Source organism: Mycobacterium sp. NTMscope_Eco_3 (assembly GCF_976985685.1).
In genome coordinates, this window is sequence record NZ_CDRJYZ010000001.1 from 626,782 (window position 1) to 684,452 (window position 57,671).

51 protein-coding genes, 1 tRNA gene and 1 pseudogene (2 of these 53 only partly in view) are annotated in these 57,671 nt (G+C 67.9%); 27 read left to right on the forward strand and 26 right to left on the reverse strand.

Going from position 1 to position 57,671, the window contains the following annotated elements; translation table 11 throughout:
* The 3 genes from AC0KTM_RS03085 to AC0KTM_RS03095 all read left to right on the forward strand — a co-directional run.
* Positions 1-2: a 2-nt sliver of a GNAT family N-acetyltransferase gene (locus AC0KTM_RS03085; protein WP_225328068.1), read on the forward strand. Its footprint begins 949 nt before the window's first position; only 2 of the gene's 951 nt are visible here; the start codon falls outside the window, past its left edge; the stop codon is cut by the window's left edge — 2 of its three bases fall inside, at positions 1-2.
* A gap of 136 nt (positions 3-138) precedes the next feature.
* The gene (locus AC0KTM_RS03090) at positions 139-828 is read left to right on the forward strand and encodes a DUF5642 family protein (RefSeq protein ID WP_472414938.1); all 690 of its coding nucleotides are present in this window, start codon (positions 139-141) and stop codon (positions 826-828) included.
* A gap of 27 nt (positions 829-855) precedes the next feature.
* Positions 856-1,506: a DUF5642 family protein gene (locus AC0KTM_RS03095; protein ID WP_225328024.1), complete on the forward strand. Its 651-nt coding sequence runs from the start codon at positions 856-858 to the stop codon at positions 1,504-1,506.
* A 14-nt stretch (positions 1,507-1,520) separates the two neighbouring features.
* On the opposite strand, the gene AC0KTM_RS03100 is transcribed toward AC0KTM_RS03095, so the two are convergent.
* Positions 1,521-2,117, reverse strand: a complete 597-nt coding sequence (locus AC0KTM_RS03100) for an alpha-ketoglutarate-dependent dioxygenase AlkB (RefSeq protein ID WP_225328025.1) — start codon at positions 2,115-2,117, stop codon at positions 1,521-1,523.
* Between the two features lie 96 nt (positions 2,118-2,213).
* Here AC0KTM_RS03100 and arcA point away from each other — a divergent pair, with 96 nt between their 5' ends.
* Entirely contained in the window at positions 2,214-3,428 is a 1,215-nt protein-coding gene (gene arcA, locus AC0KTM_RS03105; RefSeq protein WP_225328026.1) for an arginine deiminase, read from the forward strand.
* 73 nt (positions 3,429-3,501) lie between these two features.
* Here the strand turns inward: arcA and AC0KTM_RS03110 are convergent, their stop codons facing one another.
* Positions 3,502-5,034 carry a dolichyl-phosphate-mannose--protein mannosyltransferase gene (locus AC0KTM_RS03110; RefSeq protein WP_472417361.1) on the reverse strand — a complete coding sequence of 511 codons (1,533 nt, stop codon included), beginning with the start codon at positions 5,032-5,034 and terminating at the stop codon, positions 3,502-3,504.
* A gap of 82 nt (positions 5,035-5,116) precedes the next feature.
* Here AC0KTM_RS03110 and rsmI point away from each other — a divergent pair, with 82 nt between their 5' ends.
* Complete coding sequence (gene rsmI / locus AC0KTM_RS03115) at positions 5,117-5,953, forward strand: 16S rRNA (cytidine(1402)-2'-O)-methyltransferase (protein WP_472414939.1); 837 nt, start codon at positions 5,117-5,119, stop codon at positions 5,951-5,953.
* Positions 5,954-5,969: 16 nt separating this feature from the next.
* Here the strand turns inward: rsmI and AC0KTM_RS03120 are convergent, their stop codons facing one another.
* Genes AC0KTM_RS03120 through AC0KTM_RS03130 form a run of 3 tightly spaced genes read right to left on the reverse strand, consistent with a single transcriptional unit; the run spans position 5,970 to position 9,344 of the window.
* Positions 5,970-7,226, reverse strand: coding sequence for an aminodeoxychorismate synthase component I (locus AC0KTM_RS03120; protein ID WP_225328028.1), 1,257 nt, complete (start codon positions 7,224-7,226; stop codon positions 5,970-5,972).
* Positions 7,227-7,242: 16 nt separating this feature from the next.
* Positions 7,243-8,160, reverse strand: coding sequence for an RNA polymerase sigma-70 factor (locus tag AC0KTM_RS03125; RefSeq protein WP_225328029.1), 918 nt, complete (start codon positions 8,158-8,160; stop codon positions 7,243-7,245).
* Positions 8,157-9,344, reverse strand: coding sequence for an NAD(P)/FAD-dependent oxidoreductase (locus AC0KTM_RS03130; protein WP_472414941.1), 1,188 nt, complete (start codon positions 9,342-9,344; stop codon positions 8,157-8,159). Before AC0KTM_RS03130 ends, AC0KTM_RS03125 begins: the two co-directional genes overlap by 4 nt.
* Before the next feature lie 365 nt (positions 9,345-9,709).
* Here AC0KTM_RS03130 and AC0KTM_RS03135 point away from each other — a divergent pair, with 365 nt between their 5' ends.
* Positions 9,710-11,383: a hypothetical protein gene (locus AC0KTM_RS03135; protein WP_472417363.1), complete on the forward strand. Its 1,674-nt coding sequence runs from the start codon at positions 9,710-9,712 to the stop codon at positions 11,381-11,383.
* 123 nt (positions 11,384-11,506) lie between these two features.
* Positions 11,507-13,372 carry a putative bifunctional diguanylate cyclase/phosphodiesterase gene (locus AC0KTM_RS03140; protein WP_225328031.1) on the forward strand — a complete coding sequence of 622 codons (1,866 nt, stop codon included), beginning with the start codon at positions 11,507-11,509 and terminating at the stop codon, positions 13,370-13,372.
* Between the two features lie 22 nt (positions 13,373-13,394).
* Here the strand turns inward: AC0KTM_RS03140 and AC0KTM_RS03145 are convergent, their stop codons facing one another.
* Positions 13,395-14,189 carry an FkbM family methyltransferase gene (locus AC0KTM_RS03145; RefSeq protein WP_238958241.1) on the reverse strand — a complete coding sequence of 265 codons (795 nt, stop codon included), beginning with the start codon at positions 14,187-14,189 and terminating at the stop codon, positions 13,395-13,397.
* 237 nt (positions 14,190-14,426) lie between these two features.
* Between AC0KTM_RS03145 and AC0KTM_RS03150 the strand changes: the two genes are divergently transcribed.
* The 6 genes from AC0KTM_RS03150 (at position 14,427) to AC0KTM_RS03175 (ending at position 22,920) form a co-directional block, all read left to right on the forward strand.
* On the forward strand, positions 14,427-16,103 hold the full coding sequence (locus AC0KTM_RS03150) for a hypothetical protein (RefSeq protein ID WP_472414943.1): 1,677 nt from the start codon (positions 14,427-14,429) through the stop codon (positions 16,101-16,103).
* Positions 16,104-16,282: 179 nt separating this feature from the next.
* On the forward strand, positions 16,283-17,749 hold the full coding sequence (locus AC0KTM_RS03155) for a tyrosine-protein kinase domain-containing protein (RefSeq protein WP_472414945.1): 1,467 nt from the start codon (positions 16,283-16,285) through the stop codon (positions 17,747-17,749).
* Positions 17,750-17,802: 53 nt separating this feature from the next.
* On the forward strand, positions 17,803-19,254 hold the full coding sequence (locus AC0KTM_RS03160) for an O-antigen ligase family protein (RefSeq protein ID WP_472417365.1): 1,452 nt from the start codon (positions 17,803-17,805) through the stop codon (positions 19,252-19,254).
* A 15-nt stretch (positions 19,255-19,269) separates the two neighbouring features.
* On the forward strand, positions 19,270-20,283 hold the full coding sequence (locus AC0KTM_RS03165; RefSeq protein WP_472414947.1) for a glycosyltransferase family 4 protein: 1,014 nt from the start codon (positions 19,270-19,272) through the stop codon (positions 20,281-20,283).
* Between the two features lie 16 nt (positions 20,284-20,299).
* Positions 20,300-21,226, forward strand: coding sequence for an aldo/keto reductase (locus AC0KTM_RS03170; protein WP_238958238.1), 927 nt, complete (start codon positions 20,300-20,302; stop codon positions 21,224-21,226).
* An 8-nt stretch (positions 21,227-21,234) separates the two neighbouring features.
* The gene (locus tag AC0KTM_RS03175) at positions 21,235-22,920 is read left to right on the forward strand and encodes a GMC oxidoreductase (RefSeq protein WP_472417367.1); all 1,686 of its coding nucleotides are present in this window, start codon (positions 21,235-21,237) and stop codon (positions 22,918-22,920) included.
* A 14-nt stretch (positions 22,921-22,934) separates the two neighbouring features.
* On the opposite strand, the gene AC0KTM_RS03180 is transcribed toward AC0KTM_RS03175, so the two are convergent.
* The gene (locus AC0KTM_RS03180) at positions 22,935-23,810 is read right to left on the reverse strand and encodes a hypothetical protein (protein ID WP_472414948.1); all 876 of its coding nucleotides are present in this window, start codon (positions 23,808-23,810) and stop codon (positions 22,935-22,937) included.
* On the reverse strand, positions 23,807-24,928 hold the full coding sequence (locus tag AC0KTM_RS03185; protein ID WP_472414950.1) for a Gfo/Idh/MocA family protein: 1,122 nt from the start codon (positions 24,926-24,928) through the stop codon (positions 23,807-23,809). Before AC0KTM_RS03185 ends, AC0KTM_RS03180 begins: the two co-directional genes overlap by 4 nt.
* A 212-nt stretch (positions 24,929-25,140) precedes the next feature.
* On the opposite strand from AC0KTM_RS03185, the gene AC0KTM_RS03190 reads away from it, so the two are divergent.
* Positions 25,141-25,596 carry a UDP-N-acetylglucosamine--LPS N-acetylglucosamine transferase gene (locus AC0KTM_RS03190; protein ID WP_472414952.1) on the forward strand — a complete coding sequence of 152 codons (456 nt, stop codon included), beginning with the start codon at positions 25,141-25,143 and terminating at the stop codon, positions 25,594-25,596.
* Positions 25,593-26,078 (forward strand): glycosyltransferase, encoded by a 486-nt coding sequence (locus AC0KTM_RS03195; protein WP_225328041.1) that lies wholly within the window; start codon positions 25,593-25,595, stop codon positions 26,076-26,078. The genes AC0KTM_RS03190 and AC0KTM_RS03195 overlap by 4 nt, the downstream gene beginning before the upstream one ends.
* Positions 26,079-26,086: 8 nt before the next feature.
* On the opposite strand, the gene AC0KTM_RS03200 is transcribed toward AC0KTM_RS03195, so the two are convergent.
* From AC0KTM_RS03200 to AC0KTM_RS03225, 6 genes and pseudogenes are all read right to left on the reverse strand, one after another.
* Positions 26,087-27,130: a glycosyltransferase family 4 protein gene (locus AC0KTM_RS03200; protein ID WP_225328072.1), complete on the reverse strand. Its 1,044-nt coding sequence runs from the start codon at positions 27,128-27,130 to the stop codon at positions 26,087-26,089.
* Between the two features lie 11 nt (positions 27,131-27,141).
* A pseudogene (locus AC0KTM_RS03205) lies at positions 27,142-29,084 on the reverse strand (glycosyltransferase).
* Positions 29,081-30,556: a flippase gene (locus tag AC0KTM_RS03210; protein WP_238958233.1), complete on the reverse strand. Its 1,476-nt coding sequence runs from the start codon at positions 30,554-30,556 to the stop codon at positions 29,081-29,083. The pseudogene AC0KTM_RS03205 and the gene AC0KTM_RS03210 overlap by 4 nt, the downstream one beginning before the upstream one ends.
* 11 nt (positions 30,557-30,567) lie before the next feature.
* Positions 30,568-32,154, reverse strand: coding sequence for a sugar transferase (locus tag AC0KTM_RS03215; RefSeq protein WP_225328044.1), 1,587 nt, complete (start codon positions 32,152-32,154; stop codon positions 30,568-30,570).
* Positions 32,139-32,711, reverse strand: coding sequence for a dTDP-4-dehydrorhamnose 3,5-epimerase family protein (locus tag AC0KTM_RS03220; protein ID WP_225328045.1), 573 nt, complete (start codon positions 32,709-32,711; stop codon positions 32,139-32,141). Before AC0KTM_RS03220 ends, AC0KTM_RS03215 begins: the two co-directional genes overlap by 16 nt.
* 55 nt (positions 32,712-32,766) lie before the next feature.
* Entirely contained in the window at positions 32,767-33,969 is a 1,203-nt protein-coding gene (locus AC0KTM_RS03225) for a PPE family protein (RefSeq protein ID WP_308011552.1), read from the reverse strand.
* 629 nt (positions 33,970-34,598) lie between these two features.
* Here AC0KTM_RS03225 and AC0KTM_RS03230 point away from each other — a divergent pair.
* From AC0KTM_RS03230 to AC0KTM_RS03240, 3 genes are all read left to right on the forward strand, one after another.
* Positions 34,599-35,276 (forward strand): TetR/AcrR family transcriptional regulator, encoded by a 678-nt coding sequence (locus AC0KTM_RS03230; protein ID WP_225328046.1) that lies wholly within the window; start codon positions 34,599-34,601, stop codon positions 35,274-35,276.
* 53 nt (positions 35,277-35,329) lie between these two features.
* On the forward strand, positions 35,330-36,040 hold the full coding sequence (locus AC0KTM_RS03235) for a TetR/AcrR family transcriptional regulator (protein ID WP_225328047.1): 711 nt from the start codon (positions 35,330-35,332) through the stop codon (positions 36,038-36,040).
* A gap of 83 nt (positions 36,041-36,123) precedes the next feature.
* Positions 36,124-38,133, forward strand: coding sequence for a hypothetical protein (locus AC0KTM_RS03240; RefSeq protein WP_225328048.1), 2,010 nt, complete (start codon positions 36,124-36,126; stop codon positions 38,131-38,133).
* 30 nt (positions 38,134-38,163) lie between these two features.
* Here the strand turns inward: AC0KTM_RS03240 and AC0KTM_RS03245 are convergent, their stop codons facing one another.
* Together AC0KTM_RS03245 and AC0KTM_RS03250 are read right to left on the reverse strand one after the other, a co-directional pair.
* A complete protein-coding gene (locus tag AC0KTM_RS03245) occupies positions 38,164-38,526 on the reverse strand; it encodes a PAS domain S-box protein (RefSeq protein WP_008254177.1) in 363 nt (120 codons plus the stop codon).
* Positions 38,527-38,690: 164 nt separating this feature from the next.
* A complete protein-coding gene (locus AC0KTM_RS03250) occupies positions 38,691-39,281 on the reverse strand; it encodes a TetR/AcrR family transcriptional regulator (RefSeq protein WP_225328049.1) in 591 nt (196 codons plus the stop codon).
* Positions 39,282-39,374: 93 nt separating this feature from the next.
* Here AC0KTM_RS03250 and AC0KTM_RS03255 point away from each other — a divergent pair, with 93 nt between their 5' ends.
* Both AC0KTM_RS03255 and AC0KTM_RS03260 read left to right on the forward strand, forming a co-directional pair.
* Positions 39,375-39,848, forward strand: coding sequence for a DUF1772 domain-containing protein (locus AC0KTM_RS03255; protein ID WP_225328050.1), 474 nt, complete (start codon positions 39,375-39,377; stop codon positions 39,846-39,848).
* Between the two features lie 22 nt (positions 39,849-39,870).
* Complete coding sequence (locus tag AC0KTM_RS03260) at positions 39,871-40,233, forward strand: nitroreductase/quinone reductase family protein (protein ID WP_225328051.1); 363 nt, start codon at positions 39,871-39,873, stop codon at positions 40,231-40,233.
* Here the strand turns inward: AC0KTM_RS03260 and metG are convergent.
* Positions 40,230-41,774, reverse strand: a complete 1,545-nt coding sequence (metG, locus tag AC0KTM_RS03265; protein WP_225328052.1) for a methionine--tRNA ligase — start codon at positions 41,772-41,774, stop codon at positions 40,230-40,232. The two genes, AC0KTM_RS03260 and metG, sit on opposite strands and share 4 nt — an antisense overlap.
* Positions 41,775-41,792: 18 nt before the next feature.
* Between metG and AC0KTM_RS03270 the strand changes: the two genes are divergently transcribed.
* The 5 genes from AC0KTM_RS03270 to AC0KTM_RS03290 all read left to right on the forward strand — a co-directional run bounded on the left by AC0KTM_RS03270 (position 41,793) and on the right by AC0KTM_RS03290 (position 47,747).
* Positions 41,793-42,635 (forward strand): TatD family hydrolase, encoded by an 843-nt coding sequence (locus AC0KTM_RS03270; RefSeq protein ID WP_238958230.1) that lies wholly within the window; start codon positions 41,793-41,795, stop codon positions 42,633-42,635.
* Positions 42,636-42,791: 156 nt separating this feature from the next.
* Positions 42,792-43,919 carry a resuscitation-promoting factor gene (locus AC0KTM_RS03275; RefSeq protein ID WP_225328054.1) on the forward strand — a complete coding sequence of 376 codons (1,128 nt, stop codon included), beginning with the start codon at positions 42,792-42,794 and terminating at the stop codon, positions 43,917-43,919.
* The gene (gene rsmA / locus AC0KTM_RS03280) at positions 43,883-44,809 is read left to right on the forward strand and encodes a 16S rRNA (adenine(1518)-N(6)/adenine(1519)-N(6))-dimethyltransferase RsmA (RefSeq protein WP_238958229.1); all 927 of its coding nucleotides are present in this window, start codon (positions 43,883-43,885) and stop codon (positions 44,807-44,809) included. Before AC0KTM_RS03275 ends, rsmA begins: the two co-directional genes overlap by 37 nt.
* 9 nt (positions 44,810-44,818) lie before the next feature.
* Positions 44,819-45,775, forward strand: coding sequence for a 4-(cytidine 5'-diphospho)-2-C-methyl-D-erythritol kinase (locus tag AC0KTM_RS03285; RefSeq protein ID WP_225328056.1), 957 nt, complete (start codon positions 44,819-44,821; stop codon positions 45,773-45,775).
* 337 nt (positions 45,776-46,112) lie between these two features.
* Entirely contained in the window at positions 46,113-47,747 is a 1,635-nt protein-coding gene (locus tag AC0KTM_RS03290) for a fatty acyl-AMP ligase (protein WP_238958228.1), read from the forward strand.
* A 12-nt stretch (positions 47,748-47,759) separates the two neighbouring features.
* Here AC0KTM_RS03290 and pth read toward each other — a convergent pair whose 3' ends face one another.
* From pth to AC0KTM_RS03330, 8 genes are all read right to left on the reverse strand, one after another.
* A complete protein-coding gene (gene pth, locus AC0KTM_RS03295) occupies positions 47,760-48,335 on the reverse strand; it encodes an aminoacyl-tRNA hydrolase (protein ID WP_225328058.1) in 576 nt (191 codons plus the stop codon).
* Between the two features lie 12 nt (positions 48,336-48,347).
* Positions 48,348-49,013 (reverse strand): 50S ribosomal protein L25/general stress protein Ctc, encoded by a 666-nt coding sequence (locus tag AC0KTM_RS03300; RefSeq protein ID WP_225328059.1) that lies wholly within the window; start codon positions 49,011-49,013, stop codon positions 48,348-48,350.
* Positions 49,014-49,199: 186 nt separating this feature from the next.
* On the reverse strand, positions 49,200-50,069 hold the full coding sequence (locus AC0KTM_RS03305) for an oxidoreductase (RefSeq protein WP_225328060.1): 870 nt from the start codon (positions 50,067-50,069) through the stop codon (positions 49,200-49,202).
* Between the two features lie 45 nt (positions 50,070-50,114).
* Positions 50,115-50,771 carry an LpqN/LpqT family lipoprotein gene (locus tag AC0KTM_RS03310; protein ID WP_472414955.1) on the reverse strand — a complete coding sequence of 219 codons (657 nt, stop codon included), beginning with the start codon at positions 50,769-50,771 and terminating at the stop codon, positions 50,115-50,117.
* Positions 50,768-51,112 (reverse strand): arsenate reductase (glutaredoxin), encoded by a 345-nt coding sequence (gene arsC, locus AC0KTM_RS03315; protein ID WP_238958224.1) that lies wholly within the window; start codon positions 51,110-51,112, stop codon positions 50,768-50,770. The genes AC0KTM_RS03310 and arsC overlap by 4 nt, the downstream gene beginning before the upstream one ends.
* Positions 51,113-52,093: a ribose-phosphate diphosphokinase gene (locus AC0KTM_RS03320; protein ID WP_225328063.1), complete on the reverse strand. Its 981-nt coding sequence runs from the start codon at positions 52,091-52,093 to the stop codon at positions 51,113-51,115.
* A 91-nt stretch (positions 52,094-52,184) separates the two neighbouring features.
* A complete protein-coding gene (glmU, locus tag AC0KTM_RS03325) occupies positions 52,185-53,654 on the reverse strand; it encodes a bifunctional UDP-N-acetylglucosamine diphosphorylase/glucosamine-1-phosphate N-acetyltransferase GlmU (protein ID WP_472414957.1) in 1,470 nt (489 codons plus the stop codon).
* A gap of 132 nt (positions 53,655-53,786) precedes the next feature.
* A tRNA-Gln gene (locus AC0KTM_RS03330) sits at positions 53,787-53,858 on the reverse strand.
* A gap of 205 nt (positions 53,859-54,063) precedes the next feature.
* Here AC0KTM_RS03330 and AC0KTM_RS03335 point away from each other — a divergent pair.
* Positions 54,064-54,657 carry a TetR/AcrR family transcriptional regulator gene (locus tag AC0KTM_RS03335; protein WP_008254212.1) on the forward strand — a complete coding sequence of 198 codons (594 nt, stop codon included), beginning with the start codon at positions 54,064-54,066 and terminating at the stop codon, positions 54,655-54,657.
* A gap of 105 nt (positions 54,658-54,762) precedes the next feature.
* Here the strand turns inward: AC0KTM_RS03335 and lysA are convergent, their stop codons facing one another.
* On the reverse strand, positions 54,763-56,103 hold the full coding sequence (lysA, locus tag AC0KTM_RS03340; protein ID WP_225329591.1) for a diaminopimelate decarboxylase: 1,341 nt from the start codon (positions 56,101-56,103) through the stop codon (positions 54,763-54,765).
* Between the two features lie 174 nt (positions 56,104-56,277).
* Here lysA and mfd point away from each other — a divergent pair, with 174 nt between their 5' ends.
* Positions 56,278-57,671 carry the 5' end (the start) of a transcription-repair coupling factor gene (gene mfd, locus AC0KTM_RS03345; protein WP_472414958.1) on the forward strand. It continues 2,254 nt past the right edge of the window, so only the first 1,394 of its 3,648 coding nucleotides appear in the window; it begins with the start codon at positions 56,278-56,280; the stop codon falls past the right edge of the window.

Consider the following 57,671-nt stretch of genomic DNA (forward strand, 5'->3'; position numbering starts at 1 on the left):
GAGACCGGCGCACGCGTAGTGCTCTATCCGCGGTCGGTCTCCGGACCATGAGGTGGCTTCCGAATCACGGAAGTTATCGAACGGCCCGGCACTGGGTGGGGGAGACGCCATGGCGGTGTCGTGTGCTATCAACTCCTCATGCGGGCGTTCGGGATTGGCCCGGTGGTGACTACCGCGTTCACGTTGGCGGTCGCCGGGTGCGCTCATCAACCCGCGCCCAAACCGCCGGCCGTTCCGGCGAAATCGCCGCCGAGCAACGCCGCTGCCGTCAACCCCGCCAACATCAAACGGATCGTTCGCGACCTGCCGCCCGGTTACGAGGTGAGCACCGGAATCCCCAGCGGCGCCTCGCCGAGGGTGCTCTGGAGCCTCGGCGACGGCCTACACTCCAAGCCTGCCAAATGTGGGGGGCTGGCCGACCCCGGGAACGGGCGCGACCAATCGGCGCAGGGCGTGTCGGGCTCGGGGAGCGGCGGCATCGTCAACGCGGTGGTGGTGGCTTTGCCGGGGCCGGTGGATTTTCCGGAGGACCTGGTCACCGCGTGTGCCCAATGGTCGGAGACCGCCGGGAACACCGTGGTGCATGTCCACCTCACCGACGCGCCGTACATCGAGGGCGTCCCAACCGTCGGCATGGTCGCCGATGTCAAGTCATCGGTCGAGTCGGGCACCGAAATAGATTCTCGCGTCTTCACATTCACCGCGTATCTGGGCAACTTCTACGCGTTCACCACGCTGACCACCGACCCAGGTTCAGCGCTTCCGGTACTGCCACCGCAATTCGCCGCGGATCTGCTCGCCAAAACCGTGTCCACGTTGCGCAGCTGAACTCCCCGCTTGGGTAGATTGGCCACGATGTCCAAGATGTTGCTCGCGGTCGCGGCCGTCGGCGTCCTGGCCGGCTGCTCATCGGCCACCCACGCGGCGAAGGTCGACATCAGCAAGGTCGTCGACGTGAAGTCCAGCTTCGGGCCCGATTTCAAGGTCAGCGACATCAGCGAACGGGGAATCGATCCCAAGCTGCTGGCCGGCCGGAAGCTGCCCGACGGGTTGACATTCGATCCCGCGAACTGCGCGAAAGTGGCGGCGGGGCCGGACATGCCGGCGGACCTGCAGGGCAACATGTCCGCGGTCACCGCCGAGGGCCACGGCAACCGGTTCGTGGTGATCGCGCTGGAGACCTCAAAAGCCTTGCCCGTCAACGATCCCGGAAAGGACTGCGCCAAGGTGACCTTCGCCGGCCCGCAGATGCGCGGCGGCGTCCAGGTGGTCGAGGCGCCGCAGATCGACAGCACCCGCACGCTGGGCGTGCATCGCGTCATGCAGGCGCTGACACCCGGGGGTCCACGCACCGGCGAGCTGTACGACTATTCGGCCTCATTCGGCGACTACCAGGTGATCGTCATCGCCAACCCGCTGGTGATTCCCGATCAGCCCGTCGCCCCGGTCGACACCCAACGCGCCCGCGACCTGCTCGTCAAAGCTGTCGCGGCGGTGCGCACCTGACGGCGGGGACGTTTTCAGCGCACGCCGCGCGGCCGGAATTGGATGCTCACCCGGGGACCGACGGCTGCCGCCGTCTTGGGCACGGCGTGCTCCCAGGTGCGTTGGCATGACCCGCCCATCACCAGCAGATCCCCGTGCGCCTGCGGCAGCCGCAGCGACGGGCCGCCGCCGCGGCGCCGCATCGCGAACGCGCGGGTGGCGCCGAGGCTGACGATCGCCACCATGGTGTCCTCGGAACTGCTGCGGCCAATCGTGTCGCCATGCCAGGCCACGCTGTCGGAGCCGTCGCGATAACAGCACAATCCCACCGTGGTGAACGGCTCACCGAGTTCGCCGGCGTAGATGTCGTTGAGCCGCCGCCGCAGCCGGGCCAACATCGGGTGCGGCGGGTCATCGACGGTCAGGTCGTGAAAGCTCACCAGTCGCGGCACGTCGACCACCCGGTCGTACATCTGGCGGCGTTCCTCGCGCCACGGCACGGTCGACACCAGGGCGTCGAGCAGGTCGTCCGCGTCCGTCAGCCAGCCGGCGCGGATCTCGATGAACGCGCCGTCGCCGAGCTGCCTGCGCTCGGTGTGCTGGAACAGGGAGCCTTGAACCGCAACCTCCACGCGACCGAGTTTATCGCACATCCGTTCGATGGCGCCGGGGCGCGCGACGGGCGTGTGAGGGGCCCGTCCGGCCCGCGCCGCCGCTACGGTTGAGGCGTGGGTGTGGTGGAGCTGGGTACCAAATCCGAGGTCGGCGCGCTGCGCACCGTCATCGTGCACCGGCCGGGCGCCGAGTTGCTCCGGCTCAATCCGCGCAACGTCGACCAGCTGCTTTTCGACGGCCTCCCGTGGGTGGCCCGCGCGCAGGACGAGCACGACCAGTTCGTCGAGGTGCTGCGTTCCCGGGGGGTCGAAGTGCTGATGCTGTCGGAGCTGCTCACCGAGGCGCTGACGCACAGCGGGGCCGCGCGGATGCAGGGCGTCGCGGCCGCCGTGGACGCGCGTCGGCTCGGAGTGCCACTGGCGCAAGAGCTTTCGGCGTACCTGCGGGGACTGGAGCCGGCCCGGCTGGCTCAGGTCCTGATGGCCGGCATGACGTTCAACGAGTTGCCCGCGGACACCCGCACCGACGTGTCGTTGGTGCTGCGCATGCACCACGGGGGCGATTTCGTCATCGGCCCGCTGCCCAACCTGGTGTTCACCCGCGACTCGTCGATCTGGATCGGCCCGCGGGTGGTGATCCCGACACTGGCGCTGCCGGCCCGGGTCCGTGAGGCGTCGTTGACCGACCTCATCTATGCCCATCACCCGCGGTTCACCGGGGTGCGGCGCGCCTACGAGTCGCGCACCGCACCGGTTGAGGGCGGCGACGTGCTGCTGCTCGCGCCCGGTGTGGTCGCGGTGGGGGTGGGGGAGCGCACCACGCCCGCCGGTGCGGAAGCGTTGGCCCGCAGCCTGTTTGACGACGACCTCGCGCACACGGTGCTCGCGGTGCCGATCGCGCAGCGGCGCGCGCAGATGCATCTGGACACGGTGTGCACGATGGTCGACACCGACACGGTGGTGATGTACGCCAACATCGTCGACACGCTGTCGGCGTTCACCATCCAGCGCACCCCCGACGGCGTCGCCATCAGCGACGAGGTCCCCTTCCTGGAGGGCGCCGCCAAGGCGATGGAGATCGACAAGCTGCGGGTCATCGACACCGGGCTCGATCCCGTCATCGCCGAACGCGAGCAGTGGGACGACGGCAACAACACGCTGGCGCTGGCGCCCGGAGTGGTCGTCGCCTACGAACGCAACGCGCAGACCAACATTCGCCTGCAGGACGCCGGCATCGAAGTGCTGACCATCGCGGGATCCGAATTGGGCACCGGCCGCGGCGGCCCCCGCTGCATGTCGTGCCCCGTCGCCCGCGACGCAATTTCATAACGCCGCGAAACTGTAACTGGCAACGCATTTCCCGAGTGACCCCGTCGCTGGTTGCAGCCTCGGGGCAAAGGCATCAGCGCCAGCTGGGCAGCCAGATCTCCATGTTCCACGTCTGTTGCGAAATCGGCATACCGGTGAGCACCGGGAACAGCCAGGCGAAGTTCGTCACCACCAAGGCCACATAGGCGCAGACGGCGATCAGCCCCAGCGTGCGTCGTTCCGAGTTGACGCCGGGCCCCCGGGCGGGGGCTCCCGGGGTGTAGAGGATATCGCCGCAAATCAGCGCGATGGCCATCACCAGGAACGGAGCCATGGTCGCCGCGTAGAAGAAGTACATCTGCCGATCGATGTCGGCGAACCACGGCAGCCACCCCGCGCAATAGCCAACCAGCACAGCGGCGTAACGCCAATCGCGGCGCACCAGCGTCCGCCACAGCGCGAAGATCAACACCGGTACCGCCAGCCACCACATCGCAGGCGTACCCACCAGCATCTCGGCCTTGACGCAGGACTGGGCGCCGCACCCGGGCACGTTCTGCTCGTCGATCGCGTAGAGCACCGGCCGCAACGACATCGGCCAGCTCCACGGTTTCGACTCCCACGGGTGGTAGTTGCCGGCCGAATTCGTCAAGCTCTGGTGGAATTGAAAAGCCTTGGCGGAGTAATGCCACAGCGATCGGATCGCGTCGGGCAGCGGGATCAGCGAATGCGGGCCGATCGTCTGGCCCACCTCGTGCCGATCGATGGCGGTCTCGGAGGCGAACCACGGCGCGTAGCTGGCCAGGTACACCAACACCGGGATGAGGCCCAGCGCGTAGCCGGTGGGGATGAGGTCGCGCCGCAGGGTCCCCAGCCAGGGCCGGTCCACCTGATATTGCCGCCGCGCGGCCACGTCGAACGCCAGCGACATCGCGCCGAAAAACACCACGAAGTACAGGCCCGACCACTTTGTGCCGCAAGCCAATCCGAGCAGGATCCCGGCGCCGAAGCGCCACCACCGCACACCCAGCCGCGGGCCCCATGCCGTGTCGGCGATGCGGCCCTGCACCAGCGCGACGTGCATTCGTTGCCGCACCTGGTCGCGGTCGACGATCAACGCGCCGAACGCGGCGACCACGAAGAACGTGAGGATGCCGTCGAGCAGCGCGGTCCGCGAGGCGACGAAGCTGACGCCGTCGCAGATGACCAGCACGCCGGCGATCGCGCCGATCAGCGTCGACCGGCTGATCCGTCGGACGATCCGCATCACCAGCGCCACCATGACCACGCCGAGCAACGCGCCGGTGAACCGCCAGCCGATGCCGCTGTAGCCGAAGATCGCCTCACCGATCGCGATGAGCTGCTTGCCCACCGGCGGGTGGACCACCAGACCGAACCCCGGATTGTCCTCCACCCCGTGGTTGTGCAGCGCCTGCCAGGCCTGCGGGGCGTAATGCTTTTCGTCGAAGACCGGCGTGCCGGCATCGGTGGGCGAGCCCAGGTTCAGGAAGCGGGTCACCGCGGCCGCCACGGTGATCACGCCGGTCGCCACCCAGCCGCGGACGTGATCGGTCGGCCCGAAATCGGCCACCGGAACCCGCGGGCCCGGGCTGACGACGGGGACCACGCGCTGCTTCTCGGCGCCCCCGATGGTCAAGGGGGATTCGCGGGGCGGGGCAGTCATCGGTGTCGATCGTAGGCTGTCGACCATGACCACCGGCCGCCTGTTGCTGGGCGCGACCCCCTTGGGCCAGCCCTCGGACGCCTCGCCCCGCCTCCTGGACGCGCTGGCCAGAGCCGACGTGGTGGCCGCCGAGGACACCCGCAGGGTCCGGACGTTGGCCCACGCCCTCGAGGTGACGATCACCGGCCGGGTGATCAGCATGTTCGACCGGATCGAGGCGACGCGGGTGGAGTCGCTGCTCGAAGCGATCACCGCGGGCGCGACCGTGCTGGTGGTCAGCGACGCCGGGATGCCCGTCATCAACGACCCCGGGTTCCGGCTGGTGACGGCGTGCGTCGAGGCCGGCCTGCCGGTGCACTGCTTACCGGGGCCCTCGGCGGTGACGACCGCGCTGGCCCTATCCGGCCTACCGGCGGAGAAGTTCTGCTTCGAGGGGTTCGCGCCGCGGAAGAAGGCGGCGCGGCGAACCTGGCTGGATTCGCTGGCCGACGAGCGCCGCACCTGCGTGTTCTTCGAGTCACCGCGCCGGTTGTCCGGTTGTCTGCAGGACGCGGTCGAACGGCTCGGCGGCGCACGCCGGGCCGCGGTGTGCCGGGAACTGACCAAGGTGCACGAGGAAGTGGTGCGCGGATCGCTCGACGAACTGGCGGCGTGGGCGGCCGACGGTGTGCTCGGCGAGATCACCGTCGTGCTGGCCGGTGCGACGCCGCGCGCCGACCTGCCGTCGCTGGTCGCCGAGGTCGAGGAGATGGTCGCGGGCGGTGCCCGGGTCAAGGACGCCTGCGGTGAGGTGGCGGCCGCGCATCCCGGGGTGCGGTCCCGTCAGCTTTACGACGCGGTCCTGCAGTCTCGCCGCGTTTAGCGGCGGGCCGCCGCCATCAGGACAAGCCCGCCGGGGCGGCGGCCGCGATCGATGGCAGCCCGACGATGGGCGACGCCTTGTGCAGGCATTCGGCCCACTCGGCGTCGGGGTCGGAATCGGCGGTGATCCCGCCGCCGACACCCAGCACCGCCCCGCCCGCGGCATCGAATTCGACGGTGCGGATCGCGACGTTGAGTTCGCAGCCGGCGACCGGTGAAGCCAACCCGATTGTGCCGCAATAGATTCCGCGACGGTGCGGCTCCCACTGTGAGAGCAGTTGGCGGGCACGGTGTTTGGGTGTCCCGGTGACCGACGCCGGCGGAAAGGTGGCGTCCAGCAGCGCCGACGTCGGCAACTCGACCGGAACCTGGGCCGCCACCGTGGACACCAGGTGCCACACGCCCGGTGCGCGGCGCACCACCAACAGCTCGGGTACGGTCACCGAACCGACGATCGCCACGCGGCCGAGATCGTTGCGGACCAGGTCGACGATCATGATGTTTTCGGCCACCTCTTTGGCCGACGCGCGCAGCGCCGACGGCCAGGCGTCCAGCGGCAAGGTGCCCTTGATGGGGCTGGAGGTGACGGCCGTCCCGCGCCGCCGCAGGAAAAGCTCCGGCGACAGCGACGCCACCGCGCCCCAGGGGGCCGCGATGTAGGCCGCCCGGGCCGGGGAGGTGCGGGCGACGCCGTCGATGAAGAAGTCGAGCGAAGAACCGGTGACCGTGCCGGTGAATTGGGTGCACACGCACGCCTGGTAGACCTCGCCGGCGCGGATGGCCTCCAGGCAGGCGAGCACCCCGTCGCGGTGCGCGGACCGGTCGGCGACGCCCCACTCGATCCGGCACTGCCGCGCCGGTGCCGCCGGGGCGGCCAGTGCGGTGGCGAGCCAACCCGGCATCGGCGCGCCGGACAGGCTTTCGTACCACCAGTGCCCGTCGCGGTCGCGCCGCAGCACGCAGTCCGTCCAGCCGCCCGCGGCCTCGGGGATGCGGTTCGGATGCGCGTCGGCACCGGGGTCGGGATACGACAGGTAACCGATCCACCCGCCGCCCACCGCGCGCGGCTCCGGCGTCCGCGAGACCTCGACGGCGAACACGTCGTCGACGCCCACCGGCCCCACCGACACGCTCGGCGCGATCACCGCCAGGGCACCGAACCACTCGCCGGTCAGCGCCGCCGGCGGCGGCAGACCCAACCGGGTCGTGGCGTCACCGACGGCGCGCAGCACCTGGGGTGCGGCGCCGAGATCGCCGAGCCGGTCGATGCGCACCGCCCCAGTCTGCCGCTCACCCGCGGCTGATGTCGCGAGCGGTGGCCAGCGCCGCCAGTTTGCGCGGGTTGCGCATGACGTAGAAGTTGGTGATCTTGCCGTCGGCGATCTCCAGCGTGATCACGCCTTCGAGCTGCTCGCCGAGGTAGAGCAGCACCGCCGGGGCGCTGTTGCAGGTCACCGTGTCCACGCGCAGGGTGGGCATCTCCGTGGCCCGGCGCATCAGGCCGGCGATCGCCCGGGCCACCTTCTCGGCGCCGATCACCGGCCGGCGGGCCGCGCTCACCACGCCACCGCTGTCGGCCGTCCAGGTGGCGTCCGGGGCCAGCATCGTCATCAGCGTCTCGACGTCGCCGCTGGCCGCCGTGGCCAGGAACTGCGCGGTGATCTCGGCGTTGCGTTCCGGGTCCGCCGCCTCGAATCGTCTGCGCCGGGCCCGCACGTGTGCACGGGCCCGGTGCGCCACCTGTCGCACGGTGGGGGCCGGTTTGCCGACCGCCTGGGCGATCTCGCCGTACTCGAAGCCGAACACCTCGCGCAGCACGAACACGGCCCGCTCGTCGGGACTCAGCGTCTCCAGCAGGACCAGCATCGCCATCGAAATCGACTCTGCGAGAACGACATCGGTGGACGGATCCTGCTCGTCGAGCAGCAGCGGCTCGGGCAGCCACGGACCCACATACTCCTCGCGCCGCCGGGCGTCCGCCCGCAGCGCGTTGAGCGCCTGCCGGGTGACCAGCTGGGCCAGGTAGGACTTGGTGTCGCGCACCGTCGCCAAGTCGACGGCCGACCACCGCAGATAGCTGTCCTGCAGCACGTCGTCGGCCTCGGTCGCCGAGCCCAGCATCTCGTAGGCGATGGTGAACAGCAGTGGCCGCAGCAGGGTAAACCGTTCGGCGTGCTCGTCGGGCGACGAGCGGCCCGCTGAGGTCATCGCAGCGCGATCCGCTCGTCGACGGGTGACTGCGCGGGCCGCTTGCCGCCCTTGAGCCAGAAGTACGAACCGGGTTTGGCGGCCTCGCGCCGGATCGTCCACAACGTGGCCTTGCAGATCGTCTCCTTGAGCGACGCCGCCGCCCGGCCACCGAGGTACATGTTCACCGGGGTGTCGTCGGTGCGCGCCAGCTGGAAGGTGGCGTGCGTGCGGCCCAGGCTGATGCATTGCCCGACGAACGCCTGGCTCAGCGCCGCGGGCGCGTCCCCGGCGATGCGGCTGAGCACGGTGTCGGCGGCCTGGGCCCCCATCGGCCCGGCGGCCTGGCAGCTCATCCGCAGCGGCTGACCCGACGGCGCGGCGGCGTCACCGGCGGCGACGATGCGGTCGTCGTCGATGCTGGTCAGCGTTTCGTCGGTGAGCAGCCGGCCCATCGGGTCGGTGCGCAGCCCGCTGCGTGTGGCCAGATCGGGCACGGTGAATCCGGCCGTCCACACGGTGGCAGCGCTGGGCAGCACGGCGCCGTCGCTGAGCACCGCCTCATCCCAGCGCACCTCGGCCACGGCGACGGATTCCAGCACGGTGACACCGAGGCGTCGCAGCCGCTTGGCCACCGAGCGACGGCCCCGCTTGCTCAGCGACGGGCCGAGAACGGGGCCGCAGACCAGGGTGACCGGGCGTCGTTGCTCGGCGAGCTCGGAGGCCATCTCGATGCCCGTCAGCCCGCCGCCGACCACGGTGACGGGCGCGGGCAGCGGCAGATCCGTGAGCGCGTAGTGCAGTCGCTGCGCGCTTTCCAGGTCGGCGACCGAATGAGCGAACTCGGCGAAGCCCGGCACCATCGACGGCGTCGCGCCGGTGCTGCCGACGGCGTAGATCAGGTAGTCGTAGTCGACCTCGAAGCCCGAGCCCAGCAGCAGGCGCCGGCCCGGCGCGTCGATGCCGTCGACCGTGTCGACGATCAGCTCAACCCCGTCGCCGAGCAGCGTCGCGTAATCGGCGGTCGCGGTGCCGGTGTCGGCGACCAGCTGGTGCAACCGGATGCGCTCGACGAAGACCGGCCGGGGGTTCACCAGCGTGACGTCGATGTCCGGGCGCTGGCGCAGACGGTTAGCGGCCAGCGTTCCGGCGTATCCGCCGCCGACGACGACGACATGAGTTCTTTGAGGGGCCACCTCGGTCATGGCTGTCTCCTATTCGTGAGGACCTGTGCCCTTGAGACACCGCAGACCGGCCGAGCGTGACAGCGGCACCGCTATTGTGACCGGTCTCACTGCACACGGGCGGACGGAAGGGGCCGTCTCAGGAGCGCACCCCCGCTGAGCTGCGGCGGAGCGGCGCCGGAACGCGCGTGATACGCTGCGCTACGCCAATTCGCGGCCCGCCCCCGGGTCGGATACACGCACCAGACAACCCACGAAATATCGGGCCACGTGCATGCGCATCGGTGTGTATTGGGGAGAAGCAGCCTTGACGACGACCATCTCTGCGAGCGGCCGCGTGCCTGTGTCGTTGAGCGTTTCGTCGGGTGTGATCTGACGCGGTGACGATGTTGTGCTCATGGAGGACAAGCGCGCTTGCCGCTGTCGTGTGCGCGGCGCTGGCGTTGAGCGGATGCGGCGGCAAAAGCGACCCCGGGCCGCTGTCCGCGATGGTCAGTCCGGCCATCCCGCCCACCGCGCAGGAGATTCCGAACCCGCTGCGCGGACAGTACGAGGAAATGCTGAATCCGCTTTTCCCACAAGGAAATTCGGCGCAGCAGCGATACTCCTCCTGGCCCGCGTCCTACGACGCCAGCCTGCGTGTCTCGTGGCGGCAGCTGCAGCCCGTCGATCCGCGCACACTGCCCCCCGACGCGCCCGACGACCGCAAGTTCGATTTCAGCGCGATCGACGACGCGCTGAACAAGCTCGGGGCCCGGAACATGCGGCTGACCCTCGGCGTGTATGTCTACAAGTCCTGTTGCAACGACAGCTATTCCGACAACACCAACATCGCGATCCCGGACTGGGTGCGCCCGTTCGCCGCCAGCTATCCCGCGCCGGCGAAGGGCTCGGCCCCCGGAGTCACGCAGGTGGTGCCGAATTTCAACGACCCCGACTACCTCAACGGGGTCAGTCAACTGCTGGCCGCCCTCGGCCGTCGCTATGACGGCGACGAGCGCCTCAGCGTGTTCGAGTTCTCCGGATACGGCGACTTCGGCGAGAACCAGGTCGCGTATCTGCGCGATTCGCTGAGCGCGCCGGGACCCGAACCGAACGACAGCGCGGCAAAGCTGGGCTATTACAGCCAATTCCGCGACCAGAGCATCACCAAGGCCTCCATCGCGCAGTTGGTCGCGGCGAACACGAATGCGTTCCCGCACACGCAATTGGTGGTGGCCCCCCAGAATCCGGAGATCGTCCGCGAATTGTTCGCCGACGACGTCACCAAGAAACTGGCGGCGCCCGTCGGCATCCGCGCGGATTGCCTCGGTGCGCAGGCGCCGTTGCCGGAATGGGCCGACGCCAGCGACTCGCATTACGTGCGCTCCAACGACGCCGTCGTCAACGCGATCAAGCAGCGGCTCACCTCGGCGCTGGTGATCAGCCAGTGGTGCCGGTTGCCGATCGGTGCGGACCCCCGGTCGTACTACGAGAAGGGGCTGCACGACGTCATCAGGTATCACGTGTCGATGACCTCGAGCGCCGACTTCCCCGACCGCGATGCGGCCTCGGCGATGGATCCCAAGCTGTTTCTGCTGTGGGGTAAGGCCAATACCTCAGCGGGCTACCGGTACTCGGTCGAGGCGCAGCCGGGATCGCAGTCGATCCAGGGCAAGGTGGCGACGATCTCGGTGGCGTGGACCAATTACGGCTCGGCGGCGGCCACCGAGCACTGGGAGCCCGGTTACAAACTGGTGGACTTCTCCGGGGCGGTGGTTCGCAGCGTGCCGGCGACGGTGAATCTGACGAAGCTGGTCCACGACGAGACCAGCCAGTCGCGTGAGGAACCGGTTCCCGAATCGTCGAGCGAGTCGGTGCACGTCGACGTCACGGGCCTGGCGCCCGGCCACTACACGCTGCGGGCCTCCGTCGAATGGCGACAACACAAACCGGGCGCCTCGCACGTCGTCAACTACGCACCCATGGCCCTGGCCCGGGACGGCCGAGACGGTTCGGGGCTGTACCCGATTGCCACGCTTGACATCCCGAGTGACTCGGCCACGGCAAACGGTCAGTAGCGACCTTTCGCTCGCTGCGTGCTTTTCGTAACCCCGGATGGGCGCGGTCCTGCGTGATACCGTTCTCGGACATATTTCGACGTCGGGACCCAGACGGGATAGTGCCCCGTATCGGAGGAGTCCGTGCCGCGCAGCCTGAACCTGGTGGTCACCTCCGTCGCCACCGCGCTGATGGAGGCCACGGCACCCACCGCGACCTCGGTCAGCGAAAAGGTACTCGCGCAGCTCGTCGAGCAGTTCGACGTGGACGCCAGCTTCCTGCGCCACCACGACAACGAAGCCGCGACGTCGGCGGTGGTCGCCGAATGGCCGCGCCGAACCGACGGCCCGGATCCGGATCTGATGGCCGCCCTGCAATGGGACGGCCTCGAGTCGGTGCTCGCCCAGTGTGAGCGCGACCGCCAGCCGGTGGTGACGCCCCCGGAACGGCCCGACGGGTGGGTGCGCCGCGCGCTGAGCCGGGCCACGGCGCCCGCGTCGCCGTCGGTAGCCGCCGCCCCGCTGGTGTCCGGCGACGCCTGCACCGGTGTGCTCGGCTTCGTCAAGCTCGGCGCCCGCAAGTGGAAGCAGGAGGAGATCAACACCCTCGAGGCGGTAGCCGCGCTGTTTGCGCAGCTCCAAGCCCGCATCGCGGCCGAAGAGCGGCTCCGCTATCTCGCCGAGCACGACGATCTGACCGGGGTGTACAACCGCCGGGCGCTGGTCGCGCACCTGTCCGGACGCCTCGCGGCGGGAAGCCCCGGGCCCGTCGCGGTCTTCTACCTCGACCTCGACCGGCTCAAGCCGATCAACGACTACCTCGGCCACGCCGCGGGTGACTGGTACATCAGGGTCTTCGCGCAGCGCATCGAGGAGTGTGCGGGAACGCCGAGCATGATCGCCCGGCTCGGTGGTGACGAGTTCGTGGTCATCCCCGATGAGCCGATGTCGTCGGAAGCCGCCGAGGCGTTCGCGCGTCGCCTGTCGACGATGCTGTGCGACCGGCTGACCATCGGCGGCCACGTGATCAGCCGGACCGTCAGCATCGGGCTCGCGGTGGGCACGCCGGGGTCGGACAACTGGACCGATCTGCTCCGTCGAGCGGACGAGGCCGTGCTGACGGCCAAGCGTGCCGGCGGCAACCAGACGGCGGTGTCCACCGACGACATGTCGCTCAAGCGCGCCTTCCGCAACGACATCGAGCTGCACCTGCAGGGCGACATCGGAAGCGAAGGTCTGCTGCTGCATTACCTGCCCGAGGTCGACCTGTGGACCGGAGCCATCGTGGGTGCGGAGGCGTTGGTGCGCTGGCGGCACCCGATCTGGGGGCTGCTGCTGCCCGATTCGTTCATCGGTGTGGCCGAATCGACCAACCTCGCCGCGGAGTTGGGCGGGTGGGTGATGCGCAACGCCTGCGCCGAGTTGAGCCGGTGGCGCGCCAACGGCGTCGGGCACGGCGCCACGCTGCGCATCAATGTGTCGCCCATCCAGCTGATCAGTCGTGGCTTCGTGGAAAGCGTCGCGGACACGATCGGCGAGTTCGGCATCGATGCCGGTTCGGTGTGCCTGGAGATCACCGAGCGCGCCGTGGTGCACGACATCGAAACCACGCGAAAGACCTTGGCGGAGCTCAAGGACGTGGGCGTGCAGATCGCCATCGACGACTTCGGCACCGGCTATGCCGTCCTGTCCCACCTGAAGTCCCTGCCGGTCGACATGCTCAAGATCGACGCCGGGTTCGTGCGTGACGTCGGCACCGACGCCGGCGATCTGGCGATCGTCCGCGCCATCATCGGGCTCGCCGAGGCGTTCGGCCTGGAAGTGGTCGCCGAGGGCGTCGAGACCCCCGCTGCCGCATTGACTTTGATGCAACACGGGTGCCATCGCGCGCAAGGCTTCCTGTTGTCGCGTCCCCTGCCCGGCGACGCGATGGAAGCGCTGCTGTCCGCGCGCTGGATGCCGATGCCGTTTCTCGCCGATCGCGAGTCGTCGTCGCTGGGCTCGACGTAGCGGCGCGGATCGCGGTGGCCGCTCAGCCTTGGGTGGGCAGGAAGGCGAAGTTGTTGACGTAGGTGCCGTGGCCGGCCCAGCCGTCCTCCCGGCTGCCGACGTTGGCCGGGTCCTGGTGCCGGGCCGGGTCGAACTCGGCGATGGGCCGCCGATCGCCACCGAGTTCGAAGTAACCCGCGTAACCGAGTCCGGTCAGCAACGCCGTGATGTCGGCGACGGCGTTGGGATGATGGCGCTCCTCGGCTTCCACCACAATCGCGGGTCGATTGCGGGCGAGCGTCTGTGTGGCGCCCTGCAATACTGCGAGTTCGTGGCCTTCGACGTCGATCTTGACCAGGCCGACGTCGTCGAGATGCAAGTCGTCGAGGCGCTTGACCGGCACGTCGATGCTGCGAATTTCGTCGCCGTCGACGTCGGCGAGTTGATTGCTGGTGTCGATTGTGCTTCGGCCCGGCTCGGATTCGACCACCCGCATGGCGATCCTGCCGGGTTTGTCCGACAGCGCCACCGCCTCCACCTGGACCGGGGCCCCGACGGCGTCGAACATCGCGGCCAGATCGCGGGCCTGCGCCGGCCGCGGCTCGAACGCGATCACCGATCGCGACGACGCCACCATCGCAATCGTGAATTCGCCGAGGTCCGCTCCGATGTCCAGGGAGATCAGGTTCGGATCGCACAACGACGCCACCAGCGCGACGTCCGAGCGGGATTGCCCCAGGCGGTGCAGAATTCGAAATTTCCGCCGCCAGAACAGGCGCGGTGCAAGTGTTTTTGCCGCCGGCGCGAGCCAACTTTTGGCCGAGCGTGCGACAGCCATCTGCTGTTCTCCTGTCCGATGCGGAGCCCCAGCTTAGTCGACGCGGGCCTCCGCAATCCTTAAAGCGCCCTCGAAGTCGACGAGCTTTTGGGTGCGTGCCCCCAATTCAGCTATACGGCGTGGGCCCGGACTGTAGCCTGTTGTCACCCTTGATATCCCGCGCAACGTAGCGAATCGCGAACCGCCAGAGAGGTAGCAATAGATGCATTTGTCGGGCACGGTTTAGCACAACCAATTATGGTCCGGACAATTAGGAAAATTCTCCTTGTCGCCGCCGTGTGCGTGACGTTGGTGCTCGACGGATGTGATGGCCGCAGCGACCTCGATCCGCTCGCCCTGATCGGCAGTCCGGCCATTCCGCTGTCCGTGCAAGACGTGCCGAACCCACTGCGCGGCCAGTACGAAGATCTCCTGCAACCGCTGTTCCCGCAGGGCAATCCGGCACAGCGGCGCTACCCGGCGTGGCCCGCGTCGTACGACGCCAGCCTGCGAGTCCCCTGGCGCCAGTTGCAGCCCACCGATCCGAGCACACTGCCGCCCGACGCTCCTGACGATCGCAAATTCGATTTCAGCGTGATCGACGACGCGCTGACGAAATTGGCCAGTCGAAACATGCGCCTGACCCTTCGCGTGGTCGCCTACAACTCCTGTTGCGACACCGTCTATCCGAACAACACCAACATCGCGATGCCCGACTGGATGCGCCGCGCGGCCACCAACTACTCCGGTCCACAACGCTATTGGTGGATGCCCGGCGTGACCCAGGTCGTCCCGAACTGGAACGATCCCGCCTACCTGAACGCCTTCGGCCAGCTGTTGGCCGCGTTGGGCCGTCGTTACGACGGCGACGAGCGGCTGAGCGTCTTTGAGTTCTCTGGCTACGGCGATTTCAGCGAGAACCACATCTCCTATCTGCGTGACACACTCGGCGCGCCGGGTCCGGCACCCGATGAGAGCGTCGCGAAGCTGGGGTATTACAGCCAGTTTCGTGACCAGAACATCACCGCCGGGTCCGTTCGGCAGTTGGTTGCGTCGACGGTAAACGCCTTTCCCCACACGCAATTGGTGACGACGGCGTTGAACCCGGAGATTGTGCGCCAGCTGATCGCCGACGATGTCACCAAGAAGCTCTCCGCGCCGGTGGGCATCCGCGCGGATTGCCTGGGCGTCCAGGACCCGTTGCCCGCGTGGGCCGAAAGGGACGGTTCCCACTATGTGCAGTCGAAAGATCCGCTGGTCGGCGCACTGAGGAACCGGCTGGCGTCGGCGCCGATGATCACCGAGTGGTGCCAGCTGCCCGGGGGGACCGATCCGCGGACCTACTACGAAAAGGGCCTGCAGGACGTCGTCAAGTACCACGTTTCGATGACATCGAGCTTCAACTTCCCGGCCGTGGATTCGGCCACGCCGATGGATCCGGCGCTGTACTTGCTGTGGGCGCAAGCGAACGTCGTCGCCGGATACCGGTATTCGGTCGAGGCGCGGCAGGAATCGCAATCGGTGAAGGACGGGAAGGCGACACTGGCTGTCACGTGGACCAATTACGGCGCGGCCGCCGCGACGGAAAACTGGGTCCCCGGCTACCGGCTGGTCGATTTCTCGGGCGCCGTGATCCGCACGTTCCCCGCGACCGTGGCGCTGAAAACCCTGGTCCAAAGCCCATCCGGTGACGGCTCCCGCAAGGAGCCGATCCCGGCGTCGTCCACGGAGTCCGTCCACGTCGACCTGGCGGGTTTGGCACCCGCGCACTACACCTTGTGCGCCTCGGTCGATTGGCAACAGCACAAGCCCGGCGCGTCCCATGTGGTGAACTACCCGCCCATGCGGCTCGCGCGCGACGGGCGCGACGGCAACGGGTGCTATCCCATCGCGACGCTGAACCTGTCCCGCGAAGTGTTGACTCGCGCCCCTTGACGATGACGGCCCGCGCGCCGCGTCACCAATTACGCGGTAATCAACCGGGGCAGCGGGACTGCGATTCCGCCAAAGCCTGCCTGATGATGCTGCATAATCTGCAGGGAGTATGGGCGGCTGGTGGTCCAAAACCGAAGAGTTTTCTTCCCGCCGAAGGCTTTTAGAAAGGTTAATAGCCGATGGATTTCCGTACCTTCGTCCGGATTCTCGGCGCGCACTGGAAACTCGCCTTGACCGCACTGCTGGCGTGCACCGTCGGCGCCGCGTTCGTGACCGCACTGCAGACCAAGCACTACCAGTCGTCGGCCACGGTCCTCATCTCGTTTTCCGGTGCGACCGACCTCAACGAGGTGTACAGCGGGACCCAGGCCGCACAAGAACGGCTGTCGTCGTATGCCCAAATTGCCGGCGGCCACATCGTCGCCGAGCGCGCCATCCATCAGCTCCAACTTCCCATGCGCGCCGATGATCTGCTGAGCGAAACCCAAGTGAAATACACGCCGAAATCGGTGCTCTTCACGATCAGTGTCAAAGACACCGACCCGGCGCGCGCCGCCGCGCTGGCAGGCGCCATGGCCGGTCAGTTCAGCGCGATGCTTCCGACGCTCGCCCCGAACACCGCTGCGAACGGTGTGGGCGCGCCGATCACCGGGGGGCCGCGACCCGAGGTGGTCGAAACGACGACGACGCCATCGGGTCAACCGTCCGACGTGCCGGCATCGGCAGGACCCACGGGGAAGCCGTGGCCCTCGGCGCGGGCGACCATGGTCGAGCCGCCCCGCGTACCGAAAGTTCCGATTTCGCCCGTGCCGCTGCGAAACATGGCGATCGGGTTCATCGCCGGTGTGCTGTTGGCCATCGCGGTGGCGCTGACCCGCGAGGCCGGCGATCGCACCGTGCGCACCCGCGCAAAGCTGGAGGAACTCTCGGGCTTGCCCACGCTGGCGGAGCTGCCGGGAAAGCGCGGCGGCGCTCCGCGGTTCGGCACCGACACCGCATTCGACGACGCGGTGCGGGGCATGCGCACCCGGCTGCTCAGGGCGATGGGACCCAATGCCCGCCAGGTGCTGGTGGCGGGGCCGTTCGGTGGCGAAGGAACGACGACGACGGCGATGAATCTGGCGCTCGCGCTGGCCGAGATGGGCGAAGACGCACTGCTCGTCGAGGGCGACAGTCGCCGACACGTGATCGCCGGTCTGCTGAGGGTCGAATCGGGGGAGGGACTTGCCAACGCGCTCGCCAACCCCGACGCCGCCGCCCAGGCGGTGAAGCCGACGCCGATTTCGAAGCTGTTCATTCTCGCGTCGCGGTCCGCCCGGCGCGAGAGCCTGCCGCCCAGCGCGTACCTGCCGGAAGTGATCGACCGAGTGGTGCAGGAATTGTCGTCACGTTTTGATCGGATCGTGGTCGATGGGCCGCCGGTGCTTGCCACCGCCGACACCGGTCTGCTGGCCGGCGCCGTCCCGGCCACGGTGTTGGTGGTTCGGGCGAAGCGCACCACCGCGGACGAACTCAAGGACGCGTTGACCGCCCTGCGTGCGGCCGGCGCGCAGGTCGTCGGCATTGTGCTGACCGACGCCCGCCAGTCGCTGCACATCAGGGCCGCGGACCGTGCCTACCGGTCAAAGGTCAGCAGGCCGGCGTGATCCCGTACCTGCGGGCCCGTCACCGCCTGGCAGTGGATGGAGCTCTGCTGGCGATGTTCGTGTTCGGCTGCTTCGCGTTCGGCGTGTTCTCGGTGCGCCGAACCACCGAGGGCGTGCTGCTGACCGCAGCGTTGTTCTGCGTGGTCGTCTACTGGGTGAAACCCGAAGGGATGGTGGGGGTCACGCTGTTCGGTGTGTTCGCGGCACTGCCGGAAGGCCTGCACGTCGGGAAAGTCTTTGGGCCGCTGACGATTTACGCCTACCACCTGGCTGCCATCCTCGCGATCTGCTACCTGATTCCCACCGCGAAACCGCGGTCGTCGGATTTCGTACTGCCGGGGATCCTGGTGGCGGCGGTGCTGTGGTCCACGGCCACCGGATTCGCCACGGGCAACCCGGAACTGACGGTGACCCGTGAATCGACCACCATGATCGAAATGGCCATTGGCTTCGTGCTGGCGATGTTTGTCGTCTACAGCGGTCATGTCAGATTTTCGATTCGGGTGATGATCGTGATCCTGTGGTTTTCGGCGGGCATGGCGATCATCAGCTCGCTGTACGCCATCCGGCTGGCCGGTCGGGCGGAAAGCCTGGAGGGGACGACGGGTGCCGGCCAGGCCGTGCGCATCATCCTGTCCACCCAGACGCCGGCCACCGCGGTGCTGAGCGCGCTGGTCGCCGCCCCGATCGTGGGCCGCGTCCGACCCATGGCCTATCTCGCGTTGGGCGTTCCCGCGCTGAGCATTTCGCTGCTGTCCTTCTCCCGCAACACGCTGATCTCCATGGGGGTGGCGGCCGGGGTCGCATTGCTCGGCAGCTTGAGTTGGGCGGCCGTGCGGCGGGCGGTTGTGGCCGCTACCGTCGGCCTGGTTCTCGTCGCGGTGACGGTGCCCGGGTCGCTGTTTTTACTACAGCGTTCGAAGACCGGGGCGTGGCTGGCCGATCAATACGTCGCCTTCAATCAGCGGGTACTCGGCGGGGTTACGTCGAGTGCGCTCGCGGTAGACGATTCGGCGCTGGAACGACTGCGGGAAATCAATCTCCTCAAGGAGACCATCGCCCAGGCGCCGGTCTTCGGCCATGGACTGGGCTTCGTGTATCAGCCGCCCACCGGCGACGACGAATTCCATCGGTACCTTTATCCCGCCTATTCCCACAACTTCTACCTGTGGTGGTTGGCCAAGGCCGGGGCGGTGGGCATGGCTGCGTTCGTCCTGTTCGCGCTCACGCCGGTGATCCTGGCGCTGCGTTGCGCCCCGACGCCCGCGAAAATCAGTGCGGCGGTCGCGGCGGGCCTCTTGGCGATATCCGCCGTGTGGCCGTTGCCGGAGATGCCGATGGACGCCTTGGGGTTGGGCATGGCGCTGGGGGCAGCGATGGGATACGCCGGCCTGCGGCGCCGGGGCGCGGAGGGCGGCCAACCCGAGGACAACTCCGCGCCGGCGCCGACCGCGACGCCCGGCCCGACCCTCAACACCAGGGTCGGCGTGGTCGCTTCCCCCTAGACGAGCGTGGCCAACATGATCGCAGTGACACACGTCGGACCCGACATGTACAGCATCGGCGGGACGCAGTCCGTCATCCGCGTGTTGCGCGACAACAACATTGGTGCCGACGACATCCGAGTCCTGTCGACGTGGAACGGCAACGGCCATCTGAAGAACCTGTTTCTCACGGCACGCGCGGGGATTTCACTGGGCCGGACCCCTCTCCCCACCGTCGTGCACTTCCACATCTCCAATGGCGGGGCCTGGCTGCGCGAAGGACCGTTGATCCGATTGGCCAGGGCCAAGGGCTTCCGGGTGATCGTCACCCTCCATGGCCCCGACTTTCCCGAGTTCGCCAGGGCGCACCCCCGCTTCGTCGGTGCGACGTTGAAGCGTGCGGACCATGTGATCCTGTTATCGGAGGAAGCGCGCGCCGCCGTCGCCGAGGTGGCGCCCACGGTGCGGACCGCCGTCGTGCCGAACCCGATCGTGGTGGACCGGGATGCGCCCGGGGCCGGCTCTACGCCACCCGTGGCGCTCTTTGCGGGCACCGTCGGTCACCGCAAAGGTGTCGACAGGCTTGTCGCGGCCTGGCGGCTTCTTCTTGCCGAGGGTATCGAAGGCCGTTGTCGGATAATCGGTCCCATCGACGACTACGTTCCGCCCGAGACGGAACGGCTGAGCGTCGAAGGTCCGATACACCCCGACATGGTCCGTGGGCTGCTGCGCTCGGTTCGGGTGGTTGTGCTCCCGTCGTTTGCGGAGGGAATGCCGATGATCCTGACCGAGGCCCTGGCCGGCGCGCGCCCGTTCGTGGCGACACCCGTCGGCGGTACGGCAGAGATCGCGCCGGACCCGGGCATGCTCGTCCCGGTCGACGATGTGCCCGCGTTGGCGAAGGCGATCGGTCGGTACCTGCGCGACCCGCAGCTGGCCGAGCGTGACGGGTTGCGCGGCCAAGCGCACGTCGCGGCGACACGAAGCCCCGACGTCATCGACGCCGAGCTTCGCCGGATCTACCTGGGCTGCGACATTGCGGCGGGTTGAACTGCAGGGACCGCAATTGGCGGTCAGCGCAATCGGTTTCGGATGCGGCGCACTGATGCAGTCGCCGTCCCGCAAGGAACGGATGGCGGTGCTCGCCGGCGCCGTGGACAGCGGCATCACCCACTTCGACACCGCGCGGATGTACGGGCTGGGGATGGCCGAGGCGGAGCTGGGGGCCTTCCTGCGCACCGTCGACCGCGACAGCGTGACCATTGCCACCAAGTTCGGCATCGAGGTCGGCGGCGCGGCGCGGCGGCTCGGCCGATTCCAGGCCCCGGCCCGAGCGCTGCTGAAAAAGGCGCCCGCGCTGCGCCGTATCGTCAAGCGGCGGCAGGCGCCGCCGGCGACCGGCCGGGTGTACGACGCGGCCGTCGCGGCGCGCAGCCTTGACGAGAGCCTGGCGGCCCTCGGCGTCAACTACGTCGACATCCTTTTCGTGCACGCCCCACGGCCTCAGGACACCGTCGCAAGCGGCGAACTCCGCGAATTCTTTGAGCGGGCAAGCCAACAGGGGAAGATTCGCGCCTGGGGTGTCTCGCAGGACGAGGGGCTCGACGTCGACTTCGTCCGCGCATTCGCGCCGCGGGCAGTCAGCCAACTCCGCAGCGACTTGCTCAATCCTTCGCCGCGACCGGCCGATCTCGCGTTCGGTGTCCTCGATGGTCCGTACCGGAAGCTCTCGGGCGCCCTGCTGGCGGACCCTGGATTGGCGAGGCGCTGGCGCGAAGCCCTGCAGGCCGATCCCCTGGCCCCCGGCGTGCTGCCCAGGCTGATTCTCGCCTCATCCTTCGCCGCAATGGGTTGCCGCGCAATCCTTTACAGCACCACCAGGCCCCAGCGGGTCTCCGAAGCCGCGAACGCCGTCTCGTCGCCACCCGATGCCGAGACCCTCACACGGTTCCTCGCTCTCGTCAAGGAGTTTCGAGAGGGTGCAGCGGCGTGATTCGCGACATGAAGGACTTCGCCGGCGGCATGAGGATCGAGGCGGACGTGGTGGTCATCGGGGCCGGCCCGATCGGCATCGCGACCGCGCTGGAACTCGTTGGTTCGGGCGTGCAGGTGGTCCTCCTCGAGAGTGGCCTCGAACGCAACGATGCGGCGGCGCAAGCGCTTGCGATGTTCGATTCGCGGCACGACGACTACTTCCATTCGCGTAGCGAGTTAACGGTCCGCCGGCAGGTCGGCGGAACGTCGGCGCTCTGGGGCGGACGCTGCGTCAAGTTCGACCCCATCGATTTCGAGGATCGATCCATCACCGCGCAGGCGCCGTGGCCCATCGGACACGACGATGTCGAGCCGTATCTCCAGCGGGCCTGTGATTGGGCGGTGTGCGGTCGGGCGGCATTCAATGCGCGCGACCTTCCCGAGATCGCGCATCGCGACTTGATCGGGGGGCTCCCCGACGGTGACGTGCGCACGACGGATCTCGAGCGCTGGGCGCTACCAACCCGGTTCGGGCGTCGGTACCGCACGACGTTGCGGAAAGCTCCCCTTCTCACGCTGTGGACCGGCCTCACGTGTACCGAAATCGTGACGAAACCGGCCGGCGACGCCGTCGACCACCTGGTGGTCAAGGCGCTCAACGGTGGCAAGGGGACAGTGGTGGCGACGGATTACGTCATCGCGACCGGCGGTTTGGAGGCCACCCGCCTGCTGCTGGCGTCGGATCGCCATCACCCCGGGGGGCTGGGGAACGCGGGCGGGCACCTGGGGCGCTGGTACATGGCGCACGTCGAAGCCCGGGTCGCGCGCGTGCAATTCACCACCGACGAGGTCATCCACGGCTACGAGCGGGACAACGACGGGGTGTATGTTCGCCGGCGCTTCACCTTCCACCCGCAGCTGCTGCGCCAGAACGGAATGCCCAACGCCGCAATCTTCTTGGTGAATCCGCCGATCAGCGACCCGAGCCACGGAAGCGGGATCTTGTCCGGGGTGTACCTGACGCTGATCTCCCCGATCGGCCGTTTCCTGCTCGCCGGGGCGATCCGCGAGGCGCACACCAAGACGGACGGGTCGCCACGGATCCTCGCGCATCTGGGCAATGTTGTGCGAGACCTGTTCGGTTCCCTCGGGTTCGCCATCGTGTTCTGCTACGCGCGCTTCGTCCGCAGGGGCCGCAAGGCGCCCGGGTTCTTCGTGAAGAGCGCCGACAATCGCTACCTGCTCCAGTACCACGGTGAGCACCTTCCGCACCCGGAGAGCCGGGTCGAACTGACCGATGAGCGAGATGCCCTCGGCATGAGGAGGATTCGCACCCGGATGCACTTCTCCGAAGCCGATTACGCGAGTGTGCGCAGGGCCATCGTCGCGGTCGATGAACACCTTCGTCGCCACGGTGTGGGATACGTGGAGTGGCTGACCGACGACGTCGAAGCCTCGGTACGTGCCTACATGGAGAAGCGGGCCGGTTTCCACCAGGCGGGAACCACCCGGATGTCGACATCGCCGGAAGGCGGCGTCGTCGACCCGCACCTGCAAGTCCACGGCGTTCGCGGGCTCTACGTTGCCAGCACCTCGGTGTTGCCGACATCGAGCCAGGCCAACCCGACGCTGCTCGGGATCGCGCTGGGCGTGCGGCTCGCGGAGCGTCTGGCTAAGGCGCGAACAGCCTGCACGTCAACGGATTCAAGCTAACCCGCGTCAAGGACCTACGTCGGAATCGGCCAGAGCTCGTCGATCAGGGACTTCGTCTGCCGGATGTTCGCACGGCTGGATGCGCCGAATACGATCGAATGGATCTGCGGCTGGCCGCACACGTAGTCGATGGCCTCGCGGGGCGGGATCGCGCCCGAGGCGAGCACCGACATCGCGATCAGCCGGCAGCGGCGCTCACGAATCGTCCTCTCGTAGAGCTCGATGCCGCCACACATCCGGAAGCCGATCTTATTGAAATTGGCGCACACGATCGGGTTCTCGATTCCCTGTCCGTCGAGGGCATCGAGCAGGCGTGGGAGATTCATCGTGATGAAGCCCGGCTCGGCACCGTACTTGAGCCGCACGTGGTCGGAGAAAAACCGGAAGCCCTCGTTCATGCCCAGGCCGAGAAGCAGGTCGGTGACGACGTTTTGAATGAAGATGACGGGCGTGGACAGTCCGGCGAACATCTTCATCTCGGCGTCGACCAGAAGCTGCATGATCGGCTCGATGTCCTTGCTCGCGATGGCGACACCGCCCTTGAACATCGACTTGACGGCCCCGTCGTCGGGCAGGAACTTTCGGAGCGCCTCCACCATGCCGAACTCGGTCACGGCGTTGGCGTACTTGTGGGCATACGGCATGCACGGGTAGAAGACGTAGTCGGGGTATCGGGTTCGGTTGGCGCGGAAATGATCGCAGATTTCGCCGACACGATCGTGCGTCGTGCAGACGAACGTGCGGATGCCTTCCTGGTACGCGGCGTCCAGCGTCGCCAGCACGGCCGGCAGGTGCTGAAACCGTATCGCCTGCGCGCGCGCTTTGTCCTCGGACATGTGGTTGACGCCGAAGAATTGGTTGTCGCCGAAGAGCACCCGGTCCATGGTCACGACGCCCTCGGGGAGGTGAGTTTCCTGATGCGCGCGACGAGCTCGCGCCGCAGCGAGCCGCGCGGGGAGCCGTTCGCGGCCGCCTGCGGCGGCGGGGGACCTCCGCTGACGGCGGCACCGGTGATCATGTCGACCACACGATCGACGTCGAGCGCCGAGCGAAATGTGTTCTGGCCATTCACCCGGTTGTGCTTGATGCTCTGGGCGAAATAGTCGATCTGCGCCGAATACTCCTCGCCCCGAAGGTAATACCAGACCTCGTCGGTGAGATCGGTCGTGTAGCGGATCGTCCATCCCGGCCCCAAATCGGGAAAGCCGGGGTGCGTCTCGCGAAGGTAGATCTGGCATTCCTGACGATCAGCGACGACCCGGCCGTTGGTTCCCCACGCCGAGACCTTCGTCGACATCTTGCGAAAGCTCTCGTCGCTCCAGTTCACGCACAACTGGCCGCTTGCGCCGTTGTCGTAGCGCATCGTGCAGTAGACCTCGTCGTCGACGTCGCGCGAGAAAATGCTGTGCCGGACGACTCCGTCGACCGAATGGGGCACGCCGGCGATGAAGTTCATCAAATCGATGGCGTGGCAGGCGTAGTCGTAGAGGGCGCCCCCGCCTTCGGCCTTCACGCCGCGCCACGTGCTTCCCTTCGGGCGGAGGACGACCGGGCCGTATGCCTCGGCGCGCACGTGGTGCACCTGCCCGAGAGCGCCCGACGCGACGATACGTGCCGCCTCTTGGAAGGCGCCGATGAAGCGGCAGTGATAGCCGACCTGCGTGACGAGTCGATTGCTCTCCGCGAGCGTCACAAGTCGCTCCCCGTCCCGGACATCGAGGACGAACGGTTTCTCGCAGAAGACGTGTGTCCCTCGGGCAAGGGCTTTTTCGACCATCGGCGCATGGAGCCGTGACGGAACGGCGACGACAACCGCTTCGGCCTTCGTCTGTGTCAGCAACCGATCGAAATCGTCGTAGCACTCCAGACCGGTGTACTTGCCCAGGATGTCGCGCACATAGCCGGCGGAGTCACAGACGCCGACCACGTCGAGGTCCGGGTGCGTGCGAAGGATCGCAAGGTGCGAAAGACCCATCTTGCCCAGACCGACTATGGCCGTTCGAATCATCGTCCGCGCCTTTACTCACTCCGAGTGCCGCATCGGCAACGTGTACGGCCCGCCAACGTGGACGTTAGCATCCGGCCGGATCCTCATCGCGAAATCTCGTCGATCTCTTTGCTGTCGGCATCCCGGCGCAGGCCGCGACGGGAGTTAGTCTCTAACACGGGATCGTCGCGACGTTGCCGGAAGATCGGCGCGCGCCTCAACCGAGGGGAGACATGGGCCGGCTGCTCCTCATCGCGTCCTCCGGCGGGCACATTTACGAGATGTTCTGCCTGCGGGAGTTCTGGCAGGACAAAAATCGGTTTTGGGTGAGCTTCGGGACCGCCGACGCCCGTTACCTGCTGCGCGACGAGCAGGAGGTCTACTGGGCCGCGCACCCGACGGTCCGCAACGTGCCCAACCTGCTGCGCAATCTATTGCTGGCGCTACGGCTTTTGATCCGCCACCGCCCCGCCATGATCCTGACGACCGGATCGGGCGTGGCGGCCCCCTTCCTCTGGCTGGCCTGGCTGCTGCGGATTCCCACCGTGTTCATCGAATCGATCACCCGCATCACCGAGCTCTCGCTCACCGCCCGCATGGTGAAGCCGTTCGCCTCCCGCTTTCTCGTGCAGTGGCCCGAGTTGGCCGACCGGATTCCCCGCACCGAGTACCACGGGAGGATCGTGTGATCTTCGTGATCATGGGGATGGAGGTCCATCCCTTCGACCGGCTGGCGCGCGCGGTGGACGAGCTGGCGCGCACGGACGCGGTGGGGGAGGACTTTTTCGTCCAGCTCGGAACCTGCAAGTTCGAGCCGCGCCACGCCGCGTTCGAGCGCTTCCTGTCCTTCGGGGACGTGTGCACGCAGATCCGGCGGGCCTCCGTCACCGTCACCCACGCCGGCGCCGGATCGACGCTGCTGTGCGTCGAGCAAGGAAAACATCCCGTGCTGGTGCCGCGTCGCTCGTCGCGCGGCGAGCACGTCGACGAGCACCAGCTGCCGTTCGCCGAGAAGATGGCGGATGCGGGACTGGCGACCGTGGCCCGAGAAACCGAGGAGCTTCCGGCGGCCATCGCGGCGACGCGGTCCCGAGCGGCCGCACCCGATGCGCTGGGCCGGGCCCGCGAACTGACCGGATGGCTGGAGACGTTCTGGCGGGGCCTCGCCTGAGCGCCCCGTCACCGTCGCCCATCCAGCACCTGGGTGATGACGTCCAAAAAGCGCACGGCGACAAGGTCAACGGCGCATCGGCGCGCGTAGTGGCGCGCCGCGTCGGCCCCGAGCTGAGCCGCGGTCACCGGATCGGCCAGGAGGTCGAATGCGGCGGCGAGCCCGGCGACGTCGTCGACGCCGACGGGGGCCAAACCCGGCGGCTGGTATTCGGGCAACGCGCCGGCGGTGGACACGATCGGCATCACGCCCAGCTGCATCGAGAGCGATTGCACGCCGCTCTGTGAGGCGCGCCGATAGTGGGCGATCGACCCTTTGGCGGCGGCCAGTGTGGGGATGACGTCGGCGTAGCGGAAGCTGCCGTTGCGCCAGCGCGTGTGTTTGGGCAGGGCGTCGGCGTCCAGTGGCCCGTCGCCGATGAGCACGAGGTTGTCGCCGCGCCAGCCCCCGCCGACCACATGTCGCTGCCAGGCCGCCAGCACGACATCGACGTTCTTGTAGGGATTGAGACGGCCGAACATGACGAAATCGCGGCGCCCTTCGGGCCTGACGAACGGTGGAACGCGGTCGAGATCGAGGTCGCTGGCCAACGGCACGACATGCACCGGCGTGCCGGCGACGTCGCGGCGCGCGGAGATGGCGGCCGCGACATAGTCGCTGTAGGTGATGGTGGCGGCCGAATGCGCGGCCCAGCGGTCGAATACGGCGCGTTCGTAGGCCGGCGTCAGTTCGTGGGGGTCGTGCGGTCGATCGTCGTGCACCACCTGAATACGCGGAGTGCGGCCGGCCAACGCGATCCAGCGTGGATCCCGCACCAACTCGGCGATAACAATGTCAGGGCGGAACCGTCGGACGCGGCGCCAGGCTTTCAGGGTCGGCAGCCAGGTCGCGGCCGTGCGGAATCGCGGGTCGAGCACCAACTCGTAACCGCGCGCGGCGTCCGACTCCGGGTGCTGATCGGAGGTGACCAACAGAACGTCGGCGCCCTGGCGCTGTAGCGCTTCCGCCTGCACCCGCACCGCCGGTCGCGTCCATGGCGAAAGCCACAGCACCCGAGGCGAATTCACAGCACCGCTCCGATGGCGCTCAGGTAGGCGTCGGCCATCGCCTCCACCGTGTAGTGCTTGCGCATGCGCTCGTAACCGCGTTGCCCCACCGACGGCAGCGCATCGGGATCCGCCATGATCCGGGTCAGGTGTTCTCGCCATCCCGACACGGATACGGGCTCGACGAGAAATCCCGCCTCACCGAAATCCAGCATCTCCGGGACAGCGCAAATCGCCGACGCCGCAACCGGCACCGCACGGGCCATCGCCTCGAGGATCACCACCGGGAACGCTTCGGAGCGGCTGGGAACGCACAGCAGATCCGCGTCGGCCAGCGCCGGTCCGGGCCCGGCCGACCATCCGCGCCATTGCACCCGATCGCGCAGTCCCGCGGGCGTTTGTTCCTGCAGCCTCTCCCGATCGGGCCCGTCGCCGAAGATCGACAGCTTCCACGGCACCTCGACGAGGCCGCCGAGCGCCTCGATCAGCAGATGCGGGTTCTTGTGCTCGACGATGCGCGAGAGCATGACCAGGTGCAGCGGTTCGCCGGCGCTTCGATGCCGACGGCTCGGCTCCCCGCTGTCGGTGACACCGTTGGGTGCGACGAAGCGCCGTCCCCAGAGCCGGTGCTGTTTGGCCAGCATGTCCCAATGTCGTTGTGCCAGAACGATGAAACCGTCCGCGCGTCGCATCGCGGCGGTCAGCGGGCGCGAGTAGATCGGCCGGTGTTCCTCGGGTGGGACATGCGGTGCGACCAACCATCGACGGCGCCTGCCGGCCGCGCGCCACAGCGTGCCAAACCCCACCTCGGTATTGGTGTCGCCGGTGATCAGCACCGCCGGGCCCTCGGCGATATCGACCATCGGCGCCCACCAAGGCTGGCGAACCACCCGCACCGTGTTCGGGATTTCGGCGATCAGTGGGCCGAACCGCTGCACGCAGACGATGGTGACCGGGTAACCGCGGCGGTCCAATTCCGTTGCCAAGAGCGCCTTTTGTCGCTCCGCACCCCCGTAGACCAGGCGGTTGGTGGCGATGACTATCGAGGGCAGGTCGGTTCGCCGGCGCGCGCGCTGCGGCCGCCGCAGCCGCCGCAATGCGGCGGTGCCGGCCAGGTATACGTCCGCGTGGTGAACGCCGCGTTGATGCTCGAGCAACAGCGCGGTATTGGTTCGCACCAAGTCCCGATCGCGGCGCCGTCGGGGGCCGTCGTCGGTTGTCGGGTCGCGGCGCTCGACGCCGAGCTCGTCGGCGAGCAGGATGCGCCAGCCGGCCGCGCGGGCCCGGGCCTGCCAGTCGGCCGCCTCGCCGTAGCCGAAGTACTCCTCGTCGAAGCCGCCGATGGTATTCCAGGCCGCCCGGCTGATCGCCAGGCAGATAGGTGCCAAATCGCCGTCGATGCTTCGTGATTCGGGGGCTGGCGAGAATACCGCCGTGCGGGCGGCGTACGGCGGAGCGGGGCGGAGCGGCCGGCGGCTGCGCTCAGCTCCCGGGTGACGGTGTGGTGGCGGGCAGCGACGTCCCATGGCGCCCGGCCCGGCGCGGCGGCGTCGCGGGCGAGCGGCGAGACCGCCGCCACGCGGGGCTGGCGAAGCAACTCGCGGGTGCGGTTCAGCGGCCCGAGCACGCGGGCATGGGGGTCCAGCAACAGCAGGTCGACATCGGCGGGCATCTGCTCCACCACGGCGTTGCAGGCCGCGGCGAAACCGGCGTTCGGCTGACCCGGAAACCACTGGACCGCGGGGTGTTTCGCGGCGAGTTCCGCATGCTCCGTGCCGCCGTGGTCGTAGACGTGAATCGGTAGTTCGGGTAGATGCTCGGCGACGCTGTCGAGGCAGACCTCGAGCGGCTCGTGGGCGCGTTGGCTCACGATCAGCACGGCCAGCGTGCGCGTCGACGGCAGGCCGGCCGTGTCGCCGACGGGGCGCTTCAGATAGGCACGGTCCGTTTCACGGGTCATGCCGTCGGCTGCTTCTCGCGCAGCGTGGCCCGCAGCGAGGCGAGGGTGGACCAGCTGATCGGGCCGAAGGTCGCGCTGGTGGCCAGGTAGGCGGTGGCCGCCGCGGTCAGCACCAGGATCACGTGGTGGCCCGAGAGCAGCAGTGTCACAACGACACTCGCCCCCGTCGGGATCAGCAAGCGCAGCACGAACAGCACGGGCGTGCGGTAACCGCAGCGGCGGCGCAGCCACCAGCTGGAGATCGCCATGTTGAACAGTTCCGTGCACACCAGCGCCACGCCGGGACCGACGGCGCCGAACCGCCCGGCCAGGGCGAGGTTGAGCGCGACGTTGAGCACGAGGGTCGCCACCGTCAACCAGAGCAGCACCTGTTGATGATGGGAAGCCACCAGACCCTGGCCCAGGGTGCCGCCGACAAACCGCAGGGCCGCCGCGACGAACAGCAACGCCAGGGTGGGCGTCCCGCGTTCGATGAACGCGCTCTTGCCGAACAACCCGATCAACGGTCCGGCCAGCAGCACGCCCACCACGGCGATCGGGACCGCCACGAAGTACATCAATTCGACGCTGCGGCGCAGAAATCGGGCGAACGCCGCGACGTCACGCGAGAACAGTTCGGTGGCCGTCGACAGCGTCGACTTGTGGAAGATCAGCGAGACCACGATCGTGTTGAACGAGATCGTGAGGGCCAGGCCGTACACGCCCACCTCGGAGTGGGTGCTCAGCAGGGACAAGATCACGCCGTCGGCGCGGCAGTACAAAAGCCCCACAATCATAAAACCGATCAGCGGCAAGCTTTCCCGTAACAGGTCGGCGGCTTCCCGCGGGGCGAACAGCGGCCGCACCGAGATGTGCCGCATCGCGGCGGCGCCCTGGATCAGCAGCTGCACGGCGGGCGGGATCAGTTGTGCGACCGCGAACCAGATGACGTCCGAGTGCGCCGCGACCAGCCAGGCAACCATGGCCAGCGTGCTCACCCGGGCGGCGACGTCGGAGATGGCCACCGCGGAGAACCGGACGGTGGCAAGGAATACCGGTTCGAATCGTGTCGTCATGGTCTGCAGCAGCAGCCCGCCCGACAACACGACCAGCATCACCCGCACCTGCGTGTCGTGATAGATGAGCAACCCCGACCCGGCTGCCAGCACCGCGAGGGGACCGCAGTAGAGCAGGGCCAGGCCGCTGTTGATGCGCACCAGGCGTTCGAGTTCGCCGCGGCCGGAGGTCACCCGTCGCACGATCACGGTGGCGATGCCCAGATCGGCGAAGCTGGTCCACATCGCGACGAATGCCACCGCGATGGTGAGCTGGCCGTAGCGGCCGGGCCCCAGATAGCGCGCGGTCATCGCCACCGAAACCACGGATGCGAGCATCCCCAGCGCGCGGCAGATCAGCTGGATCGAGAACGCGTGAGCCATTCGCGCGAGCGGCACCGAGGGCACCACCGCGGCGGGTGCCGTTGGCTCAGTCATGGCTCGCGAGCCTAGTAGGCTCCGTGGCTTGTCAGGACCGCTTTCACCGTCTTCGCGACGATCATCAGGTCACCCGACATCGACCAGTTGTCGACGTACGACAGATCCAGCCGCACTGACTCTTCCCAGGAGAGGTCCGACCGGCCGCTCACTTGCCACAACCCGCTGACGCCCGGCTTCACCAGCAAGCGCCGCTTCACCTCGCCGTCGTAGTTGTCGACCTCGCGGCGCAACGGGGGTCGCGGCCCGACGACGCTCATGTCCCCCTTGAGAACGTTGATGAATTGCGGGAGCTCGTCGATGCTGTACCGGCGAAGAATTCTGCCGACGGGGGTGACCCGGGGGTCCTGACGCATCTTGAAGAGCATGCCGCCGGCGCTTTCATTGACCGCCAGCAGGTGCTCGAGCTGGGTGTCTGCACCGTCGACCATCGTGCGGAACTTCAGCATAGTGAAGGGCTTTCCGTCGGTGCCGATACGTTCCGCCGGGTAGAAGACGGGTCCCTTGCTGGTCAGCTTGATGGCGATGGCAGCGGCGACGAGCACCGGTGCTGTGGCGACCAGCGCCGCCAGCGAGAACACGAAGTCGAAGGCCTGCTTCTGAAAGCGGTGCGCCCCTTCGTATTGCGGCTTGTCGACGTGCAGCAGTGGCAGCCCGCCGGTCAGGCGCAGGGTCAACCGCGCCTCGGTCACGTCCATGACGCCGGGCGACACCACCAGGTCGACGTCGCGGGTCTCCAGCTGCCACAGCAGCTCCCTGATCCCGTGCATCCCAAAGTGATCCGTCTGCGTCACCGCCACGGTGTCCGCGCCGCAGCTGTCGATCGCCGTCGCCACCTGGGTCTGGTCGCCCAGGATCGGTACCTGACGGCCGCCGATCGTCAGGGTGTTGCCGCGGGCCGGCCCGTAGCCGGGGATGCAGACGCCGACCACGACGCACCCGGCCACCGCGTTGCGGTCCAGTTCATGCGCGAGGTGCGTGACCGATTGCCGGTCGCCGATCGCCAAAACGCGGGTCTGGCATTCGCCCTGGACTCGCTTGCGGCAGATGTGCTTTCGCCACACGCTACGGCTGGCCAGCAACCCCACGGTGCCGACGGGAAGCGCGATCGCCAGATAGCCGCGGGCCAGGTCGACCTTGGCCAGCAAGGTCACCATGGCGATGATCCCGAACGTCCAGAAGGACGCGGTGCCGATCCGGCGGTACTCCTCGATCCCCGCCCCGATGATTCGCGTTGAGCGCGTTTGGAATACCGCGAGGGCCGACAGCCACAGCGCCGCGAACAGGAAGGAGAACAGCGTCATGGTCTGGTCCGAGTAACCCGACGTGTTCGCGATTTCGCCGAATCGGACGTACTGGGCGAGCATCACCGACGCGAAGACCATCACCGAGTCACTGATGCGCAGGCCCTGCGAATAGCGATCCTGCCAGCGCTGTACGGGATTCCCACCGGCCGAAGGCGTGACGGGCGCGGTCATGGGCGAACCCGCCGTCTCGCTGCGATGCAACGCGGTCGTGCCCGCAGGCCAGGCCTTGAGCTGCCGCCAGCTGGGCTGCACGACATCCACCGTGCTGGGAACGATCACCGACTGACGCATGATGCCACCTGTTCCACTGGTGCCAATCTGGATTTGCGCGAGGGCCAGCTCGCGTCTTGTTCGGAGATGACCGTGACCGGTATCGGCCACGAGATCCCGAATTCGGGGTCGTCCCAGCGGATCCCCTCCTCGTCGGCCATCGCGTACCGACCGCTGACGTGAAAGGTGACCTCGGTGTCATCGACCTGCGTCTGGAAGCCGTGAGCGACGTACGGGGGCAAGAAGAGCGTGCGGTGGTCGTCGGCGCTCAACTGCACCATCACGTGGTCGCCGTAGGTCAGCGAGTCGGGGCGAACGTCGACCGCGACAGCGGCGATAACACCGCGGGTGCAACGGACCAGTTTCGCCTCGGCGTGTGGTGGCACCCGACGGTACAGGCCACGCACGGTGCCGCGGGTGTAGTTGAAGAAGATATTCGTCTGCGCGACTTCAAAATTCAGCCCGTGGTTGGCGAAGTCGCGGGCGGAGAACGAACGTGAGGAATACCCGCGATGGTCGTGGTGGAGTTCGAAGTCGATGATTGTCACCCCGGCGACCTTGGTGGGCGTGTACTTCACTTACCGCTCCTTCTCGTGCACCGGGCCTTCAAAACCTGTCCGCTCATGAGATGGCCTACGCGTATCCGGCCGACAGTGGGCGTGTCATCACGGTCGGGATCACGCCGTATCGCGGCCCGAGGTTCTTGCCCGAGGCGGCCGCGAGGCGGGGCAGCGAGCCCATGACGCTGGGCGGCACATTGGCGCCGGCGAGGTTGATGGCGGGCAGCGCCGAGACGGCGCTGTGGGCGGCGGGAATCACGCTGGTCCAGCTCGCCGGCACCGCCAACGGACCCAGCATGGCCGCCTTCCCGAGGCTGCCGAAGATGCCGGATCCGAGCGATCCGAGCGCTCCGGCGCCCGAACTGGCCGCACTCGCCGCTCCCGAGGCGGCGGCCATGGCGCCGTCGCCGGCGGCTTTTGCCAAGCCTTGCGCGGTCTGGGCTATGCCGAGGATGGAGGACATGCCGTACAGGGGGGTCGCCGCCGCCGAGAATGCGCTGGGGATGGCGCCGGGGATACCCGACGCGAGACCCGTCATGATCGAGGAATTGGCGGCGTCGCCTGCACCGGACCCAGCGTTCCCAATCGTCCCGCCGAGATCAGGGCCCGTATCGGCCGTGACTTTCATCGGCGAGGAAAGCTGGTGCAGCGAGTTGGGCACCTTGGACACCACATTCGCCAGGTTCGCCTGCTCCGTTTCCGAAGTGGCCTTGCCGACGGCGGCGGCCTGCTGGGCCGCGCCGCTCTCGTTGGTCACGTTCGGCGCCGGGGTGAAGGGTGTCACCTCGCACGCGGCCGCCGAGCCCGCCGCGTAGGCATACATCGCCGCCGCGTCCTGCGCCCACATCTCCACGTATTCGGCCTCGGTGGCGGCGATCGCCGCCGAGTTCTGCCCGAGGAAGTTGGTCGCGACCAGCGTCGCGAGCTGGGCCCGATTGGCGGCGACGGCCGGCGGCGGGACGGTCATCGCGAAGGCGGCCTCGAAAACCTCCACGGCAAGCCTGGCTTGACCGGCCGTCTCCGCGGCTCGCGCTCCGGCACCAGCCATCCACGCCATGTAGGGCGCGTACGCCGAGGCCATGGTCAGCGAGGACGGGCCCAGCCAGCGTCCGGTGGTCAACCCGGCGATCACCGAGCGGTAGCAGCTCGCCGCGGCGTGCAGTTCGGCGGCCAAAGCGTCCCAGGCCACCGCCGCGGCCATGAGGGAGAAGGGGCCGGGACCGGCGTACATCCGGGTGGAGTTGATCTCCGGGGGAAGCGCTCCGAAATCGATCACTTGACGGCCCGCCCGTCAGCGGATCGCGTCGTGGATCCGGCGGAAGCGCCCTCTCGGCATGCTCCGAGGTCAACAAAACGACCAAGTTCATACCGAGAGTATGGGAATAGCGGGATTTGAGGGCTGAAGGTCATTCGTCCCGGCCTGAAGCCCTTTAGTCCGCGCCGACCGGGGCTGGCGGTCCCCAGGGCCGGCAAGGAGATGAGCGCGGCGCCCACGTCCCCTCCCGCCACGCGGCCCGAATAAGGCGTGGTGAGAGGGGACATGGGCTTTCTCCTTCGTGCGATTCGAACGGTCGAGACGATCTAGGCGTCCGATCAGACTGACGTACGCACAATAGCGTATAAAACATACTATAGGTTTGACAACACGCTGTGACGTAAACCTCAAGTATTTACACGGGCGTCAACCGGGACAGCCGTATGACTGCTAACCTCAGAAGTGGGCTAGAAATCTCGAGCGACGCGGGTGCGTGTTCGCTCCCAATGTCTGAAGAACCGAGGTGTGTGTGCCCTGCTTGAGCAAGGCGTCGTGCGACGCAGGGGTGGCCGACGCCGCCCGCGGCCTCAGCCTCGGTGCCACGGCGTGCCCCACAATTCGCGCCGCGGAGAGCTGAGTTCTCGATCGCGATGACCACACACTCGACTGACGGACGAGCAGACGCGACCCGGCAACAGATTCTGCGGGCCGCGTCGCATCAGTTCGCCCGTCGGCCCTACCACGACGTCGGCCTCGACGACATCCTCGCCGAGGCCGAACTGACCAAGGGCGCAATGTACTTCCACTTCAAGTCGAAGCATGCCTTGGCGGTCGCCATCATCGAAAGCCAGGTCGAGGCCGGGGCGGTCGGCGTGCGTGACCTGCTGACGCGCGGGCTCTCGGGCCTCGAGACGCTCATCGACTTCTCGTATCTGATCGCCATTCGGGACATCAAGATGGACCTCGTCAGGTCGGGACTGAATCTGATGGAGTCCGTCGGCCTGCCCGACGGGCTCCAGGAAAAGTTGTTCGACCGCTGGATCAGAAACCTGGGCCGAGTCGCCGAGCAAGCCCAGGCCGAGGGCGACATCAACGCACAGTGCGACCCGCAGGACGTCGGCCGCATGATGGTCTCCCTGCACATGGGACTGCGAAAGACCAGCAACCTGGACGACCCGGAACGCTTCCTGCTCGACCTGGAAAAGTGCTGGTCCTTACTGCTTACCGGGATACTGCAACCGGACCGTTCCGAGTACTTCCGCCAATTCCTCAGGCGGCGTACGGCGCTCGCCGTCAACACCGGTTCAAACGATGCCGACTCGCAGTAGTAACGACGGCGAACGACCCGCGCGTCCGACGAGACTCTGGAGGTGCAGCGGCGATGCCGCGCCAGGTTCGGTCTGAGGCCACTCGGCAAAAAATCCTCGACGCCGCGATCGAAGTGTTCGGCGAGGTCGGGTACGCGGCCGCCGGATGGAGCACGATCATCGAGCGGACGGGCATGACCAAAGGCGCCCTCTATCACCACTTTGATTCGAAAGAATCGTTAGCCTCGAACATCATCGAGGAAGGGTCTGACGCGATCCTCAGCGCTTATCGAAATGTCTGTAAGTCGTCATCGCCGGGGCTGGAAAACATTGTGCACGGCTCATTCACGATCGTCGACGTGTTGGGCTCCGACAAAATGGCCCGGGCGGCCGCGCAATTGGCCACCGCCTTAAGCGGATTCAACGGGGCGGCCTCGCGCTTCTACGCCAACTTGGTGCTGGAGACGGCCCAGGAGGCGCGCCGCGCGGTCAAGGAAGGCGACCTTCGGAGCGGCATCGACCCCGACGTGCTCAGCGCGTCGATCGTGGGCACGATATCCGGGACACGGCTGATCGCGACCGCGATATCCAGCCACGGCAGGATCGGGGACGTCATCGGTGATCCCTTCGCTCGGTTGCATCAGCTCTGGGAACTCCTGCTGCCCGGCGTCGTCTCGGAAGCGTCGCTGCCCTACTTCCAGCAATTTCTGCGGCGCGAAGTGATGCGCCATACCGCGGCCAGCGCCCCGCTCGACGAGGACGGCGGGGAACCGGAAACCGATTAGCGTTCGGTGAGAGCCGTTGCGGGACACCTTTTCGCGGTCGCCGCAACGGCCTTTCCGTTATTGGGGTTGAAGCGCTTTCAACAATGCATACTGTTCCGGTGATGTTCCGGAAAGCTCTCGGCCGAGCAATTGCACTCGCCGGTGTCGTCGGTTTCTTGGTGATGAATGCTCCCGCGGCATCATGGGGTGCGCCCACCGATCCGCTCACAACGACGGATTCGACGACGACGCTGACGTTGGCCGATCTTGGGTCTTCCTCCACCTTGGAGTTCTGGGGCCTGACCAACAACGTGCCGCTGACTCTGCCGGTACTGCATGGGCTGACCCCGACGGCGCTGAACGCGACCGTCGAACTGCCAATCAATCTGCGGTCGGGGCTCATCACCGTGACACAGGGCGATCGCACCATCGCGCGGGTCAACCTGCCGACGACCGATCAGGCCCCGATCGTCATCCCGCTGACCGGAGCGGAGGTCGTCGACAACTTTCTGAGCGTGACGGTGCGTACGTACCTGGTGCCGCTGGACGGATATTGCTTGTACCCGGAAAGCCCGCTTCGGCTCGCCAACGGAACGGTCACCTACACCGGGACCGAACTGCCGCCCACCACAGTGGCTCATTTCTTGCCGCCGGTGCTGCGAAAGCTGACCATCTATTTGCCGCAATCGCCGTCAACTGCCGAGTCCGACACGGCAATCCGACTGGCCGCCTCCACCGCGTCGCATTACGGCAAACAGGCTCCCGAGATCGTCGTGGTCCCGTTGCAGGAAGGACAGGCGGCCCCGCCGACGCCGCCGGCGCCGCTGGAACGCCAGGTCGTCGTCAAAGAGGGCCCGGACAACGGCCTTTCCCTGCAGGGCGCGACCGGTGTGCCGTGGCTCCTGGTCTCCGGGCCGCTGGGCCAAACGGACGAATCGAACATCGCGGTGCTCTTCAGCGACCTGTCGGAGCTCGCCTTTTCCTCCAGGGCCTCGGCGGAATCGGTGAAGCCCACAGTGCAACTGGCGGGGGACACCGCCACGCTCCGCGACCTCGGGCGCCCGTTCATCAACGCGACTTCCCTGCAACCGCGGGTGTCGATCGGACTGGACCAGACCCGGTTTGGCAGGTCCATCCACGGGGTCCGCGTGCATCTGCAGGGTTCCTACACGCCGACGCCGCCCAATATCGCCGGCCGGATCGCCGTCACGATCGGTCCCGAGACCATCGATCACTGGCCGACCGATGGCCAGGGCGGCATCGACCGGTGGATCGACGTGCCGGATCGGCTCCTGCAGCGCTACACCAACATCGAAATGGTGCTCGACGTCGCGAGCAACGTCGGGCATTGCGGAGACTTCTACACCGCAGGGCCCGGAAATCAGCTGCTGACGTTGAACATCAACGGCGACAGCACTATTCAGAGCAGTAGCGCGGCGCCGCCGACGCCGGACGGCCTTCAGTCGGTACCGCAGACCTTGATGCCCCGCGTGCAGGTGGGCATCGCGGAGCACTCGTTGGTCGACACGGTGCGCGCGCTCGACATCATGGTGGGTCTGCAGCGGATGAGTTCGATGCCCATCGACACCACCGTCACCAGCGTGAAGCAAGCGGTCGATTCCTCGAATCCCGCGCTGCTGATTTCCGCCGACGGCTGGAATCAGTCCGACGTGACGCTCCCCGTGGCCGCGGGGCCCAGCGGCCCGATCACCGTCAACGCCGTCGGGTCCGGCGACAAGCCCACCAAGCTCACGTTGGACCCGGTGCTGCGATTCGCCTCTCTCCAAACGGTTTTCAACCGCGGCCGCACACTGCTGATCGCGACGTCCAATGGGGCGCCCGGACAGCTTGACGAGCTGATCAGGTGGCTCAAGGGCGACGACAACAAGCACTGGCAGCGGCTCAAGGGCGTTGCGGTGGTGTCGGTACCGGGACAAGACCCGGTGACCGTCGATCATCCGCCGTTGCCCGCCGGTGCGGCCGCCGCGGGATCCGGAAGCCATTCCGACCTCGACTGGCTGTGGTGGTTCGGCGCGGGGTGGGTCGTTGTCGCCATCGTCGGGGCAGGGGTGATCGTGTGGCGTGTCAGGCGCGAATCATGGCGGCGCCGATAGCGTTTGACTGGGCGCGCCCCTGAGGACCTGCTAGCGCGCTTCTTCCCAGAGCTGCTCGGTCAGATCCTGGAATGCGGCGAGGGCGAACTGATCATCCACCCGCCGCACCGCGGACTTGCTCATCATCGCGCGCACGACCGAGCCGTCCTTGTGCGCCAGTTCGACGACCATGTTCGCGAGAGCATGCACGGTCGCCAGCAGCGATTCCGACGCCGGGGCCTGATGGAAGATCTGTTCGAACCGCAGCGACAGGGTTTCCTCCGGCTCGTAGCCCATCATGTCGGCAAACGCGGTGTTGGCGAACAAGATACTGCCGTCGTCGCCGATGGCCAGCACCGGAACCGGGATCCGCTCCAGCACCACCAGTGCCGGCAGCTCCTTCAAGGTCGTCATCGGCGATTGGCTCTGTTGCCGGTTCTGGCGTCGTTCCACAGCCCGATTATGGGCTATGGCAGCGGATATGTTGGGGGCTTTCCCCGAAAGGGATTTGCTGGCGTCGTTGAAGTCGCTTGATCCGCAACCGAATTGTTCGGCCATTCACGCGCCGGTCACCGGCCTCAGGTCGCCGGTGTGGGGGCGCCGCACAACCCGCTGATCAGGATGTCGACGCGGGCGGCGTGGTGGTCGCGTCGCAACCGGGCGCCGCGATCGAGGGTGACCAGGCCGTGCAGGGCCGCCCACAGCACCTCGGTCAGGGTGTCGGGGTCCCGCGGGCCCGCGATCGTCTCCACCACCGCGCGCAGTTCGGCGAACGCCGCCGTCAGCTCGGCCGGGGTTTCCGCGGCGGCGAACGGCAGCGTGGTCGCGCGGGTGAACATCGCATCGAACAGGGCGGGGTTGTCACGAGCGAACCCGATGAAGGCCTCGGCGACCCGCGCCAGGGCGTCCCGGCCGTCGGTGGCGCCGCCGCGCGCGGTGCGGAGCGCGTCCGCGAGTTCGCCGAATCCCTCGACCGCGACCGACGCGGAGATGTCTTCCATGCCCGAGAAGTGTTTGTAGAGCACCGGTTGGCTGTACTCGATTTCGGCGGAGAGCCGGCGGGTGGTGACGGCGTCCCAACCCTCTTGCTCGGCCAGCTTGCGCGCGGTAGCGGTGATCAGCCGACGGCGGGCGGCCCGTTCGCGTGCCCGGCGGTCCTCGATGGACATGGACCCATCGTAGCGCCGATATAAAATCTAGCGGTGCTATTGACACGGCCGGTTATGGGGGTTAGCGTCGCTAACACCTGCTGCCGACGAGGAGTGCGCATCATGATCGCCACGCTGTTCGCGGTCATCGCGGTGCTGGGCACCGCGGTGGTTTACGGCACCGACGTGTTCTGCGCGATGGTGCAGCGGCCCGCGCTGGCCCGCGTCGACGACCGGGCGCTGCTCGCGGTGATGGGCAACATTCATCGCTACGGAGACCGCCGGATGCCGGTGCCGGGAATGCTCGGCCTCGGCGCCGCCGCCCTCAGCGCGGTATTCGCCGCGGCGGCCGGCCACTGGGCGCAAGCCGGCGCGGCCGGCGCCTCCGTGGGCCTGCTGCTGGTGTGGCTGCTGCTCTATCTGCGGGTGAGCGCACCGATCAACCACCAACTCATCGCCGGAGTCGATCGGCCCGGGCCGCCAACGAATGTTCGAGCGCTGCAACGTAACTGGGACAAGGTGATCACCACGAGGGCCACCCTGCAGGGCCTGGCGGTCGCCGGGTTATGCCTGGCGCTGCTGATCTGAACTCGGAAGGGATATCGGGACAATGACCATGGGCAACAAAGTCGGGCGCCTGCTCATGCGCGCGGCGCCGCTCTTGAACGCGCCGGTCGCGGCGATAGCGGCCTCGCGCTTCGGCGCAGGCATCAGGCGCAGCATCACGCTCGTCACCTACACGGGACGGCGTTCGGGACGGACGTTTTCGATACCGGTGGCCTATCGCCGGCGCGGCAACGATATCGAGATCGTCGCGAATATGCCCGACGCCAAGACATGGTGGCGCAACTTCGTCGGCGAGGGCGCTCCGATGTCGCTGACGCTCGATGGCGCCGAACGGGCCGGGCATGCGATCGCTCATCGAGACGCCAACGGCCGCGTCACCGTTCGCGTTCGCCTCGCAGGCAATTAGTCGACTTGGTAGCGCGGGAAGACGCCGCTCGGCGCCGGCAGTGCCGTGCCGGGCGCCAGCCGCGTGCCGATGGCGTCGAACCCGCGCTGCTCGGGCTTCTGGCCGAGCAGCTCCAGTAGCTTGCTCGCCGCATCGGGCATCACCGGCTGAATCAACAGCGCCGCAATGCGAACCACTTCGCACGTCGTGTAAAGCACTGTCGCGAAACGCTTCTGATCAGCCTCCGACTCGCTCTTGCGCAAGACCCAGGGCTGTTGCGCCGAGAAGTATCTGTTGGCCTCGCCGAGCATCAGCCAGATCGCTTCCAGCGCCAGGTGCATCGCCTGCGCTTCGAAACTGGCGCGCAGGCGCTCCAACAGACCGTCGGCCGTCGCCAGCAGGGCGGTGTCGGCTTCGGTGAACTCCCCGGGTTCGGGCAGCACGCCGCCCAGGTTCTTGGCGATCATCGACAACGACCGCTGGGCCAGGTTGCCCAGTTCATTGGCCAGATCGGTGTTGATCCGGGTGATGATGGCCTCTTCGCTGAAGCTGCCGTCCTGGCCGAACGGGACTTCCCGCAACAGGAAATAACGCACCTGGTCCACGCCGAACTCCTCGATCAGGGTGATCGGGTCGACGACGTTGCCCACCGACTTGCTCATCTTCTCGCCGCGGTTGAGCAGGAATCCGTGCGCGAAAACCCTTCGCGGCAGCTCGATTCCGGCCGACATCAGAAACGCCGGCCAGTACACGGTGTGAAACCGGATGATGTCCTTGCCGATCATGTGCAGGTCGGCCGGCCAGTAGCGGCGGAACATCTCCGAGTCGGTGTCCGGGTAGCCGACCCCGGTCAGGTAGTTGGTCAGCGCGTCGACCCAGACGTACATCACATGGTCGGGATGCTCGGGCACGTGCACGCCCCAGTCGAACGAGGTGCGCGAGATGGACAGATCGCGCAGGCCGCCCGCCACGAAACTGACGACCTCGTTGCGGCGCACCTCGGGCGCGATGAAGTCCGGGTTCGCCTCGTAGTGGGCCAGCAGCTTGTCGGCATACGCCGAGAGGCGGAAGAAGTAGGTCTGCTCCTCCGTCCACGTCAGCGGGGCGCCGGTTTCCACAGCCGCCCGGGTCCCGTCCTCGAGGAGTCTGGTTTCCGATTCGACGAAGAAGCGTTCGTCGCGCACCGAGTACCAGCCCGAGTAGGTGTCCAGGTAGATGTCGCCGGCGTCGGCCATCCGGCGCCAGATCGCCTTGGATGCCTCGTGATGGTCGGGGTCGGTGGTGCGGATGAAGCGGTCGAAGGAGATGTTCAACCGCTCCTGCAGGCGCTGGAACACATCGGAGTTGCGCCGGGCCAGCTCGGCCGTGCCGATGCCCTCGGCGGCCGCGGTCTCGACCATCTTGAGGCCGTGCTCGTCGGTGCCGGTCAGAAACCGAACGTCGAACCCGTCGAGCCGCTTGAACCGGGCGATCGCGTCGGTGGCGATGTATTCGTACGCGTGCCCGATGTGCGGATCGCCATTCGGGTAGGTGATTGCGGTGGTGACGTAATACGGCCTCATCGCAGTTCACCCTATTGTGTGCGCGTGAGTTCCAAACGCCAGCCGCCCCCGGCTCCCGAGCCCCTGAGCCCCCTCGTCGATGCGCACACCCACCTCGACGCGTGCGGCGCCACCGACGCCGGGGGAGTGCGGGCCATTGTCGACCGCGCCGCGGCGGTCGGGGTGGGCGCCGTCGTCACCATCGCCGACGACCTGGAATCGGCGCGCTGGGTCAGCCGCGCCGCCGAATGGGACCCGCGGGTCTACGCCGCGACGGCGTTGCACCCCACCCGCGCCGACGCGCTCACCGAGGCCGCCCGCGCCGAGATCGAGCGGCTGGTGGCGCACCCCCGCGTGGTGGCGGTCGGCGAGACCGGCATGGACATGTATTGGCCCGGGCGCCTGGACGGCTGCGCCGAGCCCGCCGTCCAGCGGGAGGCCTTCGCCTGGCATATCGATCTGGCGAAGCGGTGCGGCAAACCGCTGATGATCCACAACCGGGAGGCCGACGCCGAGGTGCTCGACGTGCTGGCCGCCGAGGGCGCCCCGGAGGTCGTGATCTTCCACTGCTTTTCCTCCGACGCCGCCATGGCGCGGCGCTGCGTGGACGCCGGATGGCTGCTGAGCCTGTCCGGCACCGTCAGCTTCCGCAACGCGCGCGCCCTGCGCGAAGCCGTTCCGTTGATACCGCCCGAGCAGCTGCTGGTGGAGACCGATGCCCCGTTTTTGACGCCGCATCCGCACCGGGGGACGGCGAATGAGCCCTATTGCCTTCCTTATACTGTTCGGGCGATCGCCGAACTGGTGGATCGCCGCCCGGAAGAGCTGGCTAAGGTCACGACGAGCAATGCTCGACGGGTGTACGGATTGGCCGCTCACTGAGGCGACTGACCGGGCGATTCATTTCACATCGCCGCGTCGGAGTTGCCCAACATTGGCCAGTTCGTTACCGTCTTGTGATCGAACGGTTGGGCCTACGGGCCCTTAATTTATGACCTGCTGCTAAATGAGTGGTTGCTGAGGGTTGGGTAGCGCGCGTTGAGTGTATTGACAAAACTTCATCAGAATCCTTCGCCGATGTTGCGTCTCGTGGTCGGAGGGCTGCTGGTAGTCCTGGCATTCGCGGGCGGATATGCGATCTCGGTGTGCAAGACGGTGACGTTGACTGTCGACGGCGTCGCCATGCAGGTGACGACCATGAAGTCCCGGGTCATCGACGTCGTCGAGGAGAACGGCTTCGTCATCGACGACCGTGACGACCTGTACCCCGCCGCCGATGTCGCGGTGCACGACGCCGGCAAGATCGTGCTCCGGCGCAGCCGCCCGTTGCAGATCTCGCTGGACGGCCATGACACCAAGCAGGTGTGGACCACGGCGTCCACCGTCGACGAGGCGCTGGCCCAGCTGGCGATGACCGATACCGCGCCCGCCGCGGCCAACCGCGGCAGCCGCGTCCCTCTGGCCGGGATGGCGCTGCCCGTCGTCAGCGCCAAGACCGTCCGCATCAACGACGGCGGCGCCGTCCGCACCGTGCATCTGGCCGCCCCCAACGTCGCCGGCTTGCTGAGCGCCGCCGGCGCGCCGCTGCTCGAGAGCGACCAGGTGGTGCCCGCCGCGACGATGCCGATCGTCGACGGAATGGAAGTCCAGGTGACCCGCAACCGGATCCAGCAGGTCACCGAGCGAATCCCGTTGCCGCCCAACGCGCGTCGGATCGAAGATCCGGAGATGAACATGAGCCGCCAGGTGGTCGAGGACCCGGGCAGCCCCGGCACGCAGGACGTGACCTTCTCGGTGGCCACCGTCAACGGGGTCGAGACCGGTCGGCTGCCGATCGCCAACACGGTGATCACGCCCGCCCGCGAATCGGTGGTCCGGATCGGCACCAAGCCGGGCACCGAGGTGCCTCCGATCAGTGACGGCTCCATCTGGGATGCGATCGCGGGCTGTGAGGCCGGCGGAAACTGGGCGATCAACACCGGAAACGGGTATTACGGCGGTGTGCAGTTCGACCAGGGCACGTGGGAGCGCAACGGCGGGTTGCGGTTCGCCTCCCGCGCCGACCTCGCCACCCGCGAGGAGCAGATCACCGTCGCCGAGGTGACCCGAGAGCGCCAGGGTTGGGGTGCGTGGCCAGTGTGCAGCGGAAGAGCTGGTGCGCGCTGACCATCCGGCTACTCGGGCGCACCGAGATCAGGCGGCTGGCCAAAGAACTTGAATTTCGGCCACGAAAATCGCTCGGCCAGAATTTCGTCCACGACGCCAACACGGTGCGACGGGTGGTGTCGACTTCCGGGATCAGCCGGTCTGACCACGTGTTGGAAGTCGGTCCCGGCCTCGGATCGCTGACGCTCGCATTGCTGGACCGGGGCGCCCCCGTCACCGCGGTCGAAATCGATCCGGTGCTGGCCGAACGGTTGCCGCGCACCGTCGCCGAGCACTCGCACAGCGAGATTCAGCGCCTGAGCGTGCTCAACCGCGACGTCTTGACCCTCCGCCGTGACGAACTGGCCGTCGCGCCGACGGCCCTGGTCGCGAACCTGCCCTACAACGTCGCGGTCCCGGCGCTGTTGCACCTGCTCGCCGAGTTCCCGTCCATTCGGGTCGTGACGGTCATGGTGCAGGCCGAGGTCGCCGAACGCCTTGCCGCCGAACCCGGCGGCAAGGAGTACGGCGTGCCCAGCGTCAAGGTTCGCTTCTTCGGCACGGTTCGCCGTTGCGGCACGGTCTCGCCGACCGTCTTCTGGCCGATTCCCCGCGTCTACTCCGGCCTGGTCCGCATCGACCGGTACGCGACCTCGCCGTGGCCCACCGACGAGGCGTTCCGGCGGCGGGTGTTCGAGCTGGTGGACATCGCCTTCGGTCAGCGCCGCAAGACCTGTCGCAACGCGTTCCTGGACTGGGCCGGCTCGGGTAACGAGTCGGCGGACCGGTTGCTGGCCGCCAGCATCGATCCCGCCCGTCGCGGTGAGACGCTGTCCATCGACGACTTCGTGCGGCTGTTGCAGCGCTCCGCCGAGGCGCCGCTACGTGTGGTTGGCCGGCAGCAGCGATAGTCTGCTGCGGTGTCCGCGTCTGACGGCAATACCGCTGCGGCTTGGGTGCCCACCGGGTCGGTCACCGTTCGGGTGCCCGGAAAAGTCAACCTCTACCTGGCGGTCGGTGACCGCCGCGAGGACGGCTATCACGAGCTGACGACGATATTCCAGGCCGTCTCGTTGCTCGACGAGGTGACCGTGCGCAATGCCGATGTGCTGTCGCTCGACATCGTCGGCGAGGGCGCCGACAAGCTGCCCACCGACGAACGCAACCTCGCCTGGCAGGCCGCCGAACTGATGGCAGAACACGTCGGCCGGGCTCCGGATGTGTCGATCATGATCGACAAGTCGATACCCGTGGCCGGCGGCATGGGCGGCGGCAGCGCCGACGCGGCGGCGGTGCTGGTCGCCATGAACTCGTTGTGGGAACTCAACGTGCCCCGCCGCGACCTGCGCATGCTCGCCGCGCGGCTGGGCAGCGACGTGCCGTTCGCGCTGCATGGCGGCACCGCGTTGGGCACCGGGCGCGGTGAGGAGTTGGCGACGGTGTTGTCGCGCAACACCTTCCACTGGGTGTTGGCGTTCGCGGACAGCGAGCTGCTCACGCCGGCGGTCTTCACCGAACTGGACCGGCTCCGGGAGGCGGGGGATCCGCCGCGGCTGCCCGCGCCCGGGCCGGTGCTGGCCGCGTTGGCCGCCGGTGATGCCGAACAGCTGGCCCCGCTGCTGGGCAACGAGATGCAGGCGGCCGCGGTGAGCCTGAACCCCGGTCTGCGGCGCACGCTGCGCGCCGGCGTGGACGCCGGTGCCCTGGCGGGCATCGTGTCCGGCTCGGGCCCGACGTGTGCGTTTTTGTGCGCGTCGGCAGCGTCGGCGGTCGACGTGGGCACCGAGGTGTCCGGGGCGGGGGTGTGCCGCACGGTTCGAGTGGCCAGCGGGCCGGTGGCCGGTGCGCGGGTGGTGCCCGCGCCGACCGAGGTGTGAATATTTTCCCATTTTGCGCATTAGTTTGGCGCGTCCCTAAGAGGAGCTTAAGATAATGCGCGGTGACGGGAAGCGCTGAGCAAGATCACTTAATTCCATCGTCCGCCGGGCGTTCCGGCGGACGATTAATGCATCCGGCCCGACAGAGTTTGTCGGGCCCGTTTTGCGCTTGTCGGGCGAACGCACGCCGCCGTTTCGTGGCGGGCGCGGGCGCATCACCGATCCGAGACCTAACCGCCGCCCAACCGTGTTTGCGTGCCTGCGGCGTAGAGCTACCCGGCGGGCGGAATATGAGATCCCGGGCGTTGGGACGAGGGCTGGAACCGAGGAGGCTGTTGTGAGCAGGTTTACCGAGAAGATGTACCGCAATGCCCGGTCCGTGACGACGGGCATGGTCACCGGTGAACCGCACGACCCGGTACGCCACACCTGGGGCGAGGTCCACGAGCGCGCGCGCCGCATCGCGGGCGGCCTGGCCGCCGCGGGCATCGGGCCCGGCGACGCGGTCGGCGTGCTCGCCGGTTTCCCGGTGGAGATCGCGCCGACGGCGCAGGGCCTGTGGATGCGCGGGGCCAGCCTGACCATGCTGCACCAGCCCACGCCCCGCACCGACCTGGCCGTGTGGGCCGAAGACACCATGAACGTCATCGGCATGATCGAGGCGAAGGCCGTCGTCGTCTCGGAGCCGTTCCTGGTGGCCATCCCGGTGCTCGAGGAGAAGGGCATCAAGGTCGTCACCGTCGCCGATCTGCTCGCGGCGGAGCCGATCGACCCCGTCGAGGTCGGCGAGGACGCGCTGGCGCTGATGCAGCTGACGTCCGGTTCGACCGGGTCCCCCAAGGCGGTGCAGATCACCCACCGCAACATCTACTCCAACGCCGAGGCGATGTTCATCGGCGCCCAGTACGACGTCGACACGGACGTCATGGTGAGCTGGCTGCCCTGCTTCCACGACATGGGCATGGTCGGCTTCCTCACCATTCCGATGTACTTCGGCGCCGAGCTGGTCAAGGTCACCCCGATGGACTTCCTGCGCGACACACTGCTGTGGGCCAAGCTCATCGACAAGTACAAGGGCACCATGACCGCGGCGCCCAACTTCGCCTACGCTCTGCTGGCCAAGCGGCTGCGCCGGCAGGCCAAGCCCGGCGACTTCGACCTGTCGACGCTGCGCTTCGCGCTGTCCGGCGCCGAGCCCGTCGAACCCGCCGACGTCGAGGACCTGCTGGACGCCGGCAAGCCGTTCGGCCTGAAGACCTCGGCGATCCTGCCCGCCTACGGCATGGCCGAAACCACACTGGCCGTTTCGTTTTCGGAGTGCAACGCCGGCCTGGTCGTCGACGAGGTCGACGCCGACCTGCTGGCCGCCCTGCGCCGCGCCGTACCCGCCACCAAGGGCAACACCCGCAGGCTGGCCACGCTCGGTCCGCTGCTGCAGGACCTCGAGGCGCGCATCATCGACGAGAACGGCGAGGTGATGCCGCCCCGCGGTGTCGGCGTGATCGAGCTGCGCGGCGAGTCGCTGACGCCCGGCTACCTGACCATGGGCGGTTTCATCTCGGCCCAGGACGAGAACGGCTGGTACGACACCGGTGACCTCGGCTACCTGACCGAGGAGGGCCACGTCGTCGTGTGCGGCCGCGTCAAGGACGTCATCATCATGGCCGGCCGCAACATCTATCCGACCGACATCGAGCGCGCCGCCTGCCGCGTGGAGGGGGTGCGGCCCGGCTGCGCCGTGGCGGTGCGGCTGGACGCCGGCCACTCCCGCGAGACGTTCGCCGTGGCCGTGGAGTCCAACGCCTTCCAGGACCAGACCGAGGTGCGTCGCATCGAGCACCAGGTCGCCCGCGAGGTGGTGGCCGAGGTCGACGTGCGGCCGCGCAACGTGGTGGTGCTCGGACCGGGGACCATCCCGAAGACGCCGTCGGGCAAGTTGCGGCGATCCAACTCGGTCACCCTGGTCACCTAGGGTCCGTCGCCTTTACCAGGCGTGGACGCGGTTCTGCGCGGGCTCTAACCCCAGCTCGATCAGCAACTCCGTGGCGTCCGCGGCCTGTTCGCAGATGGTGGGGACGTCGGCGCGCTCGGCGGCATTGAAGTTTTCCAGCACGAACGCCGCCGGGTCTTTGCGTCCCGGCGGACGGCCGATGCCGATGCGGACCCGCTGAAAGTCCTTGCTGCCCAAGGCGTTAGCCAACGAACGCAGCCCGTTGTGACCGCCTTCGCCGCCGCCGATCTTGAGCCGGATGCGGCCGAAGTCCAAGTCGAGATCGTCGTGGATGACGATGATGTCGCCCGGCGTCACCGAGTAGAACTTCGCCAACGGGCCGACCTGGCGGCCGGATTCGTTCATGTAGCAGCGCGGCTTGGCGACGACGACCGAGTGCCCGACGAGGCGGCCGCTGACGATCTCGGCGCCGGAACGCTTGTGCGCCTTGAACTTCGAACCCATTCGGGCCGCGAGCAGGTCGGCGACCATGAACCCGAGATTGTGTCGGGTGCGGGCGTAGTTGTCTCCGGGATTGCCTAGGCCGACGACCAGCAACGGCTCGGCCATGTTGCGATCCGCCTACTCGGACTCGGTTTCGGCGGCCTCTTCTTCGCCGGCCTCTTCGGCTTCGCCCTCGGCCGGCGCGGCCTCCTCGGTGACCTCGCCCGCGCCCTCTTCGGCGAGCTCCTCGGCCGTCGGCGCGTTAACCACGTTGACCACAAGCATTTCCGGGTCGGAGATCAGGTTGACGCCCTTGGGCAGGGTGATCTGTCCGGCGGTGAACTGGGTGCCGGGCTCGGTGCCCTCGACCGACACCGTCAGCTGTTCGGGGATCGACATGGCGTCGGCCTCGACCTCGATGGTGCTGGTTTCCTGGGTCACCAGCGTGCCGGGCGCGGCGTCACCCTCGATGACGACGCGGACCTCGACGACGACCTTTTCACCGCGCCGCACGACCAGCAGGTCGGCGTGCTGAATGGTGCGGCGGATGGGGTGGATGTCGAGCGACTTGGTCAGCGCCAGCTGCTCCTTGCCCTCGATGTCGAGGGTCAGCACCGCGTTGGTGCCCGCGTGCCGCAGCACGGCCGCGAAGTCATGGCCCGGCAGTTCGAGGTGCTGAGGATCGGCGCCGTGGCCGTAGAGGACGGCCGGGATCTTGCCGTCACGGCGGGCTCGCCGGGACGCACCCTTGCCGGTCTCGGCTCGCACCGTGACCTTGAGCTGGTTGAGTGTTTTGGCAGCCATCGTGTCGCTCCTGTGTGTGCTCGGTGGTTCGGGGCACGGCCAGGGTCGCGACGATTCGTCGGTCTCCGTCGATAACGGTGCTGGCCAGCCAGCCACCCTCGCCGTGACGCCCGGTCAGGGTAGCGCATGTGCACCTCAGAGGGGAAATTCGGCGTCGGGGGTGGTCTCGGCCGTGGCCCAGGTGACTCAGAGGGGGAATTGCGTCTTCGTGAGCTTTTCGGACAGCGCCCACAGCGCCGCCGCGGTGGCCGCGTCTTTGGCCCGCGGGCTGCGGCCGACCGGTTGCGTGCGGCCCATCTGGCCAAACCTGGGACCGACGAAGGTGTCGCCCGGCAGGTCCTGGGACGCCGCGTACAGGGTTTGCCGGGCGCCGAAATCGGCGTCGGTCGCGAACACCCGGGTGGCGGCCGACATCAGCGCGTCGCCCAGCTTGCGGCCCGACGCGCCCTGCAGGTTGGTGTGCGAGTAGCCGGGGTGGGCGGCGATCGCGCGCAGCGGGGACCCGGCCGCGGCCAGGCGTCGCTGCAGCTCGCTGGTGAACAGCAGGTTGGCGAGCTTGGACTGGCTGTAGGCCAGCCACGGCGAGTACCGCCGCGTCTGCCAGTTCAGGTCGTCGAGGTTGATGCGTCCCGGCCAGTGCGCCATTGACGAGACCGTCACCACCCGGTCGGTGAGCTTGGGCAACAACAGATTAGTGAGCGCGAAATGCCCCAGGTGGTTGGTGCCGATCTGGCTCTCGAAGCCATCGACGGTCAGGGAGAACGGGGCCGCCATGATGCCGGCGTTGTTGATCAGCACGTCGGCCGTGCTCACCCCGTCGGCGAACCGGCGCACCGACGACAGGTCCTGCAGGTCGAGCTCACGCACCTCGACCTGGCCGGCCATCGTCCGGGCGGCGGTCTCGCCCTTGCGGATGTCGCGCACGGCCATGACGATCGTGGCACCGCGTCGCGCCAGCTCGCGGGCGGTCACGGCGCCCAACCCGCTATTGGCGCCGGTGATGATCACGGTGCGTTCGGCGAACGACGGCAGATCTGCGGCGGTCCAGTTCGTCATGGCTGAACAGTACCGACATCGAACTCCAGCGGCAGCTCGCGCTACTTACTTGGCCGCGACGACGAATCCGCGGATGATCGCGTCGATGTCCGTCGACTCGGCGGCGGCCTGGTTGGCCAGGCTGGTGATGGTCAACTGCACCAGGTAACGCTTGCGGTCCGGCGGCGACCCGGTGGGGATCACGATGCGGTTCCAGCTGTGCAGCCGCATGCCGTCGAGGTCGTAGCTGCCCTGGATCATCGACGACGGGAAGCCGTTGTACGGCGCGCCCGAGGCGTCCAGCTGCTTGAAATTCTCGAACAATTGCGCATCGTCGTTGCCGTGCTTGATGACTTCGGCCGGGTCGAAATCCCCGTTCAGCTGGAAGACCACCAGCCGCGCCGTCGGAAATTTGCCGCCCTTGGAGATGATCAGCGTTTGCGGCGTGATGTTGGGACTGGTGAAGGGCGCCCAGCCCTGCGGCGTCGGGATCGAGATCGTCAGGCCTGGCACGGATCCCGGTGCCACGGGTTGGCCGGTAACCCCGATGCTCTGCAGATACTGCGACAGGGGGACCGGCTTTGCCGTGGGTGTGGTCGTCGAGGTCGTCGGCGTCTTCGACAAGATCGATTGGTAGTCAGGAGCTTTCGGGGCGCAGCCGACAGCCGACACCGCTAGTGCAACTATCGCGGCGGTGGCCGCGCAGCTGCCGAAGCGATTCACAGAATCTCGCGGACCGCGTCGATCGGACGGGCCAGCCGAGTGCCCTTCGGCGTGACGACGAAGGGTCGTTCGATGAGGATGGGGTGTTCGGCCATGGCGTCGAGCAACTGATCGTCGGTCGCGTCGGCGAGATTGAGTTCCTCATACAGGGATTCACGCTTGCGCACCGCGGTACGCACGTCGATGCCGGCGTCGCGGATCATCTTCACCAGTTCGGCACGCGATGGCGGGGTCTTCAGGTATTCGACGACTTCAGGCTCAAAGCCGCTGTCGCGCAACAAGTCCAGTGTCTTGCGGGAGGTGCTGCAGCGAGGGTTGTGGTAGATGACGGTGTCGGCCATTTAGGCGTCCCCGTCGAATAGCCCTGTGACTGAGCCGTTTTCGAATACGGCGCGGATGGTGCTGGCCAGCAGCGGCGCGATGGACAGGACGGTCAGCTGCGGGAAGCGCTTCTCCTCGCCGATCGGCAACGTGTTCGTCACGATCACTTCCCGGGCGCCGCAGGCGGCCAGCCGCTCGGCGGCCGGATCGGAGAGCACGCCATGGGTGGCGGCGATCACCACGTCGGCCGCGCCGTCGTCGTGCAGCAGCTTCACCGCGCCGGCGATGGTGCCACCGGTGTCGATCATGTCGTCGATCAAGACGCAGGTCCGCCCCGCCACCTCACCGACGACGCGGTTGGACACCACCTGGTTGGGCACCCGCGGGTCGCGGGTCTTGTGGATGAAGGCCAGCGGGACACCGCCCAGGGCGTCGGCCCACTTCTCGGCGATGCGCACCCGGCCGGAGTCGGGGGAGACGACGACCATGTTGCCGTCGGGGTAGTTGTCCCGGATGTACCCGGTGAGCAGGTTCTGCCCGCGCATGTGATCGACGGGCCCGTCGAAGAAGCCCTGGATCTGATCGGTGTGCAGGTCGACGGTGACGATCCGGTCGGCGCCGGCGGTCTTGAGCAGGTCGGCGACCAGACGCGCCGAGATCGGTTCGCGGCCGCGGTGCTTCTTGTCCTGCCGGGCGTAGGGGTAGAACGGCATGACGGCCGTGATCCGCTTGGCGCTGCCCCGCTTGAGCGCGTCGATCATGATGAGCTGTTCCATCAGCCAGTTGTTCACCGGCGCCGGGGCGGACTGCAGGACGAAGGCGTCACACCCTCGCACGGATTCGTGGAACCGCACGAAGATCTCGCCGTTGGCGAACTCGCGCGCGGTCTGCGCGGTGACGTGGACGTCGAGCTCCTTGGCCACCTGCTCGGCCAGCTCCGGGTGCGCCCGACCGGAGAAGAGCATCAAGTTTTTGCGGTTATCGGTCCAGTCGTGGCTCACCGTGCTGCCCTTGCCGTTCGGATCCAAATGGAAGTGCCCATCGTACGAAGCGAATCGTACGGAAATGTGGCCGGGTTGCCAGCTACTGACGTCACGGTGTCTGTTCGGCTTCCGCGGCGGGCGCCTTCTCGGCGGCCTCCGCCGCCTGCGCGGCCGCACTGCCGGGGCGCTTGCGGCGCACCCAGCCCTCGATGTTGCGTTGCGGACCTGCGGAGACCGCCAGCGTTCCCGGCGGGACGTCGTTGCGCACCACCGTGCCGGCGCCGGTGTAGGCGCCGTCGCCGACGGTCACCGGGGCCACGAACATGGTGTCCGACCCCGTGCGGACGTGGGAGCCGATGGTGGTCCGCCGCTTGGATTCGCCGTCGTAGTTGACGAACACGCTGGACGCGCCGATGTTGCTGTGCTCGCCGATATCGGCGTCCCCGACGTAGGTCAGGTGCGGCACTTTGGAGCCGGTGCCGATTGTGGAGTTCTTGGTCTCGACGAACGCGCCCAGCTTGCCGTCGTCGCCCAGCACGGTGCCGGGCCGCAGGTAGGTGAACGGGCCGACGGTGGCCCCGGCGCCGATCGACGACGAGGTGCCGTGGGTCCGCACCACCGACGCGCCGTCGCCGACGCTGACGTCGGTGAGGGTGGTGTCCGGGCCGACGACGCAGTGCCCGCCGACCTGGGTGCGGCCCAGCAGCTGAGTCCCGGGGTGGATGACGGTGTCGCGGCCGATCGTGACGTCGACGTCGATCCAGGTGGTGGCCGGGTCGACGATGGTGACGCCGGCCATCTGGTGGGCGGCGACGATGCGGCGGTTGAGTTCGGCGCCCAGCTGCGCGAGCTGGACCCGGTTGTTGACGCCGGCCACCAGCGCGCTGTCGTCGACGTGGCGGGCGTGAATGGCCAGGCCGTCGCCGCGCAGGATCGCGATGACGTCGGTCAGATACAGCTCCTGTTGGGCGTTGTTGGAGCTCAACCGGTTCAGCGCCGAGCGCAACGCCGCGGTGTCGAAGGCGTAGACGCCGGCGTTGACCTCGCGGATATCGCGCTGGGATTCGGTGGCGTCGGCGTGCTCCACGATCGCCGTGACCTCATTGTCCTGGGTGCGCAGGATGCGGCCGTAGCCGCTGGGGTCGCTCAACGTCGTGGTCAGCACCGTGGCCGCGGCCGGCGCCGCGCTATGGGCTGCGATGAGGTCGGCCAGGGTGTCGGCGTCGAGCAGCGGGGTGTCGCCGGAGGTGACGACGACCACCCCGGCGTAGTCGTCGGGCAGCGCGGACAGGCCGCACAGGACGGCGTCGCCGGTGCCCCGCGGCCGGTCCTGCAGGGCCACGTCGATGGGACGTCCGAGGGCGTCGGCCCAGTCGGCGACCAGCGGCGCGATGCGCTCGTGATCGTGGCCCAACACCACGGCCAGGTGCTGCGGCGCCACCTTGGCGATCGCGTGCAGGAGGTGGGACAGCATGCTGCGCCCACCGAGGGTGTGCAGCACCTTCGGGGTGTCCGACCGCATCCGGGTGCCGGGCCCGGCCGCTAGCACCACGACCGCGGTATCACCAGGAGACGACATCAACCCTCCTTTTCGGGTCTGTCCCGCGCGGGCTGCGCGCGGAAGCGCCGACACGCCGTCAAGCGTGTCATCTCATCTGCGGTGAAGGCAAAAAATCGAGCCGCGGGAGACCCGCGCTCGATTCGGAGGAAGCTCCGTCGCCAGGACTCGAACCTGAACTATCTGAACCAAAATCAGAGGTGCTGCCGATTACACCACGACGGATCGCCAAGAAGACTTTAGTCGGATGACGATGCGGGGCGCTTGCGGCCCGAGGAGGAATCCGACCATCCGGCCTAGTCGGATGACGATGCGGGGCGCTGGTCGGCCGCTGAACCGCCCGCCGCCCGATACGCTGATTGACGTGGCCGTGCTGGACTCCCAAACGCAAAAGGAACCCGACAAAGAGGTGCGGGCGCCGCGCGCGCGGATGACCGGCACCGAACGTCGGCAACAACTCATCGGCATCGCGCGTTCGCTGTTCGCCGAGCGCGGGTATGAAGGCACCTCGATCGAGGAGATCGCGCTGCGGGCCAATGTGTCCAAGCCGGTCGTCTACGAGCATTTCGGGGGCAAAGAGGGCCTCTATGCCGTGGTCGTCGACCGCGAGATGTCGGCGCTGCTCGACGGCATCACGTCGTCGCTGACCAACAACCGCTCCCGGGTGCGGGTCGAGCGGGTGGCTCTTGCCCTGCTCACCTACGTCGAAGAGCGCACCGACGGCTTCCGGATCATGATCCGCGACTCGCCGGCCGCGATCAGCTCAGGCACCTACTCGAGCCTGCTCAATGACGCCGTCAACCAGGTCAGCTCCATCCTGGCCGGTGACTTCTCCCGTCGGGGCCTGGATCCCGGGCTGGCGCCGCTGTACGCCCAGGCGTTGGTGGGCTCCGTGTCGATGACCGCGCAGTGGTGGCTCGACACCCGCGAGCCCAAGAAAGAAGTGGTGGCCGCGCACCTGGTCAACCTCATGTGGAATGGGCTGATCGGGCTGGAGGCCGACCCCCGGCTGCAGGACGAGTAGGCCGGTTTCGCGAGCGTAACGCCACGGCGAATATCGGCCAGAATTTTCGCCGTGGCGTTACGCCCGGCGACCGGGCCGAGCCCGGCGACCGGCGCGCGATCGCCACTACCCGCAGTCGCGGGCCAGCAGGTCGGCCACGGTTTCGCGGCGAACCAGTTCGCGCGCCCGGCCATCCTTGACGGCCACCAGTGACGGCCGGCCGACCATGTTGTAGTTGGACGCCATGCTGTGGTGGTAGGCGCCGGTGCAGGCCACGGCCAGCAGGTCGCCGGGCCGCAGGTCCGCCGGCAGCTCGATGTCGCGGGCGATCTCGTCGCCCGATTCACAGTGCCGGCCGGCCACGGTGACGCGCTGCTTGAGGCCCAGCGGATGCCGATTGGCCAGCGCGACGGCGTATCGCGCGCCGTACAGCGACACCCGCGGGTTGTCGCTCATGCCGCCGTCGACGGCGACGAAGGTGCGGCCACCGAATTGCGTCTTGACCGAGCGCACCCGATACAGGGTCACGCCGGCGCGGCCGCTGATGGCCCGGCCCGGTTCGACCACGACCTGCGGGCGGGGGAACCGCTCGGCGGCGCAGGCCTCGTCGAGGGCGTTCTCGATCACCTCGGCCAGCTCGTCGAGATCCAGCTCCCGATCGCCGGGGACGTACGGGATCGCATGTCCGCCACCGATGTTCAGCTCGGTGAGGATGACGCCGTGCCGGGCCCGGATATCGGCCATCGCGGCGATCATCCGCCGAATCGCCTCGCCGTACAGGGCGGCATCGCTGACCTGCGAGCCGATGTGGCAGTGCAGGCCGACCAGGTCGAGGATGGGGTGCGCCAGCACGCGCCTCACCGCGTCGGCGGCGTGGTCGCCGGCGAGGGTGAAGCCGAACTTCTGGTCGCTGACACCGGTGGTGACGGCGCGGTGCCCGTGGATGTCGATGTCGGGGGTCACCCGGATGAGCACCGGCTGGCGCCGCCGCGCCAGCCCGGCGAGGTAGGCGATTTCGATGCAGGAATCCAGCACGATGCGCCCCACCCCGGCGCCCACGGCGTCGCGCAGCTCCTCGGGCGACGTGGCGTTGCCGTGCATGACGATGCGTGCCGGGTCGACGCCGCCGGCCAGGGCCGTGGCCAGTTCACCGGCCGAGCAGACGTCGACGCCGAGGCCCTCTTCGCGGGCCCAGCGGGCCACCGCGGTGCTCAGCAGCGACTTGCCGGCGTACACGACCTCGATCCCGCGCAGGACGCGGCGGTAACGGCGGGCGCGATGCCGAAAATCGGTTTCGTCGATGACGTAGGCCGGGGTGTTGAACTCGTCGGCGATATCGGCCAGCGGCACACCGCCGACGCACAGCCTGCCCTCCTCGTCGGGGTGGGCGGTGAGGGGCCAGATCGCGGGGTCGAATCGCGGGGGAGCCGCGTGGCCGAGGGACGGCAGAATGTCCAGCAATGTCATGAATCCAACGTGCGCCCGCGGGCGCTCGCGTGGCGTTTTCTTGACGATCCATTGACGACGCCGACCGCAATATTGACGCGGTTCGCCGTGTCCGGCGGCCCCCGCCCGGCGACGGCGGGCGCCGCGTCGGCGGGAGGAAGGAGCCGGGCAAGCAGCCCTAGAATGGAATTCATCATGACCGCACCGGGGGCTGCTCGCCCAGAAACCCCGATCGCGGGGCTCGTTGAATTGGCGCTCACCGCGCCGACCTTCCAGCAGTTGATCGACAGCGCGGCGACGTCGCCGGCTGAATTGAGCCTGGTGGGTCCAGCCAGCGCACGGTTGTTCGTGGCCAGCGCGCTGGCGCGGTTGGGTCCTTTGCTGGTAGTCACCGCGACCGGGCGCGAAGCCGACGACTTGACCGCTGAACTGCGCGGTGTCTTCGGCGATGCCGTGGCGGTCTTCCCGTCCTGGGAGACGCTGCCGCACGAGCGGCTCTCGCCCGGCGTCGACACCGTCGGCGCCCGGCTGACGGTGCTGCGCCGGCTGGCCCACCCCGACGACGCGCGGCTGGGTCCGCCCCTGCAGGTGGTGGTGACGGCGGCCCGCTCGCTGCTGCAGCCGATGACGCCGCAGCTGGGCCTGATCGAGCCGGTCACGTTGAGCGTGGGCCAGGAAGTCGAATTCGAGGGTGTCATCGCCCGGCTGGTCGAGCTGGCCTACACCCGGGTCGACATGGTGGGCCGGCGCGGCGAGTTCGCCGTGCGCGGCGGGATCCTCGACGTCTTCCCGCCGACGGCCGAGCACCCGGTGCGCATCGAGTTCTGGGGTGACGAGGTCAGCGAGATGCGGATGTTCTCCGTCGCCGATCAGCGTTCGATCCCGGAGCTCGAGGTCGACACCCTGATCGCGGTGCCCTGCCGCGAACTGCTGCTCACCGAGGGGGTGCGGCGACGGGCCGCCGAGCTGTCCGCGGCGCACCCGGCGACCGAACCCGCGATCACCGGCAGCGTCACCGACATGCTGGCCAAGCTCGCCGACGGCATCGCGGTCGACGGCATGGAGGCCCTGCTACCGGTGCTGCGGCCCGGCGAGCATGTGCTGCTGACCGACCAACTGGCGCAAGGCACCCCGATCCTGCTGTGCGACCCGGAGAAGATCCGCACCCGGGCCGCCGACCTGATCAAGACCGGCAGCGAATTCCTCGAAGCCTCGTGGTCGGCGGCGGCCATGGGCACCGACGCTCCCGTCGACGTCGCGCAATTCGGCGGATCGGGATTCGCCGAGCTCGACGAGGTGCGGGCCGCGGCCGCCACGGGCGGGCATCCGTGGTGGACGTTGAGCCAGCTGTCCGACGAGTCGGCCGTCGAGCTAGACATCCGGGCCGCGCCCTCGGCGCGCGGACACCAACACGACATCGACGGCATCTTCGCGATGCTGCGCGCGCACGTCACCACCGGCGGCCACGCCGTCGTCGTCGCGCCCGGCGCCGGAACCGCGCATCGCGTGGTGGAACGGCTGGCCGAATGCGACACCCCCGCCGGCATGCTGGAATCCGGCGCCGCGCCCAAGCTCGGGGTGGTCGGCGT

Coding starts and splice junctions, on each gene's coding strand:
- AC0KTM_RS03090 (WP_472414938.1), top strand. CDS start 139: ATGCGGGCGTTCGGGATTGGCCCGGTGGTGACTACCGCGTTCACGTTG.
- AC0KTM_RS03095 (WP_225328024.1), top strand. CDS start 856: ATGTCCAAGATGTTGCTCGCGGTCGCGGCCGTCGGCGTCCTGGCCGGC.
- rsmI (WP_472414939.1), top strand. CDS start 5,117: ATGACCACCGGCCGCCTGTTGCTGGGCGCGACCCCCTTGGGCCAGCCC.
- AC0KTM_RS03125 (WP_225328029.1), bottom strand. CDS start 8,160: ATGACCTCAGCGGGCCGCTCGTCGCCCGACGAGCACGCCGAACGGTTT.
- AC0KTM_RS03130 (WP_472414941.1), bottom strand. CDS start 9,344: ATGACCGAGGTGGCCCCTCAAAGAACTCATGTCGTCGTCGTCGGCGGC.
- AC0KTM_RS03135 (WP_472417363.1), top strand. CDS start 9,710: ATGTTGTGCTCATGGAGGACAAGCGCGCTTGCCGCTGTCGTGTGCGCG.
- AC0KTM_RS03145 (WP_238958241.1), bottom strand. CDS start 14,189: ATGGCTGTCGCACGCTCGGCCAAAAGTTGGCTCGCGCCGGCGGCAAAA.
- AC0KTM_RS03150 (WP_472414943.1), top strand. CDS start 14,427: ATGGTCCGGACAATTAGGAAAATTCTCCTTGTCGCCGCCGTGTGCGTG.
- AC0KTM_RS03155 (WP_472414945.1), top strand. CDS start 16,283: ATGGATTTCCGTACCTTCGTCCGGATTCTCGGCGCGCACTGGAAACTC.
- AC0KTM_RS03160 (WP_472417365.1), top strand. CDS start 17,803: ATGTTCGTGTTCGGCTGCTTCGCGTTCGGCGTGTTCTCGGTGCGCCGA.
- AC0KTM_RS03165 (WP_472414947.1), top strand. CDS start 19,270: ATGATCGCAGTGACACACGTCGGACCCGACATGTACAGCATCGGCGGG.
- AC0KTM_RS03175 (WP_472417367.1), top strand. CDS start 21,235: ATGAAGGACTTCGCCGGCGGCATGAGGATCGAGGCGGACGTGGTGGTC.
- AC0KTM_RS03185 (WP_472414950.1), bottom strand. CDS start 24,928: ATGATTCGAACGGCCATAGTCGGTCTGGGCAAGATGGGTCTTTCGCAC.
- AC0KTM_RS03190 (WP_472414952.1), top strand. CDS start 25,141: ATGGGCCGGCTGCTCCTCATCGCGTCCTCCGGCGGGCACATTTACGAG.
- AC0KTM_RS03210 (WP_238958233.1), bottom strand. CDS start 30,556: ATGACTGAGCCAACGGCACCCGCCGCGGTGGTGCCCTCGGTGCCGCTC.
- AC0KTM_RS03215 (WP_225328044.1), bottom strand. CDS start 32,154: ATGCGTCAGTCGGTGATCGTTCCCAGCACGGTGGATGTCGTGCAGCCC.
- AC0KTM_RS03230 (WP_225328046.1), top strand. CDS start 34,599: ATGACCACACACTCGACTGACGGACGAGCAGACGCGACCCGGCAACAG.
- AC0KTM_RS03235 (WP_225328047.1), top strand. CDS start 35,330: ATGCCGCGCCAGGTTCGGTCTGAGGCCACTCGGCAAAAAATCCTCGAC.
- AC0KTM_RS03240 (WP_225328048.1), top strand. CDS start 36,124: ATGCATACTGTTCCGGTGATGTTCCGGAAAGCTCTCGGCCGAGCAATT.
- AC0KTM_RS03245 (WP_008254177.1), bottom strand. CDS start 38,526: ATGACGACCTTGAAGGAGCTGCCGGCACTGGTGGTGCTGGAGCGGATC.
- AC0KTM_RS03250 (WP_225328049.1), bottom strand. CDS start 39,281: ATGTCCATCGAGGACCGCCGGGCACGCGAACGGGCCGCCCGCCGTCGG.
- AC0KTM_RS03260 (WP_225328051.1), top strand. CDS start 39,871: ATGACCATGGGCAACAAAGTCGGGCGCCTGCTCATGCGCGCGGCGCCG.
- metG (WP_225328052.1), bottom strand. CDS start 41,774: ATGAGGCCGTATTACGTCACCACCGCAATCACCTACCCGAATGGCGAT.
- pth (WP_225328058.1), bottom strand. CDS start 48,335: ATGGCCGAGCCGTTGCTGGTCGTCGGCCTAGGCAATCCCGGAGACAAC.
- AC0KTM_RS03300 (WP_225328059.1), bottom strand. CDS start 49,013: ATGGCTGCCAAAACACTCAACCAGCTCAAGGTCACGGTGCGAGCCGAG.
- AC0KTM_RS03305 (WP_225328060.1), bottom strand. CDS start 50,069: ATGACGAACTGGACCGCCGCAGATCTGCCGTCGTTCGCCGAACGCACC.
- arsC (WP_238958224.1), bottom strand. CDS start 51,112: ATGGCCGACACCGTCATCTACCACAACCCTCGCTGCAGCACCTCCCGC.
- glmU (WP_472414957.1), bottom strand. CDS start 53,654: ATGTCGTCTCCTGGTGATACCGCGGTCGTGGTGCTAGCGGCCGGGCCC.
- AC0KTM_RS03335 (WP_008254212.1), top strand. CDS start 54,064: ATGACCGGCACCGAACGTCGGCAACAACTCATCGGCATCGCGCGTTCG.
- lysA (WP_225329591.1), bottom strand. CDS start 56,103: ATGACATTGCTGGACATTCTGCCGTCCCTCGGCCACGCGGCTCCCCCG.